This is a genomic window from Methanosphaerula palustris E1-9c (assembly GCF_000021965.1).
Taxonomy (GTDB): Archaea; Halobacteriota; Methanomicrobia; order Methanomicrobiales; family Methanospirillaceae; genus Methanosphaerula; species Methanosphaerula palustris.
Genome location: NC_011832.1, coordinates 1,427,882 through 1,485,552 on the forward strand (window position 1 = coordinate 1,427,882; position 57,671 = coordinate 1,485,552).

The 57,671-nt window shown below is 55.8% G+C and carries 55 protein-coding genes and 4 pseudogenes (1 of these 59 cut by a window edge); 44 read left to right on the top strand and 15 right to left on the bottom strand.

Annotated features, from left to right (window positions below; all coding sequences use genetic code 11):
• The 3 genes and pseudogenes from MPAL_RS06935 to MPAL_RS16900 form a co-directional block, all read left to right on the top strand.
• Positions 1-575, top strand: partial view of a hypothetical protein gene (locus MPAL_RS06935; RefSeq protein ID WP_012618035.1) — the 3' end only. Its footprint begins 910 nt before the window's first position; only the last 575 of its 1,485 coding nucleotides appear in the window; its start codon lies beyond the left edge, outside the window; it ends in the stop codon at positions 573-575.
• Between the two features lie 317 nt (positions 576-892).
• Positions 893-1,048 (top strand): annotated as a pseudogene (locus MPAL_RS17520) (double zinc ribbon domain-containing protein); the annotation flags it as partial.
• A 108-nt stretch (positions 1,049-1,156) separates the two neighbouring features.
• Entirely contained in the window at positions 1,157-1,627 is a 471-nt protein-coding gene (locus MPAL_RS16900; RefSeq protein WP_012618036.1) for a hypothetical protein, read from the top strand.
• A 76-nt stretch (positions 1,628-1,703) separates the two neighbouring features.
• Here MPAL_RS16900 and MPAL_RS06945 read toward each other — a convergent pair whose 3' ends face one another.
• Entirely contained in the window at positions 1,704-2,396 is a 693-nt protein-coding gene (locus MPAL_RS06945; RefSeq protein ID WP_148208169.1) for a hypothetical protein, read from the bottom strand.
• 670 nt (positions 2,397-3,066) lie between these two features.
• Between MPAL_RS06945 and MPAL_RS14425 the strand changes: the two genes are divergently transcribed.
• The gene (locus MPAL_RS14425; protein ID WP_012618038.1) at positions 3,067-5,196 is read left to right on the top strand and encodes a NosD domain-containing protein; all 2,130 of its coding nucleotides are present in this window, start codon (positions 3,067-3,069) and stop codon (positions 5,194-5,196) included.
• An 85-nt stretch (positions 5,197-5,281) separates the two neighbouring features.
• Here the strand turns inward: MPAL_RS14425 and MPAL_RS15770 are convergent, their stop codons facing one another.
• Entirely contained in the window at positions 5,282-5,578 is a 297-nt protein-coding gene (locus tag MPAL_RS15770; protein WP_148208170.1) for a hypothetical protein, read from the bottom strand.
• A 256-nt stretch (positions 5,579-5,834) separates the two neighbouring features.
• On the opposite strand from MPAL_RS15770, the gene MPAL_RS06955 reads away from it, so the two are divergent.
• From MPAL_RS06955 to MPAL_RS06970, 5 genes and pseudogenes are all read left to right on the top strand, one after another.
• On the top strand, positions 5,835-6,317 hold the full coding sequence (locus MPAL_RS06955; protein WP_012618039.1) for a zinc ribbon domain-containing protein: 483 nt from the start codon (positions 5,835-5,837) through the stop codon (positions 6,315-6,317).
• Between the two features lie 253 nt (positions 6,318-6,570).
• Positions 6,571-6,630: pseudogene (locus MPAL_RS17525) on the top strand (zinc ribbon domain-containing protein); the annotation flags it as partial.
• 114 nt (positions 6,631-6,744) lie between these two features.
• Positions 6,745-7,278, top strand: a complete 534-nt coding sequence (locus MPAL_RS06960) for a hypothetical protein (RefSeq protein ID WP_048145247.1) — start codon at positions 6,745-6,747, stop codon at positions 7,276-7,278.
• Between the two features lie 139 nt (positions 7,279-7,417).
• The gene (locus MPAL_RS06965) at positions 7,418-7,711 is read left to right on the top strand and encodes a hypothetical protein (RefSeq protein ID WP_148208171.1); all 294 of its coding nucleotides are present in this window, start codon (positions 7,418-7,420) and stop codon (positions 7,709-7,711) included.
• A 246-nt stretch (positions 7,712-7,957) separates the two neighbouring features.
• Positions 7,958-9,091: a DUF3463 domain-containing protein gene (locus MPAL_RS06970; protein WP_012618041.1), complete on the top strand. Its 1,134-nt coding sequence runs from the start codon at positions 7,958-7,960 to the stop codon at positions 9,089-9,091.
• A gap of 694 nt (positions 9,092-9,785) precedes the next feature.
• Here MPAL_RS06970 and MPAL_RS15775 read toward each other — a convergent pair.
• Genes MPAL_RS15775 through MPAL_RS15785 form a run of 3 tightly spaced genes read right to left on the bottom strand, consistent with a single transcriptional unit; the run spans position 9,786 to position 11,344 of the window.
• Positions 9,786-10,217 (bottom strand): hypothetical protein, encoded by a 432-nt coding sequence (locus MPAL_RS15775; protein ID WP_148208172.1) that lies wholly within the window; start codon positions 10,215-10,217, stop codon positions 9,786-9,788.
• Positions 10,218-10,265: 48 nt separating this feature from the next.
• The gene (locus tag MPAL_RS15780) at positions 10,266-11,093 is read right to left on the bottom strand and encodes a hypothetical protein (RefSeq protein WP_148208173.1); all 828 of its coding nucleotides are present in this window, start codon (positions 11,091-11,093) and stop codon (positions 10,266-10,268) included.
• 32 nt (positions 11,094-11,125) lie between these two features.
• The gene (locus MPAL_RS15785; protein WP_148208174.1) at positions 11,126-11,344 is read right to left on the bottom strand and encodes a hypothetical protein; all 219 of its coding nucleotides are present in this window, start codon (positions 11,342-11,344) and stop codon (positions 11,126-11,128) included.
• 193 nt (positions 11,345-11,537) lie between these two features.
• Here MPAL_RS15785 and MPAL_RS15790 point away from each other — a divergent pair, with 193 nt between their 5' ends.
• Together MPAL_RS15790 and MPAL_RS06980 are read left to right on the top strand one after the other, a co-directional pair.
• Positions 11,538-13,619, top strand: a complete 2,082-nt coding sequence (locus tag MPAL_RS15790) for a cupredoxin domain-containing protein (RefSeq protein WP_158303643.1) — start codon at positions 11,538-11,540, stop codon at positions 13,617-13,619.
• Positions 13,620-13,782: 163 nt separating this feature from the next.
• A complete protein-coding gene (locus MPAL_RS06980; RefSeq protein WP_012618044.1) occupies positions 13,783-14,958 on the top strand; it encodes an NHL repeat containing protein in 1,176 nt (391 codons plus the stop codon).
• Positions 14,959-15,098: 140 nt separating this feature from the next.
• Here the strand turns inward: MPAL_RS06980 and MPAL_RS06985 are convergent, their stop codons facing one another.
• Positions 15,099-15,671, bottom strand: coding sequence for a class I SAM-dependent methyltransferase (locus MPAL_RS06985; RefSeq protein WP_012618045.1), 573 nt, complete (start codon positions 15,669-15,671; stop codon positions 15,099-15,101).
• A 247-nt stretch (positions 15,672-15,918) separates the two neighbouring features.
• On the opposite strand from MPAL_RS06985, the gene MPAL_RS06990 reads away from it, so the two are divergent.
• The 8 genes from MPAL_RS06990 (at position 15,919) to MPAL_RS07025 (ending at position 22,714) form a co-directional block, all read left to right on the top strand.
• Positions 15,919-16,176 (top strand): hypothetical protein, encoded by a 258-nt coding sequence (locus tag MPAL_RS06990; RefSeq protein WP_012618046.1) that lies wholly within the window; start codon positions 15,919-15,921, stop codon positions 16,174-16,176.
• Between the two features lie 376 nt (positions 16,177-16,552).
• On the top strand, positions 16,553-17,908 hold the full coding sequence (locus MPAL_RS06995) for a PAS domain-containing protein (protein WP_012618047.1): 1,356 nt from the start codon (positions 16,553-16,555) through the stop codon (positions 17,906-17,908).
• 266 nt (positions 17,909-18,174) lie between these two features.
• Positions 18,175-19,233, top strand: coding sequence for an NAD(P)-dependent alcohol dehydrogenase (locus MPAL_RS07000; RefSeq protein WP_012618048.1), 1,059 nt, complete (start codon positions 18,175-18,177; stop codon positions 19,231-19,233).
• 31 nt (positions 19,234-19,264) lie between these two features.
• Positions 19,265-19,945 carry an NADPH-dependent F420 reductase gene (gene npdG, locus MPAL_RS07005; protein WP_012618049.1) on the top strand — a complete coding sequence of 227 codons (681 nt, stop codon included), beginning with the start codon at positions 19,265-19,267 and terminating at the stop codon, positions 19,943-19,945.
• 165 nt (positions 19,946-20,110) lie between these two features.
• On the top strand, positions 20,111-20,860 hold the full coding sequence (locus tag MPAL_RS07010) for an SDR family NAD(P)-dependent oxidoreductase (protein ID WP_012618051.1): 750 nt from the start codon (positions 20,111-20,113) through the stop codon (positions 20,858-20,860).
• Positions 20,861-21,171: 311 nt separating this feature from the next.
• The gene (locus tag MPAL_RS07015; RefSeq protein ID WP_012618053.1) at positions 21,172-21,591 is read left to right on the top strand and encodes a hypothetical protein; all 420 of its coding nucleotides are present in this window, start codon (positions 21,172-21,174) and stop codon (positions 21,589-21,591) included.
• Positions 21,592-21,719: 128 nt separating this feature from the next.
• The gene (locus tag MPAL_RS07020) at positions 21,720-22,091 is read left to right on the top strand and encodes a hypothetical protein (RefSeq protein ID WP_158303644.1); all 372 of its coding nucleotides are present in this window, start codon (positions 21,720-21,722) and stop codon (positions 22,089-22,091) included.
• A complete protein-coding gene (locus MPAL_RS07025) occupies positions 22,091-22,714 on the top strand; it encodes an SRPBCC family protein (RefSeq protein ID WP_012618055.1) in 624 nt (207 codons plus the stop codon). The genes MPAL_RS07020 and MPAL_RS07025 overlap by 1 nt, the downstream gene beginning before the upstream one ends.
• A 748-nt stretch (positions 22,715-23,462) precedes the next feature.
• Here MPAL_RS07025 and MPAL_RS07030 read toward each other — a convergent pair.
• From MPAL_RS07030 to MPAL_RS07045, 4 genes and pseudogenes are all read right to left on the bottom strand, one after another.
• Positions 23,463-24,254, bottom strand: a complete 792-nt coding sequence (locus tag MPAL_RS07030) for an alpha/beta fold hydrolase (protein WP_012618056.1) — start codon at positions 24,252-24,254, stop codon at positions 23,463-23,465.
• Between the two features lie 18 nt (positions 24,255-24,272).
• Positions 24,273-24,854, bottom strand: coding sequence for a dihydrofolate reductase family protein (locus MPAL_RS07035; RefSeq protein WP_012618057.1), 582 nt, complete (start codon positions 24,852-24,854; stop codon positions 24,273-24,275).
• Between the two features lie 100 nt (positions 24,855-24,954).
• Positions 24,955-25,182, bottom strand: a pseudogene (locus MPAL_RS17530) (hypothetical protein); the annotation flags it as partial.
• A 511-nt stretch (positions 25,183-25,693) separates the two neighbouring features.
• Positions 25,694-26,716, bottom strand: coding sequence for a hypothetical protein (locus tag MPAL_RS07045; RefSeq protein WP_048145251.1), 1,023 nt, complete (start codon positions 26,714-26,716; stop codon positions 25,694-25,696).
• A gap of 1,124 nt (positions 26,717-27,840) precedes the next feature.
• Here MPAL_RS07045 and MPAL_RS14430 point away from each other — a divergent pair.
• From MPAL_RS14430 to MPAL_RS07080, 6 genes are all read left to right on the top strand, one after another.
• Entirely contained in the window at positions 27,841-29,631 is a 1,791-nt protein-coding gene (locus MPAL_RS14430) for a PAS domain S-box protein (protein ID WP_012618060.1), read from the top strand.
• Between the two features lie 388 nt (positions 29,632-30,019).
• Entirely contained in the window at positions 30,020-30,697 is a 678-nt protein-coding gene (gene npdG / locus MPAL_RS07060; protein WP_012618062.1) for an NADPH-dependent F420 reductase, read from the top strand.
• A 49-nt stretch (positions 30,698-30,746) separates the two neighbouring features.
• Positions 30,747-31,805 carry an NAD(P)-dependent alcohol dehydrogenase gene (locus MPAL_RS07065; RefSeq protein ID WP_012618063.1) on the top strand — a complete coding sequence of 353 codons (1,059 nt, stop codon included), beginning with the start codon at positions 30,747-30,749 and terminating at the stop codon, positions 31,803-31,805.
• Positions 31,806-31,819: 14 nt separating this feature from the next.
• The gene (gene nadX, locus MPAL_RS07070) at positions 31,820-32,929 is read left to right on the top strand and encodes an aspartate dehydrogenase (protein WP_330217442.1); all 1,110 of its coding nucleotides are present in this window, start codon (positions 31,820-31,822) and stop codon (positions 32,927-32,929) included.
• Positions 32,926-33,168, top strand: coding sequence for a hypothetical protein (locus MPAL_RS07075; RefSeq protein ID WP_012618065.1), 243 nt, complete (start codon positions 32,926-32,928; stop codon positions 33,166-33,168). The genes nadX and MPAL_RS07075 overlap by 4 nt, the downstream gene beginning before the upstream one ends.
• 160 nt (positions 33,169-33,328) lie before the next feature.
• Positions 33,329-33,814 (top strand): hypothetical protein, encoded by a 486-nt coding sequence (locus MPAL_RS07080; RefSeq protein ID WP_012618066.1) that lies wholly within the window; start codon positions 33,329-33,331, stop codon positions 33,812-33,814.
• Positions 33,815-33,910: 96 nt separating this feature from the next.
• Here the strand turns inward: MPAL_RS07080 and MPAL_RS07085 are convergent, their stop codons facing one another.
• Entirely contained in the window at positions 33,911-34,897 is a 987-nt protein-coding gene (locus tag MPAL_RS07085) for an alpha/beta hydrolase family protein (protein ID WP_012618067.1), read from the bottom strand.
• Between MPAL_RS07085 and MPAL_RS16250 the strand changes: the two genes are divergently transcribed.
• The 3 genes from MPAL_RS16250 to MPAL_RS14435 all read left to right on the top strand — a co-directional run bounded on the left by MPAL_RS16250 (position 34,896) and on the right by MPAL_RS14435 (position 38,421).
• A complete protein-coding gene (locus MPAL_RS16250) occupies positions 34,896-35,051 on the top strand; it encodes a hypothetical protein (RefSeq protein ID WP_158303646.1) in 156 nt (51 codons plus the stop codon). The genes MPAL_RS07085 and MPAL_RS16250 overlap by 2 nt on opposite strands.
• A 109-nt stretch (positions 35,052-35,160) precedes the next feature.
• Positions 35,161-35,307: a hypothetical protein gene (locus MPAL_RS16255; RefSeq protein ID WP_158303647.1), complete on the top strand. Its 147-nt coding sequence runs from the start codon at positions 35,161-35,163 to the stop codon at positions 35,305-35,307.
• Positions 35,308-35,628: 321 nt separating this feature from the next.
• Positions 35,629-38,421, top strand: coding sequence for a PKD domain-containing protein (locus MPAL_RS14435; protein ID WP_012618069.1), 2,793 nt, complete (start codon positions 35,629-35,631; stop codon positions 38,419-38,421).
• Between the two features lie 23 nt (positions 38,422-38,444).
• On the opposite strand, the gene MPAL_RS15795 is transcribed toward MPAL_RS14435, so the two are convergent.
• From MPAL_RS15795 to MPAL_RS17195, 3 genes are read right to left on the bottom strand one after another with little or no spacing between them, the layout of a single operon-like run.
• A complete protein-coding gene (locus MPAL_RS15795) occupies positions 38,445-38,753 on the bottom strand; it encodes a hypothetical protein (RefSeq protein ID WP_148208177.1) in 309 nt (102 codons plus the stop codon).
• An 18-nt stretch (positions 38,754-38,771) separates the two neighbouring features.
• The gene (locus tag MPAL_RS15800) at positions 38,772-39,005 is read right to left on the bottom strand and encodes a hypothetical protein (protein ID WP_148208178.1); all 234 of its coding nucleotides are present in this window, start codon (positions 39,003-39,005) and stop codon (positions 38,772-38,774) included.
• A 3-nt stretch (positions 39,006-39,008) separates the two neighbouring features.
• Positions 39,009-39,134, bottom strand: a complete 126-nt coding sequence (locus MPAL_RS17195) for a hypothetical protein (RefSeq protein WP_269078459.1) — start codon at positions 39,132-39,134, stop codon at positions 39,009-39,011.
• 500 nt (positions 39,135-39,634) lie between these two features.
• On the opposite strand from MPAL_RS17195, the gene MPAL_RS14440 reads away from it, so the two are divergent.
• The 3 genes from MPAL_RS14440 to MPAL_RS07100 all read left to right on the top strand — a co-directional run bounded on the left by MPAL_RS14440 (position 39,635) and on the right by MPAL_RS07100 (position 40,833).
• On the top strand, positions 39,635-39,928 hold the full coding sequence (locus tag MPAL_RS14440; protein WP_052292214.1) for a hypothetical protein: 294 nt from the start codon (positions 39,635-39,637) through the stop codon (positions 39,926-39,928).
• Complete coding sequence (locus tag MPAL_RS14445; protein WP_052292215.1) at positions 39,925-40,140, top strand: hypothetical protein; 216 nt, start codon at positions 39,925-39,927, stop codon at positions 40,138-40,140. The genes MPAL_RS14440 and MPAL_RS14445 overlap by 4 nt, the downstream gene beginning before the upstream one ends.
• Positions 40,141-40,422: 282 nt before the next feature.
• Positions 40,423-40,833, top strand: a complete 411-nt coding sequence (locus tag MPAL_RS07100; RefSeq protein WP_236610342.1) for a hypothetical protein — start codon at positions 40,423-40,425, stop codon at positions 40,831-40,833.
• A 186-nt stretch (positions 40,834-41,019) separates the two neighbouring features.
• Here the strand turns inward: MPAL_RS07100 and MPAL_RS17535 are convergent, their stop codons facing one another.
• Positions 41,020-41,415 carry a zinc ribbon domain-containing protein gene (locus MPAL_RS17535; RefSeq protein WP_394295845.1) on the bottom strand — a complete coding sequence of 132 codons (396 nt, stop codon included), beginning with the start codon at positions 41,413-41,415 and terminating at the stop codon, positions 41,020-41,022.
• Positions 41,416-41,588: 173 nt separating this feature from the next.
• Here MPAL_RS17535 and MPAL_RS17540 point away from each other — a divergent pair.
• From MPAL_RS17540 to MPAL_RS07165, 13 genes and pseudogenes are all read left to right on the top strand, one after another.
• Positions 41,589-41,837, top strand: a pseudogene (locus tag MPAL_RS17540) (type II toxin-antitoxin system RelE family toxin); the annotation flags it as partial.
• A gap of 73 nt (positions 41,838-41,910) precedes the next feature.
• Positions 41,911-42,120 carry a hypothetical protein gene (locus MPAL_RS16905; RefSeq protein ID WP_048145253.1) on the top strand — a complete coding sequence of 70 codons (210 nt, stop codon included), beginning with the start codon at positions 41,911-41,913 and terminating at the stop codon, positions 42,118-42,120.
• Between the two features lie 231 nt (positions 42,121-42,351).
• Positions 42,352-43,893, top strand: a complete 1,542-nt coding sequence (locus tag MPAL_RS07115; protein WP_012618073.1) for a carboxylesterase/lipase family protein — start codon at positions 42,352-42,354, stop codon at positions 43,891-43,893.
• Positions 43,894-44,582: 689 nt separating this feature from the next.
• Positions 44,583-46,079 carry a B12-binding domain-containing radical SAM protein gene (locus tag MPAL_RS07120; RefSeq protein WP_052292216.1) on the top strand — a complete coding sequence of 499 codons (1,497 nt, stop codon included), beginning with the start codon at positions 44,583-44,585 and terminating at the stop codon, positions 46,077-46,079.
• A gap of 408 nt (positions 46,080-46,487) precedes the next feature.
• A complete protein-coding gene (locus MPAL_RS07125) occupies positions 46,488-47,684 on the top strand; it encodes a phosphoglycerate kinase (RefSeq protein WP_012618075.1) in 1,197 nt (398 codons plus the stop codon).
• Between the two features lie 53 nt (positions 47,685-47,737).
• On the top strand, positions 47,738-47,980 hold the full coding sequence (locus MPAL_RS15485; RefSeq protein WP_048145255.1) for a histidine phosphatase family protein: 243 nt from the start codon (positions 47,738-47,740) through the stop codon (positions 47,978-47,980).
• A gap of 39 nt (positions 47,981-48,019) precedes the next feature.
• The gene (locus MPAL_RS07135) at positions 48,020-49,381 is read left to right on the top strand and encodes a phosphomannomutase/phosphoglucomutase (RefSeq protein ID WP_012618076.1); all 1,362 of its coding nucleotides are present in this window, start codon (positions 48,020-48,022) and stop codon (positions 49,379-49,381) included.
• 222 nt (positions 49,382-49,603) lie between these two features.
• A complete protein-coding gene (ppsA, locus tag MPAL_RS07140; protein ID WP_012618077.1) occupies positions 49,604-52,024 on the top strand; it encodes a phosphoenolpyruvate synthase in 2,421 nt (806 codons plus the stop codon).
• Between the two features lie 476 nt (positions 52,025-52,500).
• A complete protein-coding gene (locus MPAL_RS07145) occupies positions 52,501-54,204 on the top strand; it encodes a SulP family inorganic anion transporter (RefSeq protein ID WP_012618078.1) in 1,704 nt (567 codons plus the stop codon).
• A 140-nt stretch (positions 54,205-54,344) separates the two neighbouring features.
• Positions 54,345-54,725, top strand: coding sequence for an HIT family protein (locus MPAL_RS07150; protein ID WP_012618079.1), 381 nt, complete (start codon positions 54,345-54,347; stop codon positions 54,723-54,725).
• Positions 54,726-54,776: 51 nt separating this feature from the next.
• Positions 54,777-55,409: a DUF2284 domain-containing protein gene (locus MPAL_RS07155; RefSeq protein WP_012618080.1), complete on the top strand. Its 633-nt coding sequence runs from the start codon at positions 54,777-54,779 to the stop codon at positions 55,407-55,409.
• 8 nt (positions 55,410-55,417) lie between these two features.
• Positions 55,418-56,332, top strand: coding sequence for an MBL fold metallo-hydrolase (locus MPAL_RS07160; RefSeq protein WP_012618081.1), 915 nt, complete (start codon positions 55,418-55,420; stop codon positions 56,330-56,332).
• Positions 56,329-57,567 (top strand): multidrug effflux MFS transporter, encoded by a 1,239-nt coding sequence (locus MPAL_RS07165; RefSeq protein WP_012618082.1) that lies wholly within the window; start codon positions 56,329-56,331, stop codon positions 57,565-57,567. The genes MPAL_RS07160 and MPAL_RS07165 overlap by 4 nt, the downstream gene beginning before the upstream one ends.
• The last annotated feature ends 104 nt before the right edge of the window (positions 57,568-57,671 follow it).

Below are 57,671 nucleotides of genomic sequence, written 5' to 3' on the forward strand. Positions count from 1 at the left end.
CTGGCTACCTATTCAAGAACGAACGGCCGAAGTCAGTCGTGCTCGCGTCATGCAGTGACGACGGGAGCGCCTACGGCCTGGTGATCGAGTACGGCGGGGTCGGCATCATCGCCCGGCAGTTCGTCTCGACCGGTGCGACCCGCCGGGCCCTGCAGGCGACCGCGATCGATGCCGACCTGGAGATCGGGATTGTCAACTTCGCCGGCGATGGCCGGCCCGTGCTGCTCGGTATCACCGAACGGCTGGACTTCGTCGATGCTCCGGCCCACGCAGCCGACCTTGCCCGGTACCGGGCGATCGGCCGGCCGTTCTCCAGGTCTTTGATTTTGGAAGTGCCTGCCTCTGTTCCGATCTCAGATCTGGTCGAGGTTCATCCGCCTTCAGCCTCAGCGGTTGATCTGTCCGGGGTGACGGTCCGGGTGCGTGAGGATTTTGGGCCCCGGCCGCCTGTTCCACCGGCTCCTGTCGTCACGGCCGGCCCGATCTCTGGTGGGGTGGTGTCTCTGACGATGGCGGATGGGGAGGTTGAGGTATACGAGCTGGTTCGGCAGGCCGGCGTGAATCGGAGGGGATAGCGAGGAGTGAGGATTCACACATCAGGATTGTAAGATCGATCCGCAAGGAGATTAACGAGGAGTGGGTGACTGGCAAAAAGTATTGACAATGGAGGAGAGAGGATCAGATACAGATTCGAGGCTTATTAAATATACAGCACATTTGGGACGCTACCCCATATCCTTGCACTCGCAGCAGGATTTGGCCTTTTCATGACGATTACATGTTTGTGGAAGTCACGATTATCCATTCCATTTCTTTTTTAGGAGTCATAACCGGGTCTCAAGTTGTGGAAACATTTCGGAAGGTTCATCGGCTCATACGAGGACTCCCTTGAATGCAATGCCCTCACTGCGGCAAGGAGATCCGGGACATCTACAAGATCTGTCCGTATTGCAAGAATATTGTTGATTCGCCCTTGGGCACGAAAGAAGTGTCAGCGAAGACGTGTCATATCTGTGGAACAGTCATCCCCGTTAACTCGTCATTCTGCATGAAATGTGGGGCAAATGTCCTACAAGGATCTACAGAGCAGCAACCGCAATCCCCCCCGTTACGACACAATCCATCCCCCAGATCACCGCCTCAGGGAGGCGTCTCGATGGGGGTCCACGTCATAAAATTCGTAGTAAAAGGGGTCATAGTACTCGTCGTTGGTTTAATATTACTTGGGATTATATTTGGATCGGGCTCCTCCACCCCTGCCACTACCGCATCATCTAGCGGTTTGACCGTTAATCAACTCAAATCCACAGCGATAGTTGTCCCTTATGATGATCTCTTCCGAAATAACGAGCAATATATCGGAAAAATCGTGAAGATCCAGGGGAAGATCATTCAGTCTCAAAATTCAGGAAGCGATTATGTCTTCCGGGTCTCAACCAAACCTGAGTATTATTACGAGGATCTCATCTACCTTAACTATAATGGTCCACGGTTTATTGAAGGGGATATCGTCGATATATGGGGTAAGGTCGATGGGTTGAAGACCTACACAGCGGTGCTTGGAAACAGCGTGACAATCCCAGAGATCACCTCGAACCACCTGGAACTAGTACCACAGACAAAATGACAGTACATCCTGCCACCAGCCGATGATCTCCATTTTTGAATTGCGGGTCAGGGCAGGATATTAGAACCTTAAATTGTCATTTCGGGGTGTGAGAAAAATCAGAGAGTATCGTCTGCTGATCTTCACTATCAAATTTTTCATCAAATTGAAATTGGCTGAAGATTCTGTATTTCCATATCTTCGATAATATATACTTGAGTTTACCATAACCGGATTTTGATGTCTCGCCTGTTTGTTCCACCGGAAGCAGATATGTCTTCCAAGTTTTTTGGAGCACTTGGGACCACTGTATTAGAATAATGAATCCTATGAAAAGGGATACGAGGACAATTAGATGAAAAAGCGAGATTTGAATCATTGGACCGACAATCTGATCGACGAAAAAAATATGGTATTCTGGTCGAACCATTATTATTACTTCAAGTACGAAAAGAGCGAAAGCACCAATCAATAGCAGATATAACGCCGATGCGTACCATCGAAGCGCGTTATTTTCACGTTTTTGTAGTGTCTCAAACCAATCCGGGGTGTTGTATTTAGTGTTTTTAGATTTGTAAATCCCTGAATTGATAGTCCCTATGCAACAGAATATCGAAGCCAATAGCATTACTAATGCAAAACCGAATATCCATCGTGGAAGGATGTCATCAAGCATCTTTAAATTGGGATCACGAAAACCCAAGAAGGAAACAAGAAGACCTAATATAACACCATCTATCGTCAGGACTTTGTTCGCTTGATTTGATAGATTCTTAAGCGTTTTCTCCAACCTTTTGAACTTGTTAGGAGGACTAGGCATGTTTTCATATCAGCGGTGCCGTTCTTACAAATTGCGTTTTTATCTGGTGCAACCATTACCGGAACCAGCCGACCACCTCCTATCCTGTTAAAAAATGGGGGTCATTTCATAGGATATCGCCTGTTTTTCTATCCGTTTCAGAATTTAAAGGCGAGGTGGATTTAAAAATCGCGAAATTGTGTTTTTAACTGTTTTTAAATCAGTGGGTCTGGGGGGAGACATTCCCGGCAGTTCACAGGGGGGGTGATGGTTGAGTGAACATAAGGATAGATTGAAGTAAATTTCTAAAAGAATATTGGATAAAAAATGATACACCGGAATATATCACGTTGTAAAGAAAAAAGGGTAGCGTGCCGAAAGTGATCAGACGGTTCCTCTGCAGGTTCTGGAAGTATCTCCCGTGGATGCTCCTGCTACTCGTGGTCGCCGCAGGCGTCGCGAAGCTGATGACTCCGAACCCGGCGCAGTGGCTCACACCGATCGGTGATGCGGCAATCACTTCGGAATGCTTAAGGTGATATCCAACACATTCCCGACTATAGTGATGCGGCGATGAAACAGTGCCCCAAATGTGGGGAGCTGGCACAAAACGGACGGATCCTGTGCTCCCGTGTCGTAAGAATTATTTGTGGTGGTTTTAATGAAATTGAAATTATTAATTTGTGCTATTCTTCTTTTGTGTGGGGTCATTCAGGTTGTAACAGCAACCGAGACGTATCAATTCACAACGCAGTGGGGAGGTAATGGTTCGGAGAGCGGCCAGTTCTCAGCACCATCCGGGATCACTGTGGATGAATTGGGAAATATATTTGTTGCAGACACGAATAACAACAGGATCCAAAAGTTCTCATCAACCGGTGCCTTCATTAATGCATGGGGAAGTAAGGGGATTGAGAATGGACAATTCAAATCTCCACGTGGCATCGCTGTTGATAAAACAGGCAACATTTTCATTGCTGATACGGGCAATTATCGGATTCAAAAATTCTCATCGACGGGGCAGTTCCTTATAAAATGGGGGAGTCCGGGAATTGGGATAGGGCAGTTTGCCGCCCCCGAAGGGATCTGTGTTGATGATGCAGGGAATGTATATGTGACGGATTGGGGTTACAACCGGGTACAAAAATTCTCATCCGATGGTACATATATCACTTCATGGGGCAGGGGGTATATGAGCAGCCCTTTCGGTATCGATGTAGACAATACAGGTAACGTCTACGTAGCCGATACCGCAAACCATCGAATTCTAAAATTCACAGATGATGGCTCATTAATTGATACCTGGGGTGTCACACCCGGTCCTTGGGACGGCCATTTCGTCGCTCCCTATGGTGTCACCGTCGACGATGCGGGTAATGTTTTTGTTACGGATACCTATAATTCTCGAATTCAGAAGTTCTCGTCAGTTGGTACCTTCATTACAAAATGGGGAACAGGAGGCACTGGAGAGGGGCAGTTTGGACTTCCATCGGCTACTGCAATTGATACATCAGAAAACGTCTATGTAGCCGATACAGCCAATAACCGAATCCAAAAATTTACTTCCCAAGGTACCGCTCCGACCATTACCCAAACGACATCGACACCTACCTCTACAGCAACCCCAACGCAGACCCCAACCTCTACTCCGAGCCCAACTCTAACCACCAACCCGAGAGATATCACTGCTCCCAGAACCATCAATGAACCTGGAGAATATCATCTTGTCAATGATATCTCGAATTGTTCCACGGATTGTATTGTGATTTCCGGCTCCGATATCATTATCGAGGGAGATGGACACTCGATATCAGGAATAGGATTCATCCCACCCGGCGCCGATCCTCGCATACTTTCCGCAGGGATCAAGATTGGATCATCACAACCAGTCCATAATATAGTGATCCGCAATATCACTGTTGTTAATTTTGGACTTGGGGCTTATGTGAACCAACTGACTGACGGAGTTATTGAAAATTGTTCATTTTCTCACGGGTATGTTGGCACTATCTTCACCTATACTACGAATCTTATTATCAAAAAATGCCATTATTCAGACAACTCTGAGGTGGGTATAGATTTAGAGTATTATTCTCATGACTGCTTTATCGACAACAATAGCATTGACCGGGACAGGATTGGTGTTAGTCTTCACGAGAGTGGTGGACATCATCTCGTAAGCAATAACACGATAACCAATAATCGCTACGGTATCTGCACATGGTTCACAGGGGAAGGTATGAAATCCTGGCAGAATACCATCATCAACAATCACATTGAAGGAAATGATGTCGGGATTGACGGAGCAAAAGACTACGTCATCACGAACAACTATCTGAATAACTCTAAAAATATCGATCACATTCTGTCCCCCAACCGCTGGAATTCTACACCGGTTTCTGGAGAGAATATCGTGCAGGGGAGTGCTCTTGGAGGAAATTATTGGGGTCAGCCTGATGGAAATGGGTTTTCTCAAACCGCAGTAGACAATGACCGTGACGGGTTCGCTGATACATCCTTCATTATCGCATCTCAAAATACGGACTATTATCCTCTGAGCCTTCCAGTTATCCGTGTGGTGCCTGGGAGCAGGAACCCGCCCAAGGCTCTCAATGGCGATGGTTTGAATAATGATGTGAACGGCAACGGGGGACTTGACTTCAATGATGTGGTACTCTTCTTCAACAATATGGACTGGATCGCCGCGAATGAACCTGTCTCTGCCTTCGACTTCAACAGGAATGGACAGATCGACTTCAATGACGTCGTCCTCCTCTTTAACCAGATCTAACTTTTTTTACAAGAGGGTGAGGAGGAAAATCTAAAAATGCAGTTCAGAAAGAGGTGATGCCTCAGGCACATTCAAAAAACCAGGGTCATTTATATTTGTGATTGATGTTGTGCCATGACCTTCCTTCTTTTGATTGTTGGGTCACCTTTCCAAAGGACTTTTTAGCCGATCCACCTCTAATAGACCAGTAATTCTTTACACCATCATCTCTATCAGAGTAACTTTCCGTCGTCCGCCGGCTTGCGTCCCATCGGGAAACAGGTCTACTGGTGTTCGTTGAATGGGTAGTTCTTTTTGCCTTCTTCCCCTTCTGGGATAGATAATTGAGACCCCACAACAGGAGGCCAAGCACAACTATTGTTAAAATTACAACGAGTTCCATATTTTGACCTTAAAATATCAATTGTTGCATATCACAGCATAATATTTTCTAAATGATTTTTTGGGCTATCCCCAATTCAGCCGTAATAGTCAGATATAATGGAGAGTAAGGAGTCGTGGTCATCATGAATTCTCCCCATGATGGCTGCGGAGGCATCGCAACCTTGAGGCGATACAATATGAGGGGAGAAATCAAAAATGCATTTCAGAAGGTTTAACGTAATATCGAACGCATCCTCTGCTATGGTGATGCTGGGATGAAGCAATGCCCCAACTGCGGAGCAGATGCGCAGGATGGGTGGATCCTGTGCCCCTCATGTGGGATTGACATGCGGAAGGCTGCGGAACGCCTCGGACGAGATCACTACATTTCGCCCGGGTCTGAACAGGTAGTTTCCACACCGGAGATCCCTTTACAGCAGGAAACAACGACACAGTCACGACCCCAAGTGGGTCGTCTTACACTTCTCTTTCTCGTTATCTTTTTGGGAGTTATCGATGGTTTGTTTTATAATTACATAAAAAATATATCTTATTATATAATATTTTTATTTATAATTATAGCCGTAATATATACTTTTAAAACCGAGGGGGAGGTCGCAACGACTCGTCACCCAAATAATCCAATTACATCTTTTGATCAAGGGGGATTGATGATTGGCGTGGTAATTTTAATGTTTATTTTTCTATTAATTGGAATATATATTGGTAATGCAATATTGGGCTTTTTTGTGAGGTAATTAAAGCTCAAACACTTCAATCATTAGAGGTCATCCCAAAACGACTATGAGACCTGTGGTCACAGGCTCAACCAATGAAAATCCTCACTTATCCACACTCATTTTTCTGATTTTCATGCTAAACTCTTATTGATTCCACATATCACTGAACACGAGCCATTCCAGCAACGTGATGGGGGGTTGTGATCAGTTTTGGGATGACCTCAAGGTTTAACGTAATACCGAATGCATCCTCCGCTATGGTGATGCTAGGATGAAGCAATGCCCCAACTGCGGAGCAGATGCGCAGGATGGGTGGATCCTGTGCCCTTCGTGTCGGGTGAACCTGCAAAAAGCCGCGGATGTACTCGGTCGGGATTATTATATCTCCCCAGGATCAGAACCGTTGTTAACGAACCAGACACCCCCTCATCTACAGGAAACAGTGATGCAACCACAATCCGTGGAGGGGTCTCCTCCTCCGGTCATCACAGGCAATGATCCTCCGACCTGGGTGCTGTTCTTGCTCATCTTATTTGGGATACCCCTAGCTGTCCTCTGGTGGTCGCTGATAATCGGGGGGCTTATCTTATATTTTATCATAGCAATCATCATCAGTGTCGTCATTTTCATAGATGCCACGGTTCTTAAGGCTGGGCGTGGTCAGAAGGAGACAAGAGATTCGTTGACGTGGAGTCCAACATCGTGGGCGGGTCTCGCTGGTGCGGTCTTCTTCATCGGTATACCACTCTACCTCTACCGGCGCCCGCAGATTGCTGTATTACAGCTCGAGCTGAGTAATGTTCAGAATCCAACCGACGCTCTGAAACAAACCTACAAAGATTTGAGATGGGAAGGCCCACTCCTTTCTGGAATATGTCTGCTTGCGATAATCAAATGGCCAGGGCACAGCACTATCTTTACAATTGTAGCAGGATTTGGCCTTAGCATGATGATTACAGGTTTGTGGAAGTCACGATAATCCACTCGCCTCCCCCGGTACGCCTTTCTCCTTCCGATACCGGAAAGAAACAGCGGGAGCAGATCACACAGCCCCATCATCGGGCACGAGCCGCCATACCCCCTGAGCGATCAGCCGGCGTGCCCACACCTCCAACCAAGTGGCTGGAGTTCGTAGACGCCCCCGTCCACGCAGCCGGCCGTTCTCCGGATCCCTGGTCCTTGAGGTGCCGACCGCAGCCCAGGTCAGCGACCTGGTCGAAGTCCATCCGCCGTCGGTCAGGTCGGTCGACCTCTCTAGGGTGACGATCCGGGTGAGTGAGGATCGGGGACCCCGGCCGCCGGCCCCACCCGCTCCCGTCGTTACGGCCGGCCCGGTATCCGGCGGGACGGTCTCTCTGACGATGGCGGACGGGGAGGTTGAGGTTTACGAGATGGTCCGGAAGCCGGCATAATTAATAAATTAATATTTCCCTTTTTTCATCATTCACGATCCAGTTTACCCTATGTGCCCTGACTTCGATTATCAAAGGTGCATCTTGGCGTCTTACAAGATTAGCGAACTACTGTGTCTACCGCGTTTTGTTCAGTGTTCGGGAAAGATCGGATACCCGGTAACCCAATTTATATAACAGGAGTGACATTATTTGTCCTGAACATGTGCCGAATCTACCCCATAAATAAGCCACTTCCGTGATATTATGAACAAATTAGCCAGCTTGAGTTTTTTCAGAAACCATTTGTCTAATCGTATTGTTACTTCTGCCAAGCGCCCGACCTATGCGTATATATCCATTACGTCTTTGTGCAATTCCCGGTGCAGGTATTGTGACTCGTGGAAAAATAACGGAGAGAGCGAGCCGGATACTGACGAATGGAAAAAAATTATCGATGAACTGGTAAACCTTGGTATTGTGACATTGACGTTTAGTGGCGGAGAGCCATTTATTCGCAAGGATTTGTTCGAGCTCGCGTCATATGCAAAATCACGGGGATTAATCACGATGGTTGTTACCAACCTGAGTTTATTCAAAGAAGTTCATATACAAAAAATAGCGGAGAGTTTCGATTTTTTCGGCATTTCAATAGACAGTACACGGCCAGAGATTTATAAGGAAATCAGAGGCGTTGACTGGTTGGAACGAATCAAAGAAAATGTTCAGGTACTGATGATCGGTCTGGCCGGGCTAAAAGCTGATGTTCAGGTTTGCGGGATGGTTACCCTGAATAATAAAAATGCATCTGAAATGCACGAAATACTTCACATGATTTTTGATGATCTCGGAATGGATACCATATCTTTTAATGTATTAGACCCGAACGGGGGCGCAACTGCCCGGGAACTTTCACCGACCCCGGAACAAACAGCGTATATTAAAACGGTCATTTTTGATCATAAATCATCGTATCCAATCAGTAATTCTACCCGATTCCTCAGTCAGCTGGGAAAATTTGATTACCGGTGTAATCCCTGGAAAAGTGTTCAGATAAATGAACAGGGTTTTTTGCAATCACCCTGTCTTTTCATTTCAGGGAGATCTGACATTTTCCCGGATGGAAAAAAAACTGACCTGCGCAAAAATAAATTATCGGATGTATGGAGAGAGGAACAGAAGATCTATTCTCACTATGCCGATTGTAAATTATGTAACCTTGGTTGCGTGGTAGAATCTGCATGGTCGACGTATGATTTGAAATTTGTCATTCAGGATAGTTTTTTTGGCACGATCTTACCTACCATGAAAAGAATAAGCAAGCGAAATAATAGAAGGGAAAAATCCAAAATCTTGTATGTGGCAGCAAGCCCAAAGATGGAACAGGGAGCGAAGAAGTGATTCTTTTCGGGTTCTTTGCACCCGGGGGCGATTGATAGTTTCCCTATGGATAGATGCAGGAAATTATACCTTGTATCAAATTTTGAAAAGATAGATAAATGGTGTAAAACTCCCTGCAATCGTATAATGCACCCTAATATTAAAGAAGTACTGAGGATCTGAAAAGCACGCCCGAACGACGAATACGAATTCATTCAGTTCCACATTCGGCACGCAACCAACCCTTCCACCATCGACCGTTCTGCTACCGACCGACCGGCACCTCCAGAACAGACCGTCGACGCGGTTGTCTTCGTTATCCGGATCATGCCTCGTCGTCGACAACCGGATGAAAACAACGGGAACAGATCAGGGCACGAGCCGCCATACGCCCTGAGCGATGAGCCGGCCGCCCACACCAGCAACCAAACGGCTGGACTTCGTCAACATTCAATCCCACACGACCGGCCCGTTCGACGACAACGTCGACAGCCGTATCGACTTCGCCGACGTGGTCTGACTCTTCAACATGCTCTGATAGGCCTCTGCGCAGCCGGAAAATCCCCAGATTCTTATTCTAAACCCTCTCCAGACATCCGTCACCTTCCACATACACAATATATACCATTATATATTCTAAACAGCATGGTTCGCCACACAGGGATATACCAGGACTTTCCGAAACCTTTCCGAAACCTGATGCGCCTGGCAATTTTTACTGGAGAATCAAATGACCATGGACACCCATCCACATACTGGGCGCTACCCCCAATTGATCATAGCCGGACTGCTCATTGCACTCCTGCTCCTCTGCACAGGCGTAATCGGTGCAGCCGGTGGCACAGATCCAACCCTCAGCACAGCCGGGACCAGTCAGCCAACCACGGCCCCTGCCATACTGGCGACGCAGACAACACCGTCGGGCGAGGACCTGAATGCAACGGTGAGTACGGGCGAGGACCTGAACGCAACGGTGAGCACCGACGAGGCGACCGGGCTCAAATACAAGGGCAAGACCACACCTGAGGAACGAGAGGCCGCTGCCGACCGCTATCGCCAGACTGAGCAGGCCGCCCGCGCTAACGCCACCATCAAGAATACCGGTATCAACGCCGTCTCCACCCCGGCCCCGAGCGACCCGCTGCATTACTACGGCCCGTACCCGAACTACGCCAACAGCCCCATGCCGAAGGGCTCAATCGCCACCGTCACCATAACCGACGGAGGCACCGGGTACTTCGCCCCGGTGGTTGAGATCGTCGACCTCTACAACACCGGCTCGGGCGCCACGGCCACGGCCACGGCCGACCCGGCGACCGGCACCATCACGGGCGTTAATATCACGAACGCCGGCTCGGGCTACACCGCCCCTGTCGTCTACGTCTCGAACGCCACGGCCCCGCAGGGCGCCAACGCCCAGCTCGACGCCACCATCGGCGGCGCACTCTCCGGCGGCATCCGGAAGTTCATAAGCGCACTGCCGAGCCTCTCCGTCGCCGTCCCGGACACGACGACCTATCCCGGCGCCGACTACTATGAGATCGAACTCCGGCAGTACACCGAGCAACTGCACCCCGACCTCCCGGCGACCACTCTCCGCGGATACGTCCAGGTGAAGAACGGTCAGGACGTCTCGCCGATCTCCTACCTCGGCCCGACGATCGTGGCCCAGCGCGACCGGCCTGTCCGGGTCAAGTTCACCAATAAATTGCCCACCGGCGCCGGCGGCAACCTCTTCCTGCCCGTCGACACCACCGTCATGGGCGCAGGCATGGGCCCGCTCGGCATGGACGCCATGCCGATGGATTACACGCAGAACCGTGCGAACATCCACCTCCATGGTGGCGCCACCCCCTGGATCAGCGATGGCACGCCGCAACAGTGGATCACCCCGGCCGGTGAGAACACGCCGTACCCTAAGGGTGTCAGTGTCGTGAACGTCCCCGACATGCCCGATCCGGGCGCCGGGGCGATGACCTTCTACTACACCAACCAGCAGAGCGCCCGGCTCATGTTCTACCACGACCACTCCTACGGGATCACCCGCCTCAACGTCTACGCGGGCGAGGCAGCACCGTACCTGGTCACCGACAAGATCGAGCAGGACATGATCGCCGGCACCAACAACTCCGGGGTCAACCCGACAGGTGCAAAGGTCCTCCCCGATGCGGGCATCCCGCTGGTCATCCAGGACAAGACCTTCGTCGACGCCACCACCATCGGCTTCCAGGACCCCACCTGGGCATGGGGCTCGACGCCGGGTAAGGCGCACACCGGCGACCTCTGGTTACCCCATGTCTACATGACCAACCAGAACCCGTACGACAGCTCCGGCACCAACCCCTATGGCCGGTGGCACTACGGCCCGTGGTTCTGGCCGCCGACGACCGTCCTCCACGGCCCGACCGCGAACCCCTACTACAATCCTTCGAATCCCAGTTCATCCGAACCGGCCCTGATCCCGGGCGTGCCGAACAACTCCATGGCCATGGAATCCTACATGGATACCCCGCTCGTCAACGGCGAGGCCTACCCCTACCTTGACGTGCAGCCCACGACCGTCCGGTTCCGCATCCTCAACGCGGCCGACGACCGGTTCGTCAACCTGCAGCTCTATGTGGCCGACTCGAACGTGACAACTGCAGACGGCCGGACGAACACCGAAGTGAAGATGGTTCCGGCCCAGGACGGTCGCGAGGGTGGTGTGCCCGATTCAGCAACGGCCGGCCCGAGCATGATCCAGATCGCCAACGAGGGCGGGTTCCTGCCCGCGCCGGTGGTCCTCCCGAACCAGCCGATCGGCTGGAACTTAGACCAGACCAACTTCGACTTCGGAAATGTCAACCAGGGCACACTCATCCTCGGCACGGCCGAGCGGGCCGACGTGCTCATCGACTTCTCGAAGTACGCGGGCAAGACCCTGATCCTCTACAATGATGCGCCTGCACCGTACCCCGCCATCGATCCACGCTACGACTACTACACCGGCAAGCCGGACCTGACCGGCACCGGCAGCACACCGACGACGCAGGCCGGGTACGGCCCTAACACCCGCACGATCATGCAGATCCGGGTAGCGGCCACAACTCCGGCACCGGCGTACAACCTCGCGACCCTGCAGTCGGTCTTTGCCAAGACCACCGGCAAGCTCGGCGTCTTCGAGGCCGGCGAGGATCCCATCATCGTGCCGGACGCACGCTACGACTCCGCCTACAACGCGACCTTCCCGACCGAGCAGTACGTGCGGATCGCCGAGACGACCACGCACACCTACAAGAACATCACAGGCGCGACGGTGACCTCGACGCTCGACGCCAAGGCCCTCCATGACGAGATGGGTTCGGCGTACGAGACGGATTACGGCCGAATGAGCGGCTTCCTCGGGCTCGAACTGCCCGCCTCCACCGCCACGACCCAGAACTTCCTGCTCTACCCATATGCGGGCCCACCCGTCGAACTGATCAAATCGTCCGGGATCTACGGCACGTTCCTCGGGAACACCACCGATGGGGTCCAGTTCTGGAAGATCACGCACAATGGCGTGGACACGCACACCATCCATACGCATCTCTTCGACGTCCAGGTGATCAACCACGTCGCCTGGGACAACGTGATACGGCCGCCTGATGCGAACGAGCTCGGCTGGAAGGAGACTGTCCGCGTGAATCCGCTCTCGGACACGATCCTCGCGTTCCGGCCGGTCACGCCGACGACACCGTTCGAGGTGCCGAACAGCATCCGACTGCTCGACCCGACCATGCCCGAGGGCGCAACCCTGCAGGGGCCTCCGGGCGGGTTCACGGACCCCGCGGCCAACCCGGTCACGGTCACGAACCACTACGTCAACTTCGGCTGGGAGTACGTCTACCACTGTCACCTCCTCTCGCACGAGGAGATGGACATGATGCACTCGATGGCCTTCGCCGTCGCACCGCGACCGCCCTCGAACCTGTCGGCCGCCCGCCTCAACGGGAACCAGGGAATCCAGCTGACCTGGACCGACGCCTCGACCACCGAGACCGGGTTCGTGATCCAGCGGGCCACGGACGCCGGGTTCACGAATAGCCCGACCACCTTCACCGTCGCTGCCAACACGAAGACCTACACCGATGCCACGGCCGCCCAGGCCACGCAGTACTTCTACCGCGTGCTGGCCCGGAACCTGGTCGGCGACACGGTCACGCCCGGGTTCCCGACCCTGGCCGGCGACTCGGCCTGGTCCAATACGGCCTCGCCCGGAGGGGCAACCCCGTCGACCTCACCGAAGAGCGTGACGGCGACGGCAGCCCGCGTGAACAACAACTTCGACCGGGTCACGCTGACCTGGACCGACACCTCGACCACCGAGACCGGCTTCCGGATCCAGCAGGCTACGGATAGCGGATTCACGGCGAACGTGGTGACCAGTACGGTCGGGGCGAACATCGTCCAGTTCCGGACATTGAACCTGCCACTCCGCACGAACTACTACTTCCGGGTTCAGTCGTTCAACGCCGCGGGCGCCTCCGCATGGGTGAACGCAGCGCCGTTCCCGGTGCTGGCACCCTGAACGGGGATCGCCCGCGGGGCGATACCCCGCTCATCCTCTCCGCCCGACGACCCGGGCAAGTGTTCACACGGCCCGGTCGGTGGAGAGGGGAGAGCATTCAAGGGCTGAATGGGAAAATCATATCGGTTACAGTATTATTTACAGGGTTCAACGGAGGATTCGTATGAAATTGATCACTATCATCGGTATTTTACTGGTCCTGATGGCGGGCATTCAAGCCGTCGCAGCGGCCGAAACGTACGTCTATGCGGCGCAGTGGGGTAAGGCCGGCGGCGGTTCCGGCACCGGGAACGGGGAGTTCAATCAGCCGGCCCGGATTTCGTTCGACACCCACGGCAGCGTCTTTGTGGATGACATGAACAACCACCGGATCCAGAAGTTCACTACCGTGGGCGGCTTCATCACCGCGTGGGGGAGCAAAGGCGTGGCTGACCCGCCGTCCGCAGCCGGGACGTTCCTGTCCCCGCTGGGTGTTGCGGTGGATAGCCAGGATTACCTGTATGTCGCCGATCGCGACATCCACCGGATCCAGGTCATGGACCCCTCCCGGATCTGGACCGTCTTCGGGCCCAACGGGACCGGAGAACTTCTTCAGCCGAGCGACATCGCGGTGGACAGTTTCGATAACGTCTATGTGGTCGACTGGGGGCACAACCGCATCCGCAAGTTCGACCTCCAGGGGACCCCGCTCGGCGAGTGGGGCACCCTCGGATCGGGAAACCTGCAGTTTAATGGGCCCCGCGGCATCGCCATCGACAACGCCGACAACGTCTATGTGGCCGACACCGGCAATAACCGGATCGAGAAGTTCGACAGCAACGGCGCTTACCTCGCAACGATCGGCACGTCAGGCACGGGCAACGGGCAGCTCTCCGGGCCATGGGGCGTGGACGTGGACACCGCCGGCAATGTCTACGTGGCCGACACCGGCAATAACCGGGTCGAGAAGTTCAACCGGAGCGGTGCCTTCCTCGCGACGATCGGCACGTCAGGCACGGGCAACGGGCAGTTTTCGATGCCTTACGACGTCTCGGTGAACAGTGTCGGGATGGTCTACGTGGCCGACACCGGCAACAATCGTATTCAGTTCTTTTTACCGAAGACCGTGAATACAACGCCCCTGCTCGTGCCGGGCGGTGTCGGGGTGCCGACGGACACCAACGGTGACGGCCGCTATGATGATGTCGACGGCAACCGGGTGCTCGACTTCAACGACGTGGCCCTCTACTTCAACCAGATGGACTGGATCGCCGCGAACGAGCCCCTGGCCGCGTTCGACTACAACGGGAACGGACAGATCGATTTCAATGATGTGGTCTGGCTCTTCAACCAGATCTAACCCATTTTTGTCGAAACGCCGGCAACCCCGTATTCACCGTGAACCATGGTATTGACGCCACCCTGTCGCAATCCCTCTACCAGACCGAAGAGGGGAACCTCATTCAATCTGCTGTCGATTGTCGGTCTGTAAGCACTGACCTACTGTTTCTTCATGACCACAGCTCGGTGGACGAAGTAGAACGACCGGTCAATCTGCTGGAACCCGGCCTCCTCAGCACATACAACGTATTCCTGAAACTCTTTTCCTGAGACGATGACCGGTTCGGTAGAGTACAGTATACCGCCTGGTTTCAGGAGCCTCGCAATCTCCTGGAATAATTTCGCCGGACTGGGTACCTCGTGGACGACAAACATCGTGAAAGCGGCGTCAAAGGTCCCGTTCATCTCAGGGGGGAGGTCTAGGGAGTCCGGTCTGCAGTGATGTACCTGGATCCGCCTCATCAGGCCTTCGGGTTCAAGTTTCCCTCGGAGGATGGCGAGCATCTCCTCCTGCAGGTCGACGGCGCAGACCTGCCCCTTCTCCCCGACACGCCTGGCAAACTCGCGGGTGAAGAAACCCGGCCCGCACCCAACGTCGAGCACGCGATCTCCGGGGTTCACATACATCTCTGCGAGCCTGTCGGGGCGATAGAGGAACCATCGCAGACGAATATCGAGGATCGAGGCTTTCTTTGCTGGAAAAACATCATGGCGACGATTATTCGAAACCATGGAATATTGTACGAACACCGGGGAGATAACAGTTCGCCGGCGATGGCCGGTCCGTGCCGCCGCCCTCTCTCTAACTGCGAGAACCAGAACCTGAACGCCGTCGCCGTGCTTCTCCAGCACAGGATAGCCCGTCGATCTCCCTTTTAATCGCGTCCACGGCCTTTTCTTCAATGTCGACACAGAATATATGCAGGGATAAGGAACATGGTACTTTGTGTGAGCACCCCTCGGCCGCACGGGAGAAACCATGATTGAAACGCAGGGGGACATGATCCTGACCCTGGTCGGGATCGTCGGATCGTTCGGCATCGGCTGCTGGCTCGGTCAGCGCCGGGTCTGTGCAATTCTGGATGTGATCGACGCATTCCGGGACCAGTCCCGGACCTACTACGAGGCGGCCGGCGACGGCGAGATCTCCGACGAGGACGCCCACGCGATCGCGAAGGTCACGCAGAAGTTCTTCTGCCGGCTGGACGCGGCCGTGGCTCTCTTCTCGAACCGGTGATCGGTCCCCGGTTCTTTGGGGTCGGCGGTTCATCAGGCCGGCCGGCCAGCCCTCTCGTTCTCGTTTCAATCTTTAATTATTCGCAAATTCTCAGTAGTGCTCCTGAGAACAACGGGGATGCCCAGGTCCCACTTTTTCAATCAGGGTGTACGGAAAATAGATCTTATATCCGAGATACCCGGACTCCTGGAGCGTTCGCGGAGTCCAATCTCCATAACCTGCCCAAACCCGGATTGTCAGTACTTTCTGACTGTCGTCCGTCACAGATCATGGAGGGTACCATCGCAAAGGATGATATCCAGAGGGGATGATATTTCCTCCGATCTTTTGTTCCGAAAGACGAAGGATCTGCCGCTCTGATGCGGGGGTATGGATAATGGACACCACGGAAATGTACCAGGAGAGGTTCAAAAGGATTATCGAATTGCTCGAGCAACACGCATCCACGGGCCTGACCATAACCGCTGTCGCCCAGAATCTCGCCATCCCCCGGAATTCTGCCTCCAAATATCTCGCACTCCTCGCTTCGAAAGGAGATGTGAGTGTAGAGCAATTCGGCCAGAAGAAGTTCTATCGCCCGATGCCGCGTGTACCGCTATTGGATATCTTCGACCGCCTGCCGTATGCTATCGTGATCCTGGACGCCGACCTCCAGGTTCGGATGGTGAACATGAGTTTTGTCACCGAACTCGGCATCCTTCCCGGGCGCAACATCATAGGCATCCCGCTCTTCGACCTGGATCTCCCGATCTTCGCCGAGCCAGTGGTGCAGCGGAACATTGAGCGGATCAAGCAGTCGCAGACGTACATTGCTGATATGCAGCTGATCACTGAGAAAACTGATAAGATCTATAACCTCGGTTTCTCCCCTGTCGTCATGCAGATCGACAAACCGGGCATCATGGTCAGCTTTCATGATATCACCGCACGGCGAAAAGCGGAGACCGCGTTGAAGGACTCGGAGCGGAAGATCGAAACCCTCTTCGAAACGGTCCCGAGCGGGATTATCATGTTCACCGCCGACGGGGTGATTGTGAACGCCAACCCAGCAGCCCTGCAGATCTTTGCTCTGCAGAACTTCGAAGAACTGAGCACTGTGAACGCTTTCGATCTCACCTGTGCCCCGGGGAGGCTGCAGTCACTGATTCAGAAAGGACGAGTGGACGAGACCGAACTCGCGTGCGACTTCGACCGCATGAAGCGAGAGCAGGGGATCTTGAGCACGAAATCCGGCGTGGCTTGCTTCAACGTAGTCTTCACACCGATCCGCCCGGACAATGGCGGCCAACCGACCGAGTTCGCGATCCTCTTCAAGGACATCACCCGGGACCGGCAGGAACGAAAGGAACTGACCTCCAGGGAGACCCGGTATCACTCGTTCTTCGAAAACTCCTTCAACGGCGTAATCATCTATGAGCCGTTCGATGGGGGGTCTGACTACACCTTCAAGGACCTCAACCGGGCGGCAGAAAAAATCCTCCGTGTACCGAAGGCAGATCTGGTCGGCCGGAACGCCACTGAGGTGTTCCCCGATCTCGATGTCCCTGTGATCCGTGAGGCCGTGGCGCGAGTTATGACTACGGAGAACCCGGAGTTCCTCCCTCCCCTCCATTACTGGAGGGGCCAGGGTGCCTGGATCCTGCACTACCTCTTCAAACTCCCCTCAGACGAGCTCGTCTCCCTCATGGTCGACGTCTCTGAAGAACTCCGTGAGGATCGCGACGATATCTGATCAACAGGGAAACGGTGCGGCGGAGACCGATGAACGCATTTTATGCTATTACTGGTAAACAGTAGCTTTGGTTTTTGTCGACGATACGGAGTGTGGATCCGCGCGAACGGCCGATCTTTGGGATTAGGTATATAAATGAGATTAATATCTGAAGAATTACCCATAACTTCTGGCCGGCGCCGTTGTTCTCAAACATATATATCACCCTTTTAGTGACTGGCGGTAAAACAAATCCCTATGTACTGGTGCATCCTCTTTTTCCTTGTATGAAGGGATTAGCAAGAACAGGTCGTGGAGCACCCGGCTGGGTTGAGAAGGTCAAGCCCGTCGCAGGTCCACGTGACGCAATCATCAGAGCCATAGCTATTGCACCATGCAACTCAGATGTGCACTTAATCTGGGGAGAGATGGGCGACTTTCTGCCAAGCGACCGCATCTTCGGCCACGAAGCAGTCGGTGTCGTCGACTCGGTCGGCAACGATGTCAAGGACTTCAAGGTAGGGGACCGGGTTGTCGTCCCCGCAATCACGCCGGACTGGGGCACTGTCGCCTCGCAGCAGGGCAATCACCAGCACTGCAGTGGGCCGCTCACAGGCATGCCGTTCGACATGCTCAAGGACGGCACCTTCGCGGAGTACTTCCACGTCAACGACGCAGACGCCAACCTCACGTTGCTCCCAGACGGTGTCACCCTCGAGCAGGCCGTTATGGTCGTCGACATGATGACTACGGGCTTCTACGGCGCCGAGATGGCCGACGTCAAACTGGGGTCGACCGTCGCCGTCTTTGGCATTGGGCCGGTCGGACTGATGGCCGTGGCCGGTGCTCATCTGATGGGCGCCGCACGGATCCTCGCCGTCGGCAGCCGCTCGAACTGTGTGGATCTCGCCAAGGAATACGGGGCTACCGATATCGTTGATTACCACAAGGGCGATACGGTCAAGCAGATCATGGATCTGACCGATGGCAAGGGCGTGGATGCCGTGGTGGTGGCCGGGGGGAACGCCAGCACCATCGGCGAAGGCCTTGAGGTCCTGAAGTTCGGTCACACTCTTGCCAACCTGAACGTCATGGAGGAAGCGATGTTACCCATCCCCCTAGCACCCATGGCATTCGGTCTCGGCGGCAAGACCATCAAGGGGAATTTGTGTCCCGGTGGAAGGGCCAGGATGGAGCAGATGCTCGCCCTCGTGAAGGCCGGCCGGGTCGACCCGGGTAAGCTGATCAATTACCGGTACACGAAGTTTGAGGATCTCTTACCGGCCCTGATGGTCATGCACGACAAGCCGAAGGATCTGATCAAGTCTGCAGTGATCCTCGAGTAATGCGAAGAGAACATTATGGGGAGTGCAAATTATGAAAGTTGCAGTAATTGGAGGAACCGGAGGACAGGGTCTCGGTATCGCGACCCGGTTTGTAGTGGCAGGGGAAGAGGTAATCATCGGCTCGAGAACGCTTGAGAAGGCCCAGGCCGGTGTGGACAAAGTAAAGGAACTTCAGGGTGACGTCAAGAACGTGAAGGCTGCAACGAACCCTGACGCGGCCAAAGAAGCCGATGTGCTGATCATGACCGTGCCGCTCGCAGCGCAGAAGGATACCCTGCTCTCGATCAAGGAAGGCGCAGCCGGCAAGCCGTTGATGGATGCGACGGGGCCCCTGGAATCCTGCATCGGTGGTTCCGCAACAAGATGCCTCAACCTCACTGAGGGGTCCGCGGCGCAGCGGGCACAGGCGATCTTACCTGATGCAAAGGTGATCTGTGCGTTCAACAACATCTCGCAGACCTGGTGGATGCAACTCGAGGAGCCGATCGACTGTGACTGTCTCATCTGCGGTGACGACAAGGACGCCAAGGCGATCGTAACGCCGCTGATCGAGAAGGTTCCCGGCATCAAGGTTGTCGACTGCGGGATGCTTGAGCGGGCCAGCATCATCGAGAAGATCACACCACTCCTGATCGGGCTGAACATCCGGAACAAGTGCCAGTTCGGCGGGATCCGGATCACCGGCCTCGACAAGGGTCGGGTCTGTAAGTAATCTCATCGATGATGCAGACGGAGATCATTGGAATGAACACGGCCCTGCCCATCGGGCTCACCCTCCGGACCCCGTGCGGGTTCGGCGGGAACCGGATCGCGAGCCCCGGCAACGGCAGGGCCTGATTGTGCTACCATTCGAACCCTAAACTACAGAGGAATCATCATGGGAAGATTAAACAACAAAGTCTGTATTGTCACCGGATCCACCAGCGGTATCGGTGAAGCATGTGCGAAAGACATGGCAGCTGAGGGCGGCAAGCTCGTGGTCTCCGGCCGGAACGAGAAAGAGGGCGCCAGGGTCGTCAACGAGATCAAGGCAATGGGGGGCGAGGCGATCTTCGTCCGGGCGGACGTCGTCAGCGAAGACGATATCAAGAATCTCATTGCGAAGGCCGTCGAGGCCTTCGGGAAGCTGGATGTCATGGTCGCCAACTCAGGCATCGCCATCCTGGGCGATCCTCACGAAGTGGAAGTCGACGACTGGGATAAGGTTCTCAACGTAAACCTGAAGGGGGTCTTCCTCTGTGACAAGTATGCTGTCATTCAGATGCTGAAACAGGGAAACGGCGGAGCAATCGTGAATACCGGTTCTATTCACAGTTTTGTCGCCAAGCCGGGCACCACTTCGTATGCCGCGGCCAAGGGCGGGGTCGCCATGCTGACCAGAACGGTCGGCACCAGTTATGCGACGAGGGGAATCCGCGCGAATTTCGTTGCCCCCGGGTATGTGGACACCCCTCTTCTCTCAGCCCTTCCGCCGGAGGTCTACCAAGACCTAGTAAAACTGCACCCGATCGGGCGACTGGCCAAACCGGTAGAGGTCGCGAAGGCTGTCACATTCCTTGCGAGCGATGACGCCTCCGATATCACCGGCACCAGCCTGCTGGTCGACGGCGGGTACTCTGCAGTATAGTCATCCATATACCTCATCGGACAGGGTCTTTGGGCGTAACGGAGTGAGCCTGGGGGGGATTACCTCCGCTGGCACCTCCCGGGCGCCTTTAAAAAAAATCATGATTATCGACAGGAGGTATGAAAAACATGGAAGAAAATGGAACAAGGGTTTCCTCATAGGCGGATCCGTCCGCAATCGGCACCTTACTACTCGGGATATTCATCATCTTACAGGCATCGTTTTTGCTCGGACTCGTTGACTCCATCACCATTATTGATTGTGGGATCTGGGCTCTCGCGATGGTGCTCCTCTTCTAGATTGTGATCGTCATGCAATTCCATGCCGGCGACCTCATCGGGGGCACTGTCAATGGCGTCCTTGGCGGCGTTCTGCTGCTCTGCGAGTATCCCAGTCGGTGGTTCGTCGCGGCGATCTGGATCGGGGCCATCGGGTTCCTGCTCGCAGCAGCAGCCATGTTCGGGTTCGGCCCGATGCTGGCCGTCTACGGCGGCGCTTTTATCGAAACCCTGGGAGTCTGGTTCCTGTACATGGGTATCGCCCAGTTAATGAACGGGGCACTGCAATCCCAGAAACTTCAGGTAGGTGACCCGTTGTTCCACCCGTCTGCTGCGGCAGAGTCAATCGGACAACCGGGCAGGGTGACCCTTGCCGGTCATCTCACCCGGGATGCATGCCAGTCCAACGGCATGAGGGGCGGAGCTGGACGGGCCGTTGGAGATACACCTTGAACCACTGCAGCATCGGATGGGAGAGTCCTCGATTATCTCAGAGATCTGCCGGAAGCCGCATGTTCCGGTCCTCCGACCACATCTCCTCGTTCTCACCTGCAACCGTGGAGATTCTCGGCAGTGAACGCATGAAAAGGTACAGGGAGCAGGTGGATCAGATCGCGAAACTGCTCGAGGAGCACGCAGCCACAGGCATGTCCGTGACGGCGATCGCCCGGGAGCTCGGGATTGATCGAAAGACCGCTGCGAAGTACCTCGACCTCCTTGCCGCGAGCGGCGACGTGAGCATGAAGCGGTTCGGTCAGAAGAAGTTCTGCCGTCCTGCCCGCTCGTTCTCTTTGGGGTTCGCGGCGGCCCTTTTTCACCTCGGGATCGACGGCCGCTCTTCGTATCTGTGCCGGCAATGTGCTGCTGGCTGGAGGCACGATGAACGAAAGCCTCTCTGGCCCTACACAAGCTATATAATTACTCTCAGTAGATTTACCAAACAGGTGATCTGATGGAAAATGCTACCGGAAAGGCAGGGCGGTCGACAATAATCAGGCATCACATCAATGCACCCCGGGCGATAGTCTATCGTGCACTTCTTGATGCACATGCGGTTGCGACGTGGATGGTGCCGACCGGCATGACCAGCACCGTGCATTCGTTCGATGCCCGCGAAGGCGGCTCGTTTCGGATCTCGCTCACGTACGACACTCCCACCGGGACCGGCAAAACGACCGCACAGACTGACACGTTTCACGGCCGTTTTGTCAAACTCGTACCGAATGCTCAAGTTGTTGAAGTGGTTGAGTTCGAGACCCCAGACCCCACACTAAGCGGCGAGATGACGATTTCGTACACCCTTTCAGATGCAAATGGCGGCACTGATATCTTGCCGTGCACGATAGGCTCCCGCGTGGCCTGTCTGCCGCTGACAACGAAGTCGGTTGGCGGATGTCACTGGAGAAACTCGCGACGCTCGTTGAGCAGGGCTCATGATCTTCCGGCCCGGGCGTCCGCCAGGGATTCCCCGCGGGTTGCAGTGAACAGTTCTTCGAGCGCTCTCGGTTCGAAGACACTGAGAAAACCTGGTAACCCCAGAGTATTTGTTCCACCGAATCGGTATACACGTCCATGATTCTACCTGCCTTCTGGATGGGATCTCCGTCGGATTCTGGAGAAAGTAATACCTCTGGACGGCATCCGAGATACTCTGGGTCACTCGTGCGACGTTAACAGCAATCTCCTCCGGGCATTCTGTGGTAAAAAAACCTTTCCTCTACGCCTTTCTGGATACTTGATTCGCAAATCTTTGAGATCTAACCGATCGACGTTGCAGCCATCTTCTCGTGGAACAGGGCATTCTCATCGGTATTCCGCATCCTCAGGAGACTCCCGATCAGGAACACGGAAATTCAGACAATCTACGTCGCCATCAAAGGTGACGTAGCCATTAATATTGACTCGCTTGCATACCCTCCGGGGATGGTTATGTTCCCGGAGAATTTCAGATCACTTCTCTCTTCTGTGCTCATGTTTTCACTCCTCATCCCCGTTTAATCTTCAGGTCTTCCATACAATCCCTAACAGATGGATACTCCAATTTTTCTGAAAAATACGATTTCACCGTTCTATCCCTCGTATTTTTACAATTGCCGGCCAGCGTCTCTGCGGGATCGTGCCTTCATCGATGCTTATGGTGCCGGAAACAGCACTCTTTCAATCCTTTTTTTTAGAACAGATCAACCGCACGCATACAATCCGACCCGTCTGCACCATTTTCTCTCAATGCCCCGGGTCCGCTCAATCGTAAAAAGAGGACGGGTTCGCACCTTCATGCTTGATCAGATGACAGGGAAGACTGATCCTCTCAGGGGAAGTACTTCTCAATCACGAAAGAAATCCACAAGTACCGGTGCAAGAACCTCCGGGCTGACATCATGTGTCTGGCCCTCCAGCATCCGGAACCGGGCGTGGGGCATGATCGTGCTCAGGGTTTCGGCGGTCGCCTTCATGAACGGGAAACTGGCGCCGCCACTCATGACCAGCACGGGGACCGTCACGTGGGCGGCAATGTCACAGGGGACGGCAGCCTCAGGGCCAAGGATAGCAGTATGGTCATAGGCGAGAGTGGGAGCCATCGCTTCCATTGCCGGCCAGAATGGTGCATGGCGCATACCCGCGATCTGCCCTGCTGGTATACCCATCAACTGGAGGAAGAGGACAACCGCATCACCGGTTTTCCCGTCAGCCAGCAACCGGGTTATCTTCGAGATGTACTCTTTCCAGGCAGCCTTCGCCTGCGGGTCATCGTTGTAGGGTACTTCGTAGAGGGCAAGTTTTTTTATGGTGCTGCCGGGTTGTGCCGCTGCCTGGAGTGCCAGAGCCCCGCCAGACGAATGGCCATAGACATACGCCCCGCCCCCCGCTGCGTCGATCAGGGTCGCAAGATCTTCGAATTCGCGCTCTACCGCATAGGGCAGCGTGTCTCCACTCTCACCCTTTCCGCGGCGATCGTAATGATAGACGGTGAAATGTTCTGCAAGCAGTTCAACAAGGTGAGGGGTGGATGCGAAGGTGTGAATAGTAAGTGCGCCTGAAACGATGATGAGAGCTGGACCACTGCCATGCTTTTCGTACGCTATCCTGGTACCATCACGGGATGTTATCGTAACCATGGTGCGCCTCCAAAAGTGCTATGACGTATCCCGTCCCGCTGGCTGGTAGGTAAGGAGGACCCTTCCGCTCTTCTGGAAAACCCTCGTCCCGGTCAGCGTCAGGTTCATCCGGTTCACATCCCTGAACAGGTATTTGCCGGAGCCCAGAATCACCGGGACTACCATCAGCTGGTACTCGTCAATGAGGCCGAGAGTCGTCAGTTGTTGCACGATAGTACCGCTGCCAAGGATTGTGATGCTCCCCTGCTTTTTCAGGGATAGGACTTCCTCTGGCCTGATCTCATGAATGACCCGGACGTTCTTCCAGACCGGGCCGTCCTTTTCGGGATCCATGGTCTTCGAGAAGACAATCTTAGGCGTGCGATTCATCATACCGGCTGTAACCGGGTCGGCCTTGATTGCGACCGTGGTCGGCCAGTAACTCTTCATCATCTCATACGTCGTCCGGCCGAAGATCAGCAGGTCGGCTTTCTTTGACGACTCGGCCGAGAATTCCTTCTCTTCGTCGCTGTGTTCATCCTTAAACCAGTCGATCTCTCCGTTGGGCCCGGCAAAATACCCATCCACTGAGACAATGGTGAATGCATTAAGGTTCCCCATAGGTACTTCCTCACAACTCGCTAATTCTCGGGAACGGCTGATAAACCTTGGGATAGTACCACACGGCCCATGTGGCAGGGATGCAGCAGGTCATCTCTCTTCATTCACCGTACCGACACAGGGATTGCCGAGGCTCCGTCCAGGAGAGTACAGGCCGGAACACATGAGCAATCGTCCCGGAATCAAAGATCTTCGCGTCAATAAGTTTCAGATGAAGCAGTTCTGGGAGTACAGAAAATAATGGTAACCCGGCCCCGAGCGCTATCGGGTGGACGATGAGTTGATATTCACCGATAAGCCCGGTTTTCACCAGTTCGCGTGCAAATCCGGCTCCTCTGTGTCAGGAGATCCCTGCCCGGTTGCTCTTTCATGCGGACGATCTCTTCGTGGAGCTCGCCGCTCATAATAATGGGATTTGCCCAAGCTCGCTGTACGCGGGCCATGGATTCGTGCAATATTTGCATCATTAGCGTTCCTGACCTGTGTTACATCGTTGAACGCAGGGGAAGGTTCTCCTGAATCCCGGCACGAATCTTTTTTCGTGAAGACGGCCTTGGGAATCTCATTCATGGGTGCTGCGAAAAGTTCGGCTGAATACAGCCAGTACGCCGCCATGTTCTGGAATGTGCGCCTGCCCAGAATATGCACTCCCGCCTGCCAGAGCATGTCAACGGTCCAGGCGGGTACGCCCTCATCCCTGTGAGGAGGGGGATTGTATGACTAAAAAAACTCTTGAAAGAGGGGGGACCCTAATCTCCCTTGTAAACTTACAGAATACCCAGGGAAAGGGAGAGATGTATGAAGGATCCTTCATCTAAAAATTCTTTTTTATATAGTCCTCACCGGGAATAATAATCGGCAAGTAAGGAGAATGCTTTCTTGGGAACCCATGGCATATTCCGGCATGACGGCTCACTTCCCTTCGCAAGCATCTTAACGATGCCATAACCAGCCATATCCAGGTCGTACTTCGGGTTTTCGTCGGACACGTACGATGGCTGGACAAACGTGAACACGAAGGCCCCGGCGACCGGCTCGTCAGAGAAAATATCGAGCAGTTCCATAAGGTACTCCGACTGGACCGATTCATCCCGGACAAAATTCCCTTTCAGTTCAGGGCGGTCCCGGTCCCAGTCGACGATCATCCACCCGGCTGGCCCCTTGTCCTCGGCTCCCCGGTAGCAGCAACATCCGAATTCCAGGACCACGACCGGCTTACCATGCCGGAAATACCCCTTCAACTGATCCCGGTACAGGGACCGGTTGTACGATGAGCGGTAATGATCGATACCAACGAGATCGAAAAGACTCCAGTCCACAGATTCCCAGGTCCCGGATGCATAGGTGACCTGCCCCCCGAACAACTTCTTGATCTCAGGCAGCATTTTTCTGAAGAACATATTCAGGTTTTTGTTATACCCGCGGGGGATCCCGGCGGCGTTCATGAGGATCGAAAGCGGCCCGAACATCTGCCGCAACCGGGCCTCTGTCGTATCTCCGCGGATAAAGCCCTGCGAGAAGAGACTCAGCTCGCATCCCGCTACATAGATGACCTTTTCGTACTTCACCCGCAGTTCTTCTGCTGCCAGTGCTCCCCGGAGAATATAGTCTTCCGTCTCTTTACGGGAAGCATTGATGGTGGACGGGGAGAAAAAGACCGTCAGATCGTGCGCCAGCGCATATTCTGATGCTACGACCAGCCGGGAGATATCGTAGCCGGAGATCCGGATTGCATTGCAGTGCAATTCGGAATCGATGATCCCGATCTCCTGTTCGACGACTGCCGGATCGAACTCTTCCCGGGATGATCTTCCCTGTCGGTAATTTGTCCCGACGTCGTAGTTTATTCCCCGGTACTTCATGGATTTCTGCTTAAAACCGGTCGGGTAAATACCTGTCGCACTCCTATACCCGGATAATCTTTTCCATCGCCCCAGGTTCATAAAATAACCGGCGTTTCAGTGCTATCATCACCAAACATTGACGATGGGCCTGGTACTAAATCCGGTCCCGGGTCCGCTCAATCACTGAGAGCCCGGCCCCCGGCCCCACTTCACGCGGGCCGGCAGGGCAAGATTTGTCCAACCCGGTGTTTTTTAAACCTCTTTTCTCTGGTTCAGGCATCCAGACCGGTGTTTGACCGAATAATTTTTATTACAATGGAGAGGTGCAGTCTTAAAAGAGAGCTAAATATAGTCTTCGTACAGGTTTATCGGGCATTTTGCAGTTGCACTGCTGTTGATCGACCTGTTTCCCGGGATCCCGCCCAAGGGGAAGGGGCTCCGATTTACCACAGTTAACACCAGTTGGTGATCCCAACATGCCACCTCTTGCCTTCCAATCCCTCCGTTCTCTCGTTCTAGTGTTGCCCCCCCTCGCCGATCAGGTGGAGGTCCACGTTCCCACGTTCCCACGCTCCGGCCGGCTTCCACTCCGCCGCCTCCATTACGCAGACTGGACGATCGGGCCGCCCGGATTGGACGTGGACCCATTCCAGGCTCCCTCTATGCCCCGAAGGGCATTACACCTCTGCCTCAAATTATGATCAATCTGGGTGTAACCGTCACCCCAAGGAAATATTCTATGGAAATATTCTATTCAAATCAGAGAATCAGAACCTTTTCGTCTTGATAGAGCAACTCTACATCAGGTGACTTTGTGTGAGCGAGGAAATAGTAGTCCCCAAGGAAGTGCTGGTCCATGGGGCCTGGTGCCCGGTCCCTGTCACTACGACGCATCGCAGGATTTACGACAGGATTCGTCACCTTCAAAACAGAAACCTCAGCCCGGGTTTTACATCTTCATGGTTCAAATCCATGTATACTGATCACCGGCGGTCCAGAAGTACCGGCTGCAATAACCACCCTCGAAAAAGACCCTTGATCTCGCATTTACAGCGCTCCTTGTCATTCGAAGATCTTGGTCACCACTCATCAGAAAAGATGATGCCGGCGAAGGGGGAACGGTCTCAGGACGGGAGCATACCGTGACAGACGACGCGACCACGTACCAGGAGATGCGCGACAGGATTCTCGGCCTGCTTCAGCAGCACGTGCCCAGGGCGGTCCCGATCCAGACGATTGCCCGGGAACTCGAGATCGATCGGAGAACTGCTGCCAAGTATCTCGATTTCCTCGCACTGAGCGGGGATGTCAGTATGGAGCGCTTCGGACCGAAGAAGCTGTACCGGCCGTCGAAGCGCCTGCCCCTGCTCGAGATCGTCAACCACCTGCCGGTTGCGCTCGTGATCCTGGACGCAGACCTCCAGGTGAACATGGTGAATGCGAGCTTCGTCGCTACCCTCGGCCTCCACCCCGGCCACACGCTGGTCGGCGCCCCGCTCTTCGACCTCAACCTCCCTTTTTTCTCGGACCCTGCGGTCCAGCGGAACATCGAGCGGATCCGCCGATCGGAGATATACCTGGATAAGATGCAAATGATGGACGAGCGGACGGACAGGGTCTTCCTCGCAGCGTTCGCGCCGATCGTCTCCCCGACCGCCGGCGAGGGGATCATGGTCAGCCTCCAGGACATCACGGCGGTGAAAAATGCCGAGACCGATCTCAAGGACTCGGAGAAGAAGATGGCGACCCTCTTCGAGTCTGTTCCGAGCGGGATCATCCTTTTTGCGGCAGACGGGGCGATCCTCAACGCGAACCACGCGTCGCTGCAGGTTCTCGGTCTGCGCACCCCCGCCGATATGCGGATCACGAGCATCTTCGACATCGCCTGTTACCGGACGAAACTGGAGTTGCTGATCCGGGAGGGGCGGGCTACCGAAACCGAACTCGCCTGCGACTTCGAGCGGTTGCGTCGGGAGCAGGGGATCCAGAGCACGAAGAGCGGCATCGCCTATTTTGATGTAGCCTTTACCCCGGTCCTTCACGACAGCAGGGGGGCAGCGAAGGAGTTCGCCATCCTCTTCAAGGATATTACGGCTAAGAGGCGTGCGGAGAAGGAACTGAAGGAGCGGCTCGCGGGCGTCTCCAGTAACCTCCCCGGAATCATCTACCAGTTCTACGCCAGAGATACCGGAGAATGGGGCATTTACTACGTTGACGCACGCTCCGCAGATATCTTCGGTCTCAACCCCTGGCCGGTCCGGGACTGGTTCCAGCGGTTTTCCGCGTGCATCGCCCCTGAGGACCGCGACTGGTGGGACGAATCGACCCATGAGACTGTTCACAGGCGCGTCCCCTGGGACTTCGAGGGCAAGTTCCTCAAGCCGTCGGGAGGCGAGATATACTTCCGTGGCATTTCGCAGCCCGTCCGACTGGAGCACGAGACGGTCTGGAACGGAATCTTCCTTGACATCACCGACCGCAAGATGGCAGAGGAGGCGCTGCAGCAGAGCCATTTTCTGGAAACCCGGTACCGTTCGTTCTTTGAGGACACCTGCAACGGCATCCTGATCTACGAGCCTGTCGACGAAGGCAGGGACTACCTCATCACCGACGCCAACAGGGTAACGGCGAATCTCCTCCGCACGAACCGGGCCGACCTGGTTGGCAAGCGGCTCTTCGAGGAGTTTCCTGACCTCTCGACCCCCGAGATCCACGCGCTCTTGCTGCGAATACTGACTACAGAGCGGCCCGAGGCCGTCGCGCCGCTCCGGTACCGGGAGCGGGACGACTTCCCCCTGATCTCCCACTATGTCTTCAAGCTCCCGTCGGGGGAACTTGCATCGTTCATGATAGATGTCTCCGAGGTGCTGGAGGGAGCGGAAGGGCTACCACCCGCTGTTAAGGACGCTACCAACAGATCAAACTGCGACTGAGGGGATCCGGGTCTCATCAGCCCAATATGAACGGCGGGGTCGTGAACATAGTGGACCGTCAGCTCCATTTCACATTCTCTTCGGACGACGTCGAGAGCTGGCGGGCCACATCGAAAGCCGGTCTCATTCTGAGAGCAGTTATCTGAAGAATGGCGGAGTGTTCCTGGACCGGAATCCATTTGCAGGCGTCACCGAAAGGTCTCCACCAGATCATCATCCGCAGTGTGATGGGGCCTCTCCGTGCTTTCGGGGTTCTGTCTCCCCGACAGGTTGGTGGAATAGAGCTTCTCGGTATTTTAATCAAGGGGGGTCTTTGATCCACAGAGAATCGCGCCTTTAAGGGATCCATCGTCAATTTTGGTAGTGTTATAAATATTAGAGGTGAAGTGTGAAAATTGGAGTAATTGGTGGAACAGGCGGCCAGGGGCTCGGCATCGCGACCCGGTTCGCACAGGCGGGAGAGGAGATCATCATCGGCTCGCGGACGCTCGAGAAGGCCCAGGTCGGTGTGGACAAAGTCAAGGAGCTGCTCGGCGACATCAAGAACGTCAGGGCCGCGACGAACCAGGACGCGGCGAAGGAGAGCGACGTGCTGATCCTGACCGTGCCGCTCGCGGCGCAGAAGGACACGCTCCTTTCGATCAAGGAAGGAGCAACCGGCAAGCCCCTGCTCGATGCAACAGGCCCACTGATGTCCGCCATCGGCGGCTCGGCCACACAGTGCATGTTACTGCCCGAAGGCTCTGCCGCGCAGCGTGCGCAGACGATCCTGCCGGCGGCGAAGGTGATCTGCGCGTTCAACAACATCTCGCAGACCTGGTGGATGCAGCTCGACGAGCCGATCGACTGCGACTGCCTGATCTGCGGCGACGACAAGGATGCCAAGGCGATGGTGACGCCGCTGATCGAGATGGTCCCCGGCATCAAGGTCGTCGACTGCGGTGCGCTTGAGCGGGCCAGCATCATCGAGAAGATCACGCCCCTGCTCATTGGGCTCAACATCCGGAACAAGTGCCAGTTCGGCGGGATCCGGATCACCGGCCTCGACAAGGGTCGCGTCTGCTAGTACCGACATTCGAACATCAACAATCGGTCAAACAACAAGAGGTCATATCATGAAAGGCTATGCAATGATTAAACTCGGAGAAGCAGGGTGGGTAAACAAGATAATGCCGAAGTGCGGTCCCCGCGACTGTATCTGCCGGCCGCTGGCCCTTGCACCGTGCACATCAGATGTCCACGTCGTGTGGGAGAACGCGATCGGCGAGTTACCCGGCCGTATCCTGGGGCACGAGGCCCTGGGGATTGTCGACGAGGTCGGGAGCGAGGTCAAGCTCTTCAAGCCCGGTGACAGGGTCATCGTGGGCGCCATCACGCCGAACTGGGATAACGAAGCCGCTCAGCGCGGTTTCTCCTCCCAGACAGGCGGCATCATGGGGGCCTATGAATTCACGGCCAAGAAGGACGGCACCTTCGCTGAGTACTTCCACGTGAACCAGGCGGACAACAACATGGCGATGCTGCCGGATGGCATGGACCCCGTCGCGGGCGTCATGATCACCGACATGATGACCACGGGCTTTATGGGTGCAGAGAACGCGGGCATCCAGCTCGGCGCTGACGTCGCGGTCATCGGTATCGGGCCGGTCGGCCTGTGCGCTATCGGTGGCGCGAAGATGCGGGGCGCCAGCAGGATCTTCGCCGTCGGGTCCCGCCCGACTCCCGTCAAGGTCGCGAAGATGTACGGCGCGACGGACATCATCGACTACCACAACGGCGACACGGCCCAGCAGATCATCGACGCAACGGATGGAGCGGGCGTTGACGCCGTTGTCGTCGCCGGCGGCGGCCCCGACATCCTGATGGACGCCATCAAGATGGCGAAGGCCGGGTCGAAGATCTCGAACTGCAACTTCTTCTCGGGGGCAGACACCCTGCCGCTCCCCCGCCTCGACTGGGGGAGCGGCATGGCGAACAAGGACATCATCACCGGCCTGTGCCCCGGCGGACGGGTCCGCCTGGAGCGGCTGGCCAAGCTGATCACCTATGGTCGCTTCGACCCGATGCCCATGGCGACGCACGTCTTCCACGGGCTCGACCACATCGAAGAGGCCCTTCTCATGATGAAGAAGAAGGCCGGCGACGTTATCAAGCCCGTCGTCATCTGCGAGTAAAAGCTCTGTACAGGATGGCACCTCAAACGATCGTGCAGCACGGTCACGGTCATAACGGTGGAGACGGGACCCCGCAGCGCGGGTTCCTCCTCCGCTGTTTTATGAGAATATCGCTGTTTTCGACGCACATCTGTTCAGAGAGATCACGCAGGACCGGTACAGGCGCAGAGGCCTGGCTTTCCAGGAGGTCCGGGACCCCTCATAACGGAGATAGTATGGTAATGGTTGGCATGCAGGGGCGGGGGGTGGCCGTCACGGGCGCTCAGTATGGAATCGACGTGCTGATAGGCAAAGGATCTGCACAAGAAGATGATAATGGGCGCCTTCACGCGGCGTTCATTGGCGGAGAGGACCACAGTTCATCTGTACTGCGGGTCGGGCTCCTCGGCTGCGGCAACATCGGATTCCTGATCGCGGCACACGCCGACGGTTTCGAGGTCGCGGCTCTCTACGACCAGGCGCCCGGGCTGGCGCCAGAACTCGCAGGCCGCTGTGGAGGGACGGCATACGACTCGTTCGAGACGTTCGTCAGTGCCGACGTCGACCTCGTGGTCGAGGCCGCGTCGCCGGCAGCGGTGCGGGTATACGGCGAGGCCGTGCTCCGAGCCGGCAAAGACCTCGTTGTGATGTCTGTGGGGGCACTCGCCGACCCCGCCGTCCTTGGGCGGCTCCGCGAGGCGGCGATCGCATCGGGTCGGCGTGTCCGCATCCCGAGCGGCGCCGTGATGGGCCTGGACAATCTCAAGATTGGGCGCATCGGTGGGATCGACCGCCTCGTCCTGCGGACGACCAAGAACCCGGCGTCGCTCGGCCTTACGGTCGCCGAACGGGTGCTCGTCTTCAAGGGGCGGGCCGAGGAGTGTGTCAGGGCCTTTCCGAAGAACATCAACGTCTCGGCCGCGATCGCGATCGCGGCCGGGCAGGAGATCGAGGTCGAACTCTGGGCGGACCCAACCGTTGACCGGAATATCCACGAGATCTTCGCCGAGGGCCCCTTCGGCGATGCCTGTCTCCAGGTCCGGAACGTGCCGAGCCCGGATAACCCGGCGACGTCGTACCTCGCAGCCCTCTCGGTTCTGACCCTCCTCCGCGACCTTTCCGAGCCGATCGTGGTGGGGACGTGAAGCTCGATACGATCCGGATGGTCGAGGAGTTCATCCACGAGCACTCGGGCGACTTCAAGCGTCGTGCTCTCTGGGAAGCATTGCCGCGTCGGATGATGTACCAGACATTCAAGCAGATCATCGAATATCTGCTCGAGTCGGGTAAGATCGCCCTGAACCGTACGGGATACGTGGTCTGGATTCACAACCCCGAACTCTTCGCCCAGTATCACGGACGCGAGGACCTCCGTATCCGATAGACTCTGAAGAGTATCGCCATCCCTCTGATGAGCATCGAGATATACATCGCCATGGATCGCCTCGCAGAGTACGAGGCATTGAAGAATTCTGCCCGAAGCGAGGATCAGCGAATCTTTGCAATGCTTGAGAAGGCAGCAGATATCCTTAAGGAGAATCCGTATGCCGGCGATCGGATTCGCCGCCGGCCTGAGAAATGTTCGCGAACCGATCACCGCACCCGGCTACGGCGCCGAGCGCATGATCGAGATTCTGACCGAGCACGCCGAGCACCTGACCTTCACGGTCAACACCCTGACTCATCAGGTCCGCGATCTGGAGATCGCCCGCGATGCCGTCGAAACTCCGGCCCAGCGCCACCCCTCGCGGGATGTCTGGCGGGCCGCAGTCGCCTCCTGCGATCAGGTCTGCCTTGAGGCTCAGGAGATGGTGTACGACACCGAGCCGGCCGACGTGGCCGCGGGGATCCGGCGGGTGGCTGAGGTCCTCGCCGATGCGATGGAGGGGACCGATGCGGCCGAGATCATGGAGTCACGCACCCGGGCGTTCGATGCGACCCGGTATCTGCAGGGCCTGGGGCCGATGGGGGGAGATCTGAGATGGCTTCCTCCTCTTTTTGTCGGCGGGATGCCTGCCCTGTGTATGTGAAAGAAACCAACAAGCGATTGTCGGGGAACATGGGTGAAGACAATCGCCCGTGAGCAGTGGCCGGCAGGGAGGCGTATCGGTACTGTTGTTTACGATTTATAACCGGGCATGGTCACGAATCCAGCGTGTGATGACCGTTAGAGCCGCAGCGTCAAGCACTCGATCTTCGCTGTTGTAGTGTGCCCCGACCTCGGCGGCCGCGAGCATCTCCCGGGGCCGGTCCTCATGTTTCAGGACGTGGTCGGCCTCCTCCGGGTACGCGAACTCGACGTTGCCGTTCCCAAAGGCCGCCTGCTCCAGCGGGCCATCGTCGGTCTTCCAGTCGACCTGGATGTCTTTCTTGCCGATCACGACCAGGATGGGCTCCTGCACCTTTGCGATGAGGTCGGACGGATTGGTCGACCAGAGTTCTCGCGCGAACGGCAGGTTTGCAGGAGTCGTAAGACTGAGGAGCAGGACCCGCAGCCCTTCGGGGAGCGATGGATCGGGCTGTATCGACTCGCCGGCCTCGAATGCAGCGATGGCCGCATCGTACTGGTCCATCATCAGATCTCCGTTTGGCAGGTCTCTCACCTGTGCGAGTATCTGGCTACGGGCAACCTGCCCGATGGAACGGCCAGGTGCGCCGGTGAGCACGAGGCCCGAAAAGCGCCTCTCCGTCGCCTGCACCTGATAGTTCAGGGCGTGGATGGTTCCCTCGCTGTTCGTCAGCACGAATAGTCGGGCGGGATCCATTGCGCCGTCGGCGAGCAGGGCGTCGACCGCACCTGACAGCTCGTCGAGGTGACTCTGCATGCTGATCCTGCCCACGAGCTGCCGGGCGTTCTCCTGTCCATGCGGTCCAGAAGCCCGTTTATCGTAACGCAACGTCATGAATCCTGCTCGGGTGAGGTCTTCAGCCAGCAGGCGACCACTGCCATTGGTTCCCGGTATTAAGGGTGAACACCAGTCCCGATCGGTCGGTCCGCTCCCGGCGACAAAGACGATCCCCGGGTGAAGGCCCTCACCCGCCGGCCGTGTCAGGGTGCCCTGTACAGGAATTCCGTCCACGTTCCAGGCGATCTCCTCAGATGTGATCATCATGAAGCATTCTTGGATTGAAAATAGTATAATACCTACTCAGGGGTGTCTAAAGTGCGAAGAGCGACAGTTCACAGGACTGGATCTGGAGAACATGCATCTTCGACGTGTCGACGACTACAGCAACAGCCGGATCGGCTTCGCTGACGTCGTCTAACTCTTCAACTCCCTCTGAGACCCTCAGCTCATTTTTTCTTCACTTCTGATGGTCAGATGCGATACGGTCTGCGTCCGTCGACCTGTCGTCTGGGACTTAAGGCCGCGACGTGAAAAGGGAGTTCGGCCGGCTCACAATCTCCGGTCGGCGGTTTTTCATCCTCTCCGTTCTCTCGTCCTGGCGTTGCTCCCCCTCGCTCTCCCGCTCACCAGTCGCCTCAGCCGGCGACCGATTCGCTGATCTGGTGGTGGTCTAGGTCAACGTTCCCACGCTCCGGCTCCGTCGCCTCCACGATGCTGACCGGATGGTCTGGCTGCCTGGGTTGGACGCGGACCCTCTCCGGCATACTCGCCCGCCTGCCTGTTGGAGGACCTCACCTCATCCGTCCGGACCACACCCCCACGCTTCTACGCTCGGTCGGCTCGGTTGGTTTCCCTCAATTATTAGGGGACTGAAGATAGCCGAGGGGTACCTATAAATATGAATTTTCTATGGAATTACTGAAGATCCTAAGAAATCTAAATAACAAGGATTATACTGAGAAAAGTCAATTCAAAGATCGTCTTGGTGGTTCTATATGAAATCTTCATATTCTTTGTATATTATCTGTGTCCTGTTCCTCCTCTGTAGCAGCGTCCAGGTCGTTTCGGCTGAAGGAGGGTATGCGTACGCCACACAATGGGGCAGTTCAGGTTCTGGAGATGAACAGTTCTCCTCTCCATCTGGTGTTGCAGTGGATAGCGTCGGGAACGTCTACGTCGCTGACGTGGGCAACAACCGGATCCAGAAGTTCACGTCGACCGGGACCTTCATCAAAAAATGGGGCAGTTCAGGTTCTGGAGATGGACAGTTCTCCTCTCCATCTGGTGTCGCAGTAGATAGTGCTGGTAATGTCTACGTGGCTGACACGGGAAATAACCGGATCCAAAAGTTCACGTCGATGGGGATATTTATCAAACAATGGGGCAGTTCGGGTTCTGGAAACGGACAGTTCTTCTCTTCTCCATTTGGTGTCGCAGTAGATAATGCTGGTAATGTCTACGTGGCTGACACGGGAAATAACCGGATCCAGAAGTTCACCTCTGATGGTGCGTTTGTCACCAATTGGTGGGTGAACGAACCAAATGGACCAGATGGTGTTACAGTGGATAGCGCCGGCAATGTCTATGTGGTTGACGTATCCTATATTGACCGGGTTCAGAAGTTTACATCATCTGGCACGTTCATCGCGAAATTTGGCAGTGATTACATTCATGACAGCGCAATGAGTTATCACACTAGTGTCGCAGTGGACAACGCTGGAAATGTATACTTCAGGGGGCCTGTTAGTGGAATCCAAAAGTTCTCGTCGACTGGGGCACCTATAACAAAATGGGGTAATTATGGTTCAGGAATGTACTATGGTCCGGGTGATGTGGCAGTGGACAGCACCGGAAATGTATATGTCAGCGACACCCAGAATGCTCAGATTGTAAAGTTTACCCCTGATATCCCTCTCATTCCCGGTTTCACCGCGACACCGACCACAGGCGCCGCCCCGCTGACTGTGCAGTTCACTGACACCACAACCGGGAGACCGACCTCCTGGTACTGGAATTTCGGGGATGGGTACGCCTCCGGTGCTCAGAACCCGAGCCATCTGTATAGTACTGCCGGCACTTACTCGGTCACGCTGACTGCCACCAATGCTGTTTCGGGGAGCAAATCGATCACAAAGACAGGGTACATCACCGTCACAGAAGCCCCAGCCATTACACCGGTCGCAGACTTCACGGCAACCCCATCCAACGGTGCTGCACCATTGGCAATCCAGTTCACTGACCGGTCGACAAATGCAAAACAGTGGTCCTGGACCTTCGGCGACGGCACAACCTCGACCGAGCAGCACCCCTCACATACCTACACCACTGCCGGTACATACACCGTCGTGCTCACCGTCAGAAATGCAGCCGGCCAATCGAACACCAAGACCCAGACGAACCTGATCTCAGTTACATCCCCAGTCAGTGAAACACCGGCTGCAGACTTCACGGCCACCCCGACATCGGGAACCGGCCCGCTCACCGTCAGGTTTACAGATACCTCAACCGGTGTCCCGACAGGCTGGTACTGGTTCTTTGGGGATGGTTACTGCGCATTCGAGAAGAACCCCTCACACATCTTCGCACAGGCCGGCACCTATACGGTACAGCTCTATACGTTCAATGCAAACGGTAACTCGCTGAAGACAAAGACGGACTATATTACGGTCAGCGCGGTCGGTGGGCTTAATGCAAGTTTTGCTGCCACGCCGACCTCGGGGACAGCCCCTCTTAACGTTCAGTTCACAGACACGTCGACTGGAGGAGCGACCTTCTGGTCCTGGAATTTTGGTGACGGGGCAGCCTCCACTGATCAGAGTCCGAGCCACACCTACTCTCTGGCTGGCACGTACACGACCTCATTGACAGTCCGGAACAGTTCTGGTCTGACGAGCATCAAGGAAGGGACGATCACCGTCACCGCCCCACAGCAGACCCTCCAGGCAGCGTTCACGATTAATACGCAGACTGTGATAGCCGGGCAGACAACAGTAACCGGCATCGATACATCCACCGGGTCCCCAGCCACCTGGTACTGGGACTTTGGTGATGGGTATGCGTCATCGGCCCGGAACATCAACCACGTCTACACCACCGCCGGCTCGTACACCCTGAGTCTGACCGTCACGAGCGGCTCACAGACCAGCACGACCAGCAAAACGATCACCGTAACCGGTGAATCTGTAATAACACCTCTGGCCAATTTCACGGTCACACCCCAGGGGGGAGTCGGCTCGATGGGTATCCTGGTCCTCGACACCTCGGTGAACGTGACCTCGGTGTTGTATGACCTCGGCGACGGCACGACCACCACCTATTCGAACTTCCGGTACACCTACTGGCAACCTGGCACGTATACGATCAAACAGACCGCGACCAGTGCAACCGGGTCCTCGATAAAGACGATTACCGTGACCGTACCAGCCACGAATTCACCGGTCTCACCGACGGTAACCATGACTATGACCCCGACCGTCTCACCAACAGGGACCGTGAGTGTGACCCTGACTCCCACTCCAACCGATCAACCCCAAACCAGGGCAGCAAGCTTCAACGTTAGTCCGACCTCCGGCAAGAGATCATTCACTACTGCACTCATAGACACCACTACCGGCGGTAACCCAGTCTCCTGGAAGTGGACCTGTGGAAACGGGCAGTCCTTCTCTGGGAAGAGTGTTGGTTTAAACAGAATCTGGTACAACAATGCAGGTACCTACACCATCATCCTGACCGTGACAGATCAGGACGGTTCAACAAGGACCGCCACGCATACTGTCACTGTCCTGTGAGCATCTGCTCACCAGGACCATTTTTAATAAACAATCACAAATAGAAAGATTGAAGATATCCTGCGAAATGATACATATCTTATGCGAACATCCCTGCTTCTAATAATCTGTCTCTTATTTTGTGGTCTCCTGATATCTGGCTGCACCTCTCTAGCGACAACAACAAAGGAAACGACCCCCACGATGCAGGTGATAACCATTAATACAGCAGTTCCCTCATCGATCCCTGTTGTCTCTACGTCGCCAGTCTCTACATCGCCAGTAGCCTCTGTAAATCCGGTCTCCAACGGAATTGGTCCGGTTAATAACCCGGTAACAACGACCCAGACCAATGCGGCCTCTGCGGCGGATCAGGCCTCTAATGGGATTGGTTCGGTTAATACCCCTGTAACAACGACCCAGACTATAATCACCACTGCCTTGAACGAGGTGCCTACGATTACGATTCCTCCGGAAATTCTGGCTAATCTGACCAATTTATCCACTCCAGTCACCTCTGCCTCAAGCGAAGTGCCTACCATTCCTCCAGAAATTCTGGCCAATCTGACCAATATATCTACAATTGTCCCCGTCAGCACGATCACCTCTCAATCCTCGATCACAACATCGACGACAGTGACAAAGACTCCGTCATCGGGGTCGACGCAGGGCGATGTTATAATCAGATCCCCATCCTCGTCACCGACGACGGTGACGACCTCGGTACCAACCACCGTGAAAACCACGACCTTGACCACTGTACCGACTACAAAACCGACTACTGTACCAAGTGTGCCAACTGCAACGCATTCTGCGACCCCACTCCCATCGCCAACTCAGTCCACGATTCCGACGCCTCTTCCGGCCTAACCTGGTTCTCTCTTTTTTGTTTATGTCATGTGGCTCAGGGATCTGTTTGGGACATATTTGTTGCCTTTTTTAATCAGTAGACTTTTTAAGAGAGTGATAAGGTTGGCGGTCTGTGTGATTCAACAGATCGGCCGGCCTGGATTTGATTGGAAGGCTGACGGGGATCTGATAAACCGTTCATTTGCTTGCTGGCTGATACTCAGGAATGGGAGAATTTATCGATAAGTCTGTTTTTTTAATCTCTTCGCCACAGGTAGATCTGATCGGCAGGCTGCCGGCCCGTAATAGTACGAGAACCTGAATGATACCCGGCCGGCATCCATCGGGAATATTCCTCATCTTGTGCCAGGGCGATACACTGGATATGGGAGAACTCAAAGAATTGTCGGTCGTCAAGATCGCAGCACGGAAGTTCGTAACACCGCTGGCAGACCTCGCAGCCCTCACCAGCATTGTAGATGGTGTGTTAGAAAACAACCCGTTCGAGTGCACCGCCTACCAGGTCGGAACGACCAGCCATCTGCCAGTGGAGAAGAGCAAGGAGATCTACACCGCCCGGATCGCCTACCTGGACGCCGACGCCAAAACGATAGGATCAGTGAGTATAGGACGTCCACCCCCGCCAGTTACACCTCGGCGATCACGGCCATCATCATGAATTCAGTTCTCCGGACAGCGATCGGTGCGGCGGCAGTGAGCCATAACCCCACGGATGATACCTTCTCGGTGACGCTGACGTGTCACGATCAGAACGGGGAGACCTATACCGTCACTTTCACCAGGGACATGATCACAGTGGCTTCGTATGCCGACGAGGGGATCCGTGGACAGATCACCTTCTGGGCAGATACCTCCCCAGCGCTCGCATGAGTCGGCCCCAATGCAATTTTTAAAAACCTGATCTGTTTCGTTGTGCCTGCAGCCAGCAATCACGCAATGGGACGAGCATCCGCAACTGATGAAAGAACGCGTGAATAATTAGGTATCTATCCGTCAATGATTTCAGTGTCGGCTGACTTCTGCGAGGGGGCAGAGGCCAGCCGTACGGAGCAATCATCATGGGAGAATTTCTTGAATCGTCCATCACCAAAACCGCAGTGAGGAAGCTCGCTGCACCGATCGCGGATCTTTCCGCGTTCAACACCATCATCGATGGTGTGGGTCTCAGGTAACCCCTGGGCATGTACCGCCTACCAGGTTGGTTCAACCACCTACAACCCGGTCACCACAAGCAAGCAGGCATATACCGCCCGGATCGCCTACCAGGACGGCGACGCGAAGACCGTCGGGACGGTGTCGGCGAAGGCACCCACCACGGCCAGCTTCAATGCTGCGATCACGGCCATCACCGCAGATACGGCGCTGCAGACCGCGATCGGTGGCACCCCGTCTCACAACCCGGCCGACGACACCTATTCGCTCACGCTGAAGTGCCACGACGCGAACGGCGAGGTCTATACGGTCTCCTTCTCCAAGGACCGCGTCACGATCGCATCGTACACCGATGACGCGATCAGGACGAAGATCGAGACCTGGGCGGACGGAGTGCCGGCCCTGGCCTGAGTGGGGAGGTAACCACCTCACTCATTTCATCTCGTTTATCCAGTCCCGTGGCGTCATATCCTTCACTGTTCAGAGCACGTCACCATCAAATAATGGAAAAATCGTCGCAGGCTTTTGTCATAGGACCGTTATTGCGACGGCCCTTTTTTTTGTTCTCTTTCAGGGATCTTTGCATCACGCACCTATCTAAAAAACGAAAACCTGATTAACCGGGAACAGTAATAGGTACCTGCCTACGGCTCCAGGGCGTTCATTAATGAACCACATCCCCAAAATGCGAAACGGAGCCATTTTCCTTTGATCGTGTAACTCTTCTCGTAGAATAACCTCTGCATTTTGCTCTCCTGGCCGGCGACGTATTAGAATCGTTCTGCTCCACATCTGTTCTTCGCCACACCCCGGGCAGATAGTCGGATCGGCAGGAATGGGATTTACCACGATAGTTGAGCCCTCCGGTGAATTGGGTGCGACATAATTACTACAGCCGATGATACGCTCGGCCTCCTTCAGGTTTATTGTGCACTTGGGACAGGCCACCCATCCGTCTTGGACTTCGGTCCCGCAATTCGGGCACTGCTTCATCGCAATATCATAGATGAGGGATATTGGTTGATGGTTCCAATAACCTTGTGAAATGATTCCCACGAACCACCGGAGATGATCCACTGCAACGAAGCCGGCCGCACCCACTCCGAAGCCGATGTTAAGGCAGCCTTCGGGGTCGAATGACTCTGTGAGAACACACAGACCGGGCAAAGAAAGACCTCCAGAAGATCGAGAGAGAGGACGCACAGCGCATTATCCGAGCGCTCGGACGAGGAAAGGAGGATCCCCGAGGCCATATCAAGAAGTTGAAGACCTCGGCGCCCGAGGCGCCCGTTTACTCCTTTCACGCGGGGGGGTTCCGCGTTCTGCTTGAGATCGTAGACGATCGATTCTTGGTCCTGGTCCTCAAGGTACACCCCCGAAAAATCTCATATCGGGACTTCTCGTCCCCACTTTAGACCTCTTCCTGTCAGTGTAAAGATTGGAAAAAGTCGAGGACGGGCGGGGTGCCGGGGTTGCCTCCGCTCGCGTGTGAGTACCGGCACCGTGGCCCCGGTGAACGTGTACGAATGCTTCGCCCCTTCATCGGTCAACGTCCAGCCGGCCAGATTCACTGAGGACGAACCGCTGTTCGTGATCGTCACCGCCTCGTCCTCCTCGTCGTTCCCGCAGGCCTTCGCCGGTCGCTCGTACATCACGAAGTCAGGTCACCGTCCCGACCCGCCGCCCCACGAGGCGTGATGGCAGCAGGCCCGATTGCGAGGTCGTGGGATTAGGAAAGGGACGAGAGCGTCTGGTACCTCTGAAGGAACCTCATCGGATACCGGCTGACCCCATGCGTTGAAATGGTATGGCGTGTTATTCACAACAAGTGCTCTGACAGGATGATAGACGAGAGGGAGTATCCGTAAAGAGCCGGCATCCTGCGAACATCCGTCTCTTCCAGCAGAGATCGAAAGGAGACGCGAACGTATGCAAAAAATTAAACTGACAGGCTCTATCCTGGTACTCTGCCTGGTCCTCATTGGTTTTTCCTTCCTGGCGGGATGTACCCAGAAGGAGCAGCCGGCAACCGGTGTGGTGAAGATCGACAGCGGAAACATCTCTGGAACAGGTGAGAACGGACTCCAGATCTACCGTGGGATTCCGTTCGCGGCTCCCCCGGTCGGAGACCTGCGATGGAAGCCGCCGGCGCCGGTACAGCCCTGGGACGGCGTCCGGGAAGCGAAGAACTTTTCAGCCGATCCTCCCCAGCCAGGGGCTTCGGCCCCCATACCCGGCGTAGCTTCAGTCAACACGAGCGAGGACTGCCTGTACCTCAATGTCTGGACCCCGGCAAACAGCAGCGGTGAAAAACTGCCGGTGATGGTCTTCTTCTATGGCGGGGCGTTCGGACAGGTGGCCGGTTCGACGCCGGCGTACAACGGAACCGCCCTGGCCCAGCAGGGGGTCGTCGTCGTCACGACCAACTACCGGATCGGTGCGCTCGGGTTCCTCGCCCATCCCCAGCTGGACAACGAGTCCCCGAACAACACCTCGGGCAACTACGGCCTCCTCGATCAGATCGCAGCCCTCCAGTGGGTCCAGCGGAACATCAAGGCGTTCGGCGGTGACCCCTCCAAGGTGACCATCTTCGGCCAGTCGGCAGGAGCTGAGAGTGTCCTCATCCATCTCGTCAGCCCGCTCAGCAAAGGGCTCTTTCAGCAGGCGATCGTCGAAAGCGGCACCTTCTGGGAGAACGGTGCGATCATCGACGCCGAATATTCAAAAGCCGACGCCGAGAAGTTAGGGGAACAGTACGCACAGAGCCTGGGATATACCGGCCCGGATGTGATTACGCAGATGCGGAAGCTGAGCGCCCAGGACCTGATCAATGCGACAAACTGGCCGGCCTCCTCATTCCAGATCGTGAACACCCCTCATTTCGAGCCGACGATCGACGGCTGGGTCCTCCCCGACTCCCTGGACAATCTCTTCGGTCTTCACCGTCAGAGCCCGGTTCCACTCATCATCGGCACGAACGCCGATGACGGGGTCACCCTCTCTGCGAATGCAAACATGACCGTTCCAGAATACCGGACGTTCATCCAGAACCGGTTCGGAAAGGACACGGATGCAGTCCTCGCCAAATATCCTGCCAACTCGACCGCCGAAGTCCAGATTCAGTTGGCCCGGATCATGACCGACTACGACTTCTCCGATGCCGCGAAGTTTGTCGCAGGGTCGATGGCCGACCTGAACCAGAGCGCGTACCTGTACCGCTACTCCTATGCCCTTCCCGGGCAGTCCCTCGGGGCGTTCCATGGCAGCGAGACCCTCTTACTCTTCAGGGTCCTGCCGAAACTGGACCCCGCGACCACCTCGGTCGCTGATAACCTGGTGGACCTCTGGACCCGGTTCGCAAAGACGGGAGACCCGAACGGCGGGATGAATGTCACCTGGCCGAAGTACACCAACCAGACCGGTCAGTATCTCGATATCGGGAATGTATCGACAGTGAAGAGCGGGTATTAAACCGCACTTTTTTTAACAGTTATACCTGAATATCGATGATTGAGGGTCTATCCAGGCGTCCTACAAAAATGGATGACGACGCTGTCTAATAATTGAGCCGGTTCCATTTCCATCAGGCTGTAGATGTAGGAGGGAGAGCGTCATGATCATCATCAGCGCTTCAATTTGTGAGGGTTAAATAGGAAAATCGGGAACTCGCCGGTTCCTCCCGAAATTTTCATCCTGTATGCTTGTGGCCTTCGGCATCGTATCTATTTACTGCGGAAAGACAGATATTCATAGAAAACCTGGAATTCTTCCGACCCGGAAGAGTGATTGATAACAGAATCCACCCTATAAACGGTGTTTATCTCTAGAAAATGAAAGGATTCACAAACATATCCTTTCTGATTTTTAAACCATCACGCCACAACGGTTCTCATCGGTTACAGGAGCATGGTCCAAAATTGTGAAATCCAGAAGTATGACCATATCAATCGGTAATTTACTGTTCAAACCATTTATATTTTTTTATCGATTTTCCACTATATCTGTCGATGTGACAGAAAATGACCACAGAATACGCAATTCATACGAACAGACCACCATCCCCCGATTCCCTGGTAGAAACTGTAATTAGGGAGAGATACTTTTCTTTTTTTTGAATGTCACAATCATCTCCCTCGGTAATTCTAACTGCTGATGAGACCATGATGAGCCAGTACCGCGGGGGCATCTTCACCGGTTTTACCATGTGTGCACCGAGCGGTCTCCTCCCTGATTGGATCTTTTTCCAGGCCTTCGGACCCCCGGTTCCTCGCAAGGGCGGAGTGGCACTTTTTGCAGACGGCGGGATACGATCGATCGAGGCATCCCTGCTCAAGTACGGTTTTTCAGAGGACGAAGTAGCGGTTGTTCATCCCCGGGATCTTTCACGGATAGCCGGAAAGGAGACCCGCATTGTCTCGATCTCAGGTCACGATTTCCTCGGGATCAACCCTCCGACATCGACATTTACCGACTTCATTCGCACGGGCCCACCCTACAACCGGATGAAATTTTTCGAACTGATGCACCATCCCGTCATGAGTCGGGTAACAACAGTGGCCGGCGGAAAGAGCGCCTGGCAGGTGGCATCCCCCTACATGATGGAGCGGCTCCACCTCGACCATGTGCATCTCGGAGAGGGAGAACGGACGGTGCCCAGGGCCTTTGCCGCTATCCTGGCCGGCGAGGAGGTTCCGCCGATCATCACCGGAGAAGAGGTTCCGGTGGAGGAGATCCCGCCGCTTGTTCACCCCAATATCCGCGGGCTGGTGGAATGCTCTCGCGGATGCGGGCGGGGCTGTGCGTTCTGCACTCCCACGCTCCAATCCCTCCGTCACAAATCGGCCGACCAGATCATCCATGATGTGACCGTCAACGCCCATGGGGGAAGCAAGAGCATCATCCTCCATGCAGAGGACATGCTCTGTTACGGGGGCACACCCCTTCATCCCGATCCAGAACGCCTTCTCCCCCTGGTCAGGCGAACTGGCGAGGTGGAAGGGATTACCAATATCGGATTCTCACATATCGCCCTGGCCACCGCGTACCATCACCCCCACATGGTCGAGGAGCTCTCCGAATATCTGCTCACGCTCCCAGATATGCCCTATATCGGAGTGCAGACCGGTATTGAAACCGGGAGCCCCCAGCTTATTGCGATGCACATGCGGGGCAAACCGGCACCAGCTCCCCCAGAAAAGTGGCCGGAGATCGTCGTTGAGGCCCTCGGGTTGCTGCATGACCAGAACTGGGTCATCGCAGGAACGCTGGTCTCCGGGCTTCCCGGCGAGACCGAGGATGATGTCCAGGCGAGCCTGGAACTGATGGACCGGATCAGGGGGCTCCGGGTGCTCGTGGTACCGTTAAATTTCGTCTCAATGAACCCGGCACGTCTCTCGGATCAGGACTCATTCACGGCAGATAAGATGACTCCGGCTCACTGGCAGCTCTATGGGGCCTGTATCGAACATGATGTCAGGATAGGCCGGGAACTATCGCACCTGATGGTAGGTGGAAATGTCATCACCCGAAACCTCGGTAAATTCGCCCTTAATTTTATCATGCGAGGCGCAGAGCGGTATACCAGTGCTCTAAAGGAAGGCCACCCGCCAGAGGATTTCGATCTTGGAAAACGAAGTTTTCTCATCCCCGACCTGTAAAGCAGGATGCCTGGCTGCAACCACCGGGCAGGCCCTGTGCCCTGGTGCCTCCTTTTGTTTTCATCTTGTATGCTTGTGGCCTTCGGCTTCGTGTCTGTTTACTGCGGAAAGACAGATTGAACAACAGGGACCCGGGGTACCCAGTGGTTAACCCTGAGTGTACGGAATAGTTATATCATTTCCGGGATACTGAAACACATGGTGCGTTCGCGGGGTCGAATCGGCTTGATCGCCTGAAGGTCGGATACGATAGAGATATCATCCCTGAGCTGGGATGAGGTAAACATGGTGAGCCAGCTCAAGAATGAATCTGATTGTGCACAGTCCGGATTCGGATATCGTTCACTACAGAACAACCGATGACAAAAAAAACTGGCGTTTGGGTCTGGATTTATCAGGAGAAAAAATATGCAGAAAAAGACGGTGAGGGATGAAGATGTCAGCGGAAAGCGGGTACTGGTGAGGGTCGACTTCAATGTGCCCATGGACCAGAGTGGTACGATCGAAGACGACACCCGGATCCGGGCCTGCCTCCCCACGATCACGTACCTGATCGATCATCAGGCCCGGGTCATCCTCTGCTCCCATCTCGGGAGACCCCATGGCAGGGTCGACGAGCACCTGCGGCTGGGGCCGGTGGGCCGGCGCCTGTCGGAGCTCGTGCAGAGGCCGGTCGAAGTGCTGCGGGAGGCGGTCGGGCCCGGGGTTGTGCGGGCAGTATCTGAGATGCAGGACGGGGACCTCGTCCTGCTGGAGAATCTGCGGTTCTACCCGGGCGAAGAGGAGAACGATCCGGTGTTCGCCCGCGCGCTCGCTAGTCTCGCCGACCTCTTCGTCAATGACGCCTTTGGCGCGAGCCATCGGGCACATGCCTCCGTCGTCGGGCTGGCAGCCCATCTCCCCTGCGTCGCCGGCCTCCTCATGGAGAAGGAGATCGAGCAGATGAGTGGTCTGCTCGAGGATCCAGCCCGGCCCTTCGCCGCCGTCATGGGCGGAGCGAAGGTGGGGGAGAAGATCGGGATCCTGAAGAATATCCTGCCGAAGGTGGACCTCGTTCTCGTCGGGGGAGGCATGGCTGCCACGTTCCTGAAGGGCAGGGGCGTGGACGTCGGCATCTCTCCGGTCGAGTCCGACAGGATGGCCCTGATCGGGACGATCATGCAGGAGGCGGAGACGCTCGGGGCAAGGGTTCTGCTTCCGGAGGACCTGGTGGTCGCCGGAAGCCTGGAAGCCGGTGCGAATGCCCGGGTCGTGAGTGCAGGGCAGATCCCTGCGGACTGTATGATCGCCGATATCGGGCCCCTGACCATCGCGGCGTTCACGAAAGAGCTCGAAACCTGCCGGACGGTGGCATGGAACGGGCCGATGGGGGTATTCGAGATCCCGCAGTTCTCCAACGGGACAACATCCATCGCCCAGGTCCTCGCCGGCCTCAATGCCACGACCGTCATCGGGGGCGGGTCCACGGCAGAGGCCGTCACGCAGCTCGGGCTGGCCGGCCGGATGACGCATGTCTCCACCGGCGGGGGAGCCTCTCTCCAGTTCCTCTCTGGAAAGGTTCTGCCTGGGATCGCAGTCCTCGCCGACAGGGAGACGCATCATTGAGCAGCGATCAGAGAGGAGAGAAGAGATGGTACCGGTAGTTCTGCTGCGGCACGGTGGGAACCTGTGGAATCGGGAGAACCGGTTCACCGGGTGGACGGATGCGGACCTGCCGGCCGCCGAATCCCTGCAGGACATCCTGGCACGACAACAGCATCCGTGCCCTTATCAACTACCTCGACGATGTACCCGATGACGAGATCGCCGGGATCACCATTCCGACCGGGTTCCCGCTGGAGTACGACCTCGATGAGACCCAAAACCCGGTCCGTCACCTGGGCGACCAGGCGGCGATCTGAAAATAGCGAGAATCCTATTACCATGTCAGAGTTATCACCATGACCGGCATATTCAAGGCATACGATGTCCGGGGTTCCTACCCGGATGAACTGGACGAGACGATGGCAGGCAAGATCGGGTACGCGTTCGCCCGGGTGTTGAAGAACAGCCGTATCGTGATCGGTCGCGACGTGCGCCTCTCGTCGCCGGCCCTGGCCCGGGCTTTTACCGGGGGGTATACCGCAGCAGGCGGTGCGGTCACTGATATCGGGATGGTCAGCACGCCGCTCCTCTATTATGCGATCATCGAGGGAGAGTTCGACGGGGGCGTCATGGTGACGGCATCCCACCTGCCCGGGGAGATGAACGGGTTCAAGCTCTGCCGGGGGAATGCGGTCCCGTTGAGCAGTGATACGGGACTGCCCGAACTCGAACAGATCGCCAGGGGCCTGCCCCCGATCCCCCTGGTTGCGTCCAGCAACTCCCCGGAGAACACCGGGATGACCGAACGCTACCTGGCGAAACTGGCCGGGTATGTCCAGGGGCAGAGAGCATTGACGATCGTCGTCGATGCCGGGGACGGGGCTGCCGGCCCAGAGTTGAGCAGGCTCTTCGATCGGGTGCCGGCATGGAACCTGATCCCGCTCAACAGGGAACCCGACGGGCGGTTCCCCCATCACGGGGCCAACCCGTTCGTCGGGGGTGCCGCACGGGAACTGGAGGAGCGAGTCCCCGCAGAGCGGGCCGATATGGGCGTCGCCTTCGACGGGGACGCCGACCGGTGCCTCTTCGTCGACGAACAGGGCCGGCAGGTCCCCCCTGATATCGTGACTGCGCTGATCGCGGAATTCTTCCTTGCACGGGAACCAAGAGCCAGGATCCTGTACGATCTCCGTTCGAGCCGGGTCGTTGCCGAGACGATCCAGCATCTTGGCGGAACTGCAATCCGCTGCCGGGTCGGCCATGCATTCATCAAGGCACAGATGCGAGAGGAGAGGGCGCCCTTCGCCGGCGAACTCTCCGGCCATTATTACTTCCGGGACCTGGGGTTCATCGACTGCGGCCTGATGGCCATGATTGCGATGGCGAACGTGCTCTCCATGAACGGTAAGCCACTCTCGTCTCTGGTCCGACCCCTCCTGAAATATCGTTCGACCGGCGAATTGAACCTGCAGGTCGAGCAAAAGGACGCCATCCTCGATTCCCTGGCGAACAAGTACAGGGACGCGAAGATCGACAGACTTGACGGCCTCACCGTCGAGTACGATACCTGGTGGTTCAATCTCAGGTCATCGAATACGGAGCCGGTGATCCGGCTCAACCTTGAAGCGGAGACCGAATCCCTCCTGAACCAGAAGAAGGAAGAAATCCTCGGGGTAATCCTCGGTGCAGACCCGTCGATGCACCTGAAAACCGAGTGAACTCCTGTGGATTTCAACCGGCTATCGTCGATTTTTACCATTTGTTTTTAATCTACCATCATCGATCGCTCGTCCGCTGCTGTTGTCGGCGGAAGGTTTTTCAAAGTGCCGGTCTGGTATGACAGTGAACGGGAATTTAGCGAGACGATTGTTGGATCTCGCGTCATACCTGACAGCAGGCATGCAGCCCCGGATGAGACTGTACAACTGGGAGACTTGGATATGAGCACTGCACAATATATACGATGGTTTGAGGAGATCAGGAACGAAGATGTCGACAGTGTCGGGGGAAAGAACGCTTCGCTTGGTGAGATGTATCAGGATCTCACGAAGGAAGGCGTCAGGATCCCGAACGGGTTTGCAATCACCTCCGATGCGTACTGGCATGTTTTGAAATCGAGCGGCATCATCGACGGGATCAAAGATGCATTAGCCGGCCTTGACAAGACCAGTATCGCCGATCTTGCGATCAGGGGGAAAAAAGTGCGGGACCTGATCATCGGAGCCGGCATACCTGACGATATCTGGAGCGAAGTCAGGTCTGCGTATGACAGGCTCTGCGAAGAGTACGGCCCTGACACCGATGTCGCAGTCAGGAGTTCTGCTACTGCAGAAGATCTCCCCACCGCTTCTTTTGCAGGCCAGCAGGAGACCTACCTGAACATCCGCGGATATCTCGCGCTCAGGGAGGCCTGTAGCAAATGTTTTGCGTCCCTGTTCACCGACCGGGCCATATCCTACCGGATCGACCAGGATTTCGATCATTTCAAGGTAGCGCTCTCCATCGGGGTCATGAAGATGGTCCGCTCCGACCTGGCTTCAAGCGGAGTCATCTTCACCCTCGATACCGAGACCGGATTTCGGGATGTTGTCTTTATCACTGGCTCGTATGGTCTTGGCGAGAACATCGTGCAAGGGGTTGTCAACCCCGATGAGTTCTATGTATTCAAACCGACGACCCGGACTGGCCACAACGCCATTGTCAGAAAAAACCTTGGCGATAAGAAGATCAAGATGGTGTACGGTCAGGGGACCTCCAAGGACCTGACGAGGAATGTCGAAGTCCCTGAATCGGACAGCCGGCGTTTCTGTATTACGGATGATGAAATCCTCGTGCTGGCACGGTACGCTCTCCAGATTGAGGATCACTATTCGCAAAAGGCACACCAGCCAGTCCCGATGGATATTGAATGGGCAAAGGACGGAATAACCGGGGAACTGTTCATCGTGCAGGCACGTCCTGAGACCGTCCATTCCCAGGATGCCAGGGATGTCCTCCTGACCTACTATCTTGAAGAACGGGGGCCGGTGCTTGCAAAGGGAAGAAGCGTCGGCGAAAAGATCGCGTCCGGCAGGGCACGGGTGATCGCCGATGTGAGCCGCCTCCACGAATTCATGCCCGGGGAGATCCTGGTCTCTGATACAACGAACCCAGACTGGGAACCGGTCATGAAGACCGCTGCAGCGATCGTTACCAACCGCGGGGGACGAACCTGCCATGCAGCAATAGTCAGCCGGGAACTCGGCCTTCCAGCTGTGGTCGGAACCAATGATGCTACAGAAAAGATCCGAACCGGGCAGGACGTTACCGTCAACTGCGCTGAGGGAGACGAGGGCGTCGTGTACGAGGGTATCCTGTCGTTTCATGTCGAAAAAATTTCCTTAACTGGCCTCAGGCGCCCGAAAACAGAGATCATGATGAATCTTGGGGAGCCGGACGAGGCATTTTCCTTTTCGATGATTCCGAATGACGGCATCGGTCTTGCAAGGATGGAGTTTGTCATCAGTAATTATATCAAAATTCACCCGATGGCTCTTGTCCACCCGGAAAAAGTCACCGACGAGCGTGTGAAGGCACAGATTGGGGCACTCACGTACGGGTATGATAAACAAGAAGAGTATTTTATCGAAAAATTGTCACAGGGCATCGGAACGATCGCAGCGGCTTTTTACCCGAAGCCGGTTGTGGTCCGGATGAGCGACTTCAAGACCAATGAGTACGCCAACCTGCTCGGGGGGAGTTTTTTTGAGCCACAGGAGGCTAACCCGATGCTCGGTTTCCGTGGTGCGTCCCGGTACTATGATGAGCGATACCGCGAGGGTTTTGCTCTCGAATGCCGTGCGATGAAACGGGTTCGGGATGATATGGGGCTTGGGAATCTGATCATCATGATCCCGTTCTGCCGGCGTGTCGACGAGGCTGAAAAAGTTCTGGCCGAGATGGCACAGAACGGGCTTGTGCGGGGGGAGAATGGGCTCGAGATCTATGTGATGTGTGAAATCCCGAACAACATCCTTCTTATCGATGAATTCAGCCGGTTGTTCGACGGGTTCTCGATCGGGTCGAACGACCTGACCCAGTTGACACTCGGGGTCGACCGGGACTCCGGGCTGGTCGCCCACGATTTCGACGAACGTGATCCGGGCGTGATGAAGTTTGTATCCATGGCAATACAGGGCGCACGACGGAACGGGCGTCACAGTGGGCTCTGCGGACAGGCACCAAGCGATTATCCTGAGTTCGCCGAATTCCTGGTCAGGGAGGGCATAGAATCTATCTCTCTCAACCCGGATTCGGTGATGAAGATCACCCGGAATGTGGTTGAGATGGAGGAGCGTCTTGACCGGGAGAGAACAGAATGAATGTTCCGGCACCATTCCGTGAGTCTGGAGACCTGAACTGAATTTGCAGTTGTGTATCAGGATATACCTGATACCATCTTTTGGGAAAACCGAAGGTTGATAATTCGACAGTTGACAAATACCAGATTTTTTAGTGTCTGAATCATTTGAGTCTACGGTTGGTCAGGAACACATCGTTCAACATCCCAATTCATCTCCATTTTATCCGATCGACCGCATGGGTTGTACACTTTTGGAAACCATGTCCGATTTCACATTTTTCAATACTTGCATCAGAGGAGATCCTTTTTAACTCTTCAAAAAGGATCTACTGTTTGATTTATCGCGCAGATGAATCACACGGATTCGTTGTCACTTCGCGTTCAGAAGATTGTACTCACGTGCTTCCTTTCACATCGGGAAGATCCAGAGCAGCGGTACTATGGGACAGCACAGAGAGACAATTGCAGCGGTACACTGTGATTTCATGGAGAATCATGCCACAATCTGAAGAGATAGTAAAGAAAATAAAAAAATTCCCTGTTCTTTTGGGAATTCTTCCGATCAAACGATCCCAGGTGCCACTGGATAGTATTGCGGGCATTTCCCTCGCTGCCCTTGCAATTCCCGAAGTGATGGGATATGCAAAAATTGCAGGTATGCCGATCGTATCCGGCCTTTATACCCTTCTGATCCCCCTGGCACTGTTTGCTATCTTCGGATCTTCACGCCACCTTGTGGTTGGGGCAGATTCTGCCACTGCAGCGATCCTTGCCACTGCGCTGGTGACCATGGCTCTGCCCGGATCTTCTCAATATAGTGCCCTTGCAGGAATGGTTGCACTGCTTGCCGCGGGATTTTTAATCCTTTCCCGTATCTTTAAGCTCGGTTTTATTGCAGATTTTCTCTCCCGCTCGGTCCTTATCGGATTTCTGACGGGTGTTGGGATCCAGGTTGCTCTGAGCCAGATTCCCGGTATGTTCGGGGTACCGAACGAGGTGCAGAATCCCATTCTTCAGTTAGCGCATATGGTCGCAACAGAAATCCCCCAGATGAACGGGATAACCATCATCCTTTCGATCCTTGTTCTTGTCATCATTATGGGTGGAAACAGGGTTATGAAAAAATTGCCCTGGGCATTTCTTGTGGTAATCGGGACGATCGTCACGAGCTGGGCGCTGAACCTTACCTCCCTTGGAGTGGCAACGATCGGCACCGTGCCAGGTGGCTTTCCGTTGATTGCATTTCCTGCCGTGCCGCTCGACCAGGTCCCCAACCTCCTTGGCGTCGCGGCTGCCTGTTTTATTGTGATTCTTGCTCAAAGCGCAGCAACGTCACGGGCATATGCCGTGCGATACGAAGAAAAATTTGATGAGAATGTCGACCTTGTCGGTCTCAGCCTGTCCAATCTGGCTGCCGGCCTGTCAGGTTCATTCGTTATCAACGGGAGCCCCACAAAGACCGAGATGGTAGACAATGCCGGGGGAAGATCCCAGCTTGCACAGATTGTTACGGCTGGAGTCGTGCTCATCGTGCTGCTGTTTGTCACGGCGCCGCTCTCCTACCTGCCCAGTGCAGTGCTGGCCTCTATTGTATTCACCATCGGGGTTAATCTCATCGATCTCAACGGTTTGAGAAACCTCCTGTACCGCCGTCCGGTTGAATTTATGGTGGCGCTCATCACGGCATTGACGGTGATCTTTATCAGTGTGGGATGGGGTATCGCCCTCGCGGTCGTGCTCTCCATCATTGCTCATCTTCGTCACAGTTACCGACCTCTGAATTTTCTCCTGGTCGAATCCCCGGACCGGGGATGGGCGTTAACTTCCATCCAATCCCGGAGGCAGGCTGCACCGGGACTTGCGGTGTACCATTTCGGAGCAAACCTGTATTATGCCAATGAAGCACGATTCACCAGTGATATCCTTGAGATCGTAAAAAACGCCAGTCCCTCGTTGAGATGGCTGTGCCTGTCTGCTTCATCGATACAGGATATTGATTATTCCGGCTCTGAAGCGCTAAAACAACTTCACGGGGAACTCAAAAAACGGGGTATCGTGCTGGTCCTGAGCTCTGTCGAAGACCAGGTCATGCACCAATTAGAGCGGGACAACCTCATCGATCTGATCGGAAAAGAACACATATTCGAGTTCACCAGAGATATGATCGTTGCGTATCAAAAATTACCGGAGAGATCGTGAGGGATTCGCGAATCGGGGTTCATACCGACAAACATATTTCGGCATGCATTAGATTACGGCAATGATAGCAGGCGTCGTTGAGGCCGGCCCGAACAATCTATATGTACCGGCGATCGAATCTGATCGATGAGGGTTGACGAATGGAGGAGATGACAGGGTGTCCGTTCTGCGGGCCGGCAGATGAGGAGATCGTGCTGCAGGGCCGGCTCTGGTACGCGAGATGGGACCGGTTCCCGGTCAGCCCCGGCCACCTGCTCGTGATCCCCTTCCGGCACGTCGCCGGCCTCTTCGAGGCGACCGAAGAGGAGATGGCCGAGCTCCCCCGGCTGCTGCACGAGGCGAAGGCGATGGTCGACGGAACGTTCCACCCGGACGGCTACAATATCGGGGTGAACTGCGGAGAGGCCGCCGGCCAGACCGTGATGCACCTCCATGTCCACCTGATCCCGCGGTACCGCGGGGACATGGACGACCCCCGCGGTGGTGTCCGGGGCGTGATCCCGGGTCGACGGGTGTACTGAACGGACCGGCGATCCACACCCTTTATCCCGGAGTGAAACCAACCCGTTTCGATGAGTCAGCTTGACCTCGAACGGTTCGACTTCCTCCGGGAGGCAGCCGAGGAGATGGGGGCACTGCAGGCCAGGGTGATCCCGGCTGACCTGATCGTCGTCGAGCACCACGTCACCCTGAAATGCAGGTCAGGGTGCAGGAGTTACGGGAACAAACTGACCTGCCCCCCCCACGTCCCGACCCCGAAAGAGTTCGTGAAGATCCTCAAGGGGTACTCCGTCGCCCTGATCGTGAAGTTTCCATCGCCGGCCCAGGCCGACGACGAGTTGATCCTTTCGATCTCCAGGTCCTGGCTGGATCCCGACTCCCCTAAAGAGACGACTGAGGAGACGACCCGGTTCTGGTCGGAGTACTTCACCGATGCCACGCTGATCCTCGATCTGATGCTCGACCTGGAGAAACTCGCCATCGACCACGGCCATGCCTTCGCCCTCGCCATGGTGAACGCCTCTTGCCGGCTCTGTGAAACCTGCAACATCAAAAACGGCGTCTGCCTCAATCCAACCCGGGCCAGGATCCCTGAACATGCGGTCGGGATCAACATAAAACGGACCGCTGAGAAGGCAGGGATGCCGATACGCTTCTCGATATCTGGCCGGGCCGAACAGATGGCTCTGCTGCTGATCGAATGAGAATACCGATGACACCAGAGAACATACACCTCCGTCAGGCAGACCACCTCATGATCACCGTGCTCGTCGACAATCACGCCAACGCCCTGGTGACCCCGAGCGGAGGGACCGCCCCGCTCCTCGCCGAGCACGGCCTCTCCTGCCTGATCACGGTGCAGGCCGGGGACGAGACCCACAAAATCATGATGGACGCCGGCTTCTCGGCCACCTGCCTGCTGCAGAACGCGGAGAGTCTGGAGATCGACTGGAATGAAATTGAGGAGGTGGCGCTCAGCCACGGCCACTTCGACCACTTCGGCGGGGTGTATGCGGCCCTGCAGCGGATGGGAACACAGACCCCCCTGTCGCTCCACCCGGATGCGTTTCTGGAACGGCGGAAGAACGATCCGGTCGACGGGCCGGACCTGAGACCCCGGCTGGACCGGGAAGCCCTTGAAGAGGCCGGCGCCGAAATCAGAACGGCCACCGGTCCCACACCGCTGGCCGACGGCCTCGTGCTGATGACCGGCGAGGTGCCCCGGACCACCACCTTCGAGCAGGGGTCCCCGTCATCAGAGGCGAGGATCGACGGAGCGTGGCAGCCTGACTCGTTCAGAGACGACCAGGGGCTGGTTGTCGACCTGAAGGGATTGGGGCTGGTGGTGATCAGCGGCTGTGCCCATGCCGGGATCATCAATACGATCAGGTATGCACAACACCTGGCCGGCACCGAACAGGTCCATGCCGTCATCGGCGGGTTCCATCTGAGCGGACCGGCCGGAGACCCCCTGATCGAACCAACGGTTCGGGCGATGCGGCAGATCGACCCGACCTACCTGATTCCGCTCCATTGCACCGGCTGGAACGCCTCACGAGCGTTCGCCGACGCAATGCCGGACCAGTTCATCCTGAATACGGTAGGGACAACGTACATCTTTCCATGACTCCCGCAACCCCGGTTCAAGACGGACCGATCCGAAGAGAGCAGCGGTACCTCGGCGATCGGGGCGTGATCGCCCTCGTCGCCCTGCTCAGTGCGTTCGTCCCCCTCTCCACCGATCTCTACCTGCCAGCCTTACCCACGATGGGGAACTACTTCTCGGTCTCGGTCCACCTGACCAACCTCACCCTGATCCTCTTCTTCATCTTCTTCAGCATCGGCCTGCTCTTCTGGGGTCCGCTCAGCGACAAGTACGGTCGCCGGCCGGTGCTGCTCGTCGGGCTGACCATCTATATCCTGGCAAGCGGCTCCTGTGCCCTTTCAGAGAACATCTACCTTCTGATCCTCTCCCGGGTGCTGCAGGCGATCGGGGGGAGTGCGGCCTCGGCCGTCGCCACCGCGATGGTCAAGGACCTCTTCGACGGGAGGCAGCGGGAGTCCGTGCTGGCCCTGGTCCAGTCGATGGTGGTGATAGCCCCGGCCGTCGCCCCGGTGCTGGGTGCCTATATGTTGAACTTCACCTCCTGGCGGGGGATCTTCTGGATCCTGGCCGGCATCGGTCTCTTCTCGATGGCCGGCTCGCTGGCGCTGAGTGAGACGCTCACGCACCGGTACACCGGCACCGTGGTCATGGCCATCGGCCGGCTGGGGACGGTGTTGAAGAATCCGGGATTCACCTCCCTGTTGCTGACCTTCTCCCTGGTCAGTTCGGCCTCGCTGGCGTTCGTGGGCGCATCATCGTACATCTATCAGAACGGATTCGGTCTGAGCGAGCAGGGATTCAGTTACTTCTTTGCGCTGAACGCCCTGGGCCTGATCTCGGGACCGCTCCTCTATCTCCGTCTCTCGAGGAGCTTCAATCGAAATAGTATCATCACCGCCTGTTTTGTGGGGATGACCATCAGCGGCGGGCTGGTCTGCTGGTTGGGGAACCTGGGGCCATGGGCGTTTGCCCTCTCCCTGCTGCCGGCCTCGATCCTGGGGAGTGGAGCCCGTCCTGCCGGGGCGCACCTGATGCTGGAACAGCAGAAGGAGGATACCGGGTCGGCCTCGGCGTTGATAGGCTGTGCCGGACTGTTGCTGGGGAGCCTCGGGATGATTCTGATCTCACAGGACTGGGAGAACACCATTCTGGTCCTCGGACTGGTCAACCTCGTCATCGGGGTTCTCTGCGGAAGTCTCTGGCTGCTGATCTCAAAACTGAAGATCGCCCAGGACGTCCCCGATTCTGTACGGTGAACGGTGGGAATGGGAGTTAGCCGGCGGGCATCCTTTGAGTTATTGTGAATCTGTCAAATACTCGAATAATTTTTGGTTATGGTTGAGTTGAGAAAACAGGTCAG

Excerpts from the sequence above, each read along its gene's own strand:
- MPAL_RS06970 (WP_012618041.1), top strand. The coding sequence starts at position 7,958 with ATGAACAAATTAGCCAGCTTGAGTTTTTTCAGAAACCATTTGTCTAAT.
- MPAL_RS07085 (WP_012618067.1), bottom strand. The coding sequence starts at position 34,897 with ATGATGATCACATCTGAGGAGATCGCCTGGAACGTGGACGGAATTCCT.
- MPAL_RS06990 (WP_012618046.1), top strand. The coding sequence starts at position 15,919 with ATGATTGAAACGCAGGGGGACATGATCCTGACCCTGGTCGGGATCGTC.
- MPAL_RS06960 (WP_048145247.1), top strand. The coding sequence starts at position 6,745 with ATGCAACCACAATCCGTGGAGGGGTCTCCTCCTCCGGTCATCACAGGC.
- MPAL_RS06985 (WP_012618045.1), bottom strand. The coding sequence starts at position 15,671 with ATGGTTTCGAATAATCGTCGCCATGATGTTTTTCCAGCAAAGAAAGCC.
- MPAL_RS07080 (WP_012618066.1), top strand. The coding sequence starts at position 33,329 with ATGCCGGCGATCGGATTCGCCGCCGGCCTGAGAAATGTTCGCGAACCG.
- MPAL_RS15770 (WP_148208170.1), bottom strand. The coding sequence starts at position 5,578 with ATGGAACTCGTTGTAATTTTAACAATAGTTGTGCTTGGCCTCCTGTTG.
- MPAL_RS07135 (WP_012618076.1), top strand. The coding sequence starts at position 48,020 with ATGACCGGCATATTCAAGGCATACGATGTCCGGGGTTCCTACCCGGAT.
- MPAL_RS14440 (WP_052292214.1), top strand. The coding sequence starts at position 39,635 with ATGGGAGAACTCAAAGAATTGTCGGTCGTCAAGATCGCAGCACGGAAG.
- MPAL_RS16250 (WP_158303646.1), top strand. The coding sequence starts at position 34,896 with ATGAAGCATTCTTGGATTGAAAATAGTATAATACCTACTCAGGGGTGT.
- MPAL_RS06980 (WP_012618044.1), top strand. The coding sequence starts at position 13,783 with ATGAAATTGATCACTATCATCGGTATTTTACTGGTCCTGATGGCGGGC.
- MPAL_RS07165 (WP_012618082.1), top strand. The coding sequence starts at position 56,329 with ATGACTCCCGCAACCCCGGTTCAAGACGGACCGATCCGAAGAGAGCAG.
- npdG (WP_012618049.1), top strand. The coding sequence starts at position 19,265 with ATGAAAGTTGCAGTAATTGGAGGAACCGGAGGACAGGGTCTCGGTATC.
- MPAL_RS07045 (WP_048145251.1), bottom strand. The coding sequence starts at position 26,716 with ATGAAGTACCGGGGAATAAACTACGACGTCGGGACAAATTACCGACAG.
- MPAL_RS07000 (WP_012618048.1), top strand. The coding sequence starts at position 18,175 with ATGAAGGGATTAGCAAGAACAGGTCGTGGAGCACCCGGCTGGGTTGAG.
- MPAL_RS14425 (WP_012618038.1), top strand. The coding sequence starts at position 3,067 with ATGAAATTGAAATTATTAATTTGTGCTATTCTTCTTTTGTGTGGGGTC.
- MPAL_RS16900 (WP_012618036.1), top strand. The coding sequence starts at position 1,157 with ATGGGGGTCCACGTCATAAAATTCGTAGTAAAAGGGGTCATAGTACTC.
- MPAL_RS07145 (WP_012618078.1), top strand. The coding sequence starts at position 52,501 with ATGCCACAATCTGAAGAGATAGTAAAGAAAATAAAAAAATTCCCTGTT.
- MPAL_RS14435 (WP_012618069.1), top strand. The coding sequence starts at position 35,629 with ATGAAATCTTCATATTCTTTGTATATTATCTGTGTCCTGTTCCTCCTC.
- MPAL_RS06995 (WP_012618047.1), top strand. The coding sequence starts at position 16,553 with ATGGACACCACGGAAATGTACCAGGAGAGGTTCAAAAGGATTATCGAA.
- MPAL_RS07125 (WP_012618075.1), top strand. The coding sequence starts at position 46,488 with ATGCAGAAAAAGACGGTGAGGGATGAAGATGTCAGCGGAAAGCGGGTA.
- MPAL_RS15775 (WP_148208172.1), bottom strand. The coding sequence starts at position 10,217 with ATGCAGCGGGTCGCTCGGGGCCGGGGTGGAGACGGCGTTGATACCGGT.
- MPAL_RS07100 (WP_236610342.1), top strand. The coding sequence starts at position 40,423 with ATGGTGTGGGTCTCAGGTAACCCCTGGGCATGTACCGCCTACCAGGTT.
- MPAL_RS07120 (WP_052292216.1), top strand. The coding sequence starts at position 44,583 with ATGATGAGCCAGTACCGCGGGGGCATCTTCACCGGTTTTACCATGTGT.
- MPAL_RS07020 (WP_158303644.1), top strand. The coding sequence starts at position 21,720 with ATGAAAAGGTACAGGGAGCAGGTGGATCAGATCGCGAAACTGCTCGAG.
- MPAL_RS14445 (WP_052292215.1), top strand. The coding sequence starts at position 39,925 with ATGAATTCAGTTCTCCGGACAGCGATCGGTGCGGCGGCAGTGAGCCAT.
- MPAL_RS07015 (WP_012618053.1), top strand. The coding sequence starts at position 21,172 with ATGCAATTCCATGCCGGCGACCTCATCGGGGGCACTGTCAATGGCGTC.
- MPAL_RS07065 (WP_012618063.1), top strand. The coding sequence starts at position 30,747 with ATGAAAGGCTATGCAATGATTAAACTCGGAGAAGCAGGGTGGGTAAAC.
- MPAL_RS07010 (WP_012618051.1), top strand. The coding sequence starts at position 20,111 with ATGGGAAGATTAAACAACAAAGTCTGTATTGTCACCGGATCCACCAGC.
- MPAL_RS07115 (WP_012618073.1), top strand. The coding sequence starts at position 42,352 with ATGCAAAAAATTAAACTGACAGGCTCTATCCTGGTACTCTGCCTGGTC.
- MPAL_RS07025 (WP_012618055.1), top strand. The coding sequence starts at position 22,091 with ATGGAAAATGCTACCGGAAAGGCAGGGCGGTCGACAATAATCAGGCAT.
- MPAL_RS06955 (WP_012618039.1), top strand. The coding sequence starts at position 5,835 with ATGAAGCAATGCCCCAACTGCGGAGCAGATGCGCAGGATGGGTGGATC.
- MPAL_RS07030 (WP_012618056.1), bottom strand. The coding sequence starts at position 24,254 with ATGGTTACGATAACATCCCGTGATGGTACCAGGATAGCGTACGAAAAG.
- MPAL_RS17535 (WP_394295845.1), bottom strand. The coding sequence starts at position 41,415 with ATGAAGCAGTGCCCGAATTGCGGGACCGAAGTCCAAGACGGATGGGTG.
- nadX (WP_330217442.1), top strand. The coding sequence starts at position 31,820 with ATGGCACCTCAAACGATCGTGCAGCACGGTCACGGTCATAACGGTGGA.
- MPAL_RS07035 (WP_012618057.1), bottom strand. The coding sequence starts at position 24,854 with ATGGGGAACCTTAATGCATTCACCATTGTCTCAGTGGATGGGTATTTT.
- MPAL_RS07155 (WP_012618080.1), top strand. The coding sequence starts at position 54,777 with ATGAGTCAGCTTGACCTCGAACGGTTCGACTTCCTCCGGGAGGCAGCC.
- MPAL_RS07150 (WP_012618079.1), top strand. The coding sequence starts at position 54,345 with ATGGAGGAGATGACAGGGTGTCCGTTCTGCGGGCCGGCAGATGAGGAG.
- ppsA (WP_012618077.1), top strand. The coding sequence starts at position 49,604 with ATGAGCACTGCACAATATATACGATGGTTTGAGGAGATCAGGAACGAA.
- MPAL_RS07160 (WP_012618081.1), top strand. The coding sequence starts at position 55,418 with ATGACACCAGAGAACATACACCTCCGTCAGGCAGACCACCTCATGATC.